Genomic DNA, 56,957 nt, shown 5'->3' with positions numbered 1-56,957 from the left:
CGACGGCTGGATCACGGTCCTGCAGAAGTACGGCCACTGGTCGATGTACCGGTATCTCACCGAGGTCGCCAAGCTCGACACCCGGACCACCGACCTCGTCGGCACCATCCAGAACCTGACCTCACGGCTGCACCTCTCCTTCGTGCACAGCTTCCTGTCCAGCGTGCTGATCGCCCCGAGCACCAAGTTCTGGGAGATCAAGGGCGGCACGGCGCTGCTCGCCGACGCGCTGTACGCGCCCGTGAAGGGAAAGGTCAGGCTCGACCGGCGTGCCGTACGCATCGAACGCGAGGGCGGTCACGGGGGCAACGGCGGCAAGGTGCGGGTGCACACCGTGTCGGAGGACAGCCAGACCGGCAAGGGCGGCGCCACCGAGGTCTTCGAGGGCGACGAGGCGATCATCACCGTCCCCTTCTCCGGACTGCGCCACGTGGCCTTCGACCCGCCGCTCTCCTACGGCAAGCGCCGGGCCGTCACCGAGCTGCACTACGACGCCGCGACCAAGGTGCTGCTGGAGTTCTCGCAGCGCTGGTGGGAGTTCACCGAGGAGCAGTGGCGGGAGACGCTGAACTCCATCGAGCCCAAGCTCTACGACAAGTACAGGGCGGGCAAGGTCAGGGACGCCAGGCATCTCGGCGCGCACGGGTCGGTGAAGAAGCTGGGGGTGACGATCCCCGACGGACTCAAGGAGTGCTTCTCCGTCTTCCGGCCCGCCATGAGCGGTGGCGAACCGGAGGCCGCCCATGTCCGTGGCGGCGGCTCGGTGAGCGACAACGCCAACCGCTTCATGTACTTCGAACACGCGACGCCCATGGAGGGCAGTGACGGCGGCATCGTGCTCGCCTCCTACAGCTGGGCGGACGACGCCCTCAAGTGGGACGCGTTCGCCGACGAGGAGCGGTATCTGCGCGCGCTGGCCGGACTTCAGGCCGTCTTCGGCCGCCGGTGCGAGGTCTTCTTCACCGGCAAGTGCCGGACACAGTCCTGGATGCGCGACCACTACGCCTACGGCGAGGCGTCCGTCCTCTTCCCCGGCCAGCACGCGGAACTGTTCCCCGACGTCCCCACCTCCGAAGGGCCGCTGCACTTCGCGGGCTGCCACACCTCCATCAAGCCCGCCTGGATCGAGGGCGCACTCGAGTCCGCGGTCCGCACGGCACTGAAGGTCCACACGGGCTGACGGGCACGGACTGACAGGGGCTACCGCTACCCGGTACGCCGGACTGGGCTCTGCCGTACTCGGTCGAGCTCAGTCCGGCGGTACGACGGTGACGACCACGTTCCCGACCTTCTGACCGGTCTCGACGTACCGGTAGGCGTCGGCGATCTCCTCCAGCGGGTACCGCCGGTCGACGACAGGCCTGAACTCCCCGGCCGCCATCAGCTCCCGGAGGTGCCGCACCATCTCCTGGTCCTGCGTGGGAAAGGGGAACCTCACCCGCCGCCCCCGGAACAGCGGCGTGACGAGCGGCAGGAGCATGTTCTGCCCGCCGGGGCCCAACTCCGAGGACAGATACACCCCGCGCGGCTTCAACAGCCGCCTGCACCGCCCGAACGTGCTCTTGCCGACGGCGTCGAACACCGCGTCGTAGCGCTGCTCGTCCCGGGTGAAGTCCTCGGCGGTGCGGTCGACGACCCGGTCCGCACCGAGCCCCTTCACCAGCTCCAGGTGCGCCGTGTCGCACACCGCGGTCACGGTGGCGCCGCGCTGTTTCAGCAACTGCACCGCCGCCGAGCCGATACCGCCGGTCGCCCCGTACACGAGGACGTCGTCCCCGGCCCCGACGCCCGCCTTCGTGAGGAACGCCAGCGCGTAGTGCGCGCCCTCGGTACCGGGAGCGGCCTCCTCGAAGGTCACACCGGCCGGCATGGTCGCGACGGGCCCGTCGTGCGGAACGGACACGTACTCGGCATGGGCTCCGAACGCGCCCTCGTTGTACCCGAACACCCGGTCGCCGACCGAGAAGGACGCGATGGCGATACCGCCGACGGCTTCCACGATCCCGGCGTACTCGGTGCCGAGCACGGTACGCCGGGGCCGGGCGAGTCCGGTGAGCAGGCGCATGAACAGGGGCCTGGCCGCCCGGTAGGCGCAGTCGGTCCGGTTGACGGTCGTCGCGTGCACCCTCACCAGAACGTCCCGGTCCCCGACGGAGGGCCGGTCCACCTCGGTGACCCGGACGACGTCCGGCGGTCCGTACCGGTTGTGCACGGCTGCCTTCATGGCCGAACCATAGCCGTGACGTGCCCGACCCTGCCTGACGTGCCCTTGTACGTCCCGCCGCAGGGTCCAGATCAGCAGTTACGGATCGACCAGACCGGAGACCAGTTGTACGAGTTGCTGCTGCCGCCCGGCCCGACCGACGTCAGGGCGTTGCCGCTCTGGCCGTAGAAGGTCGCGGTGGCGCCGCCGGCCTGGGAGTTGCGGTAGGAGCCCGTGCCCACGAAGTCGGTCAGCGCGTAAGTGGCGCAGTAGTAGAGGTAGTAGACGACGTAGTCGCCCCGCGTGGCGTCGTACGTGGCGACGCACAGGTTTCCGCTGGCGCAGGTGATCGCGGCGGCCGTCGCCACGTGCTCGATCCTGTCGGGCTTCGGCCAGACCGTCGGAGGCTCGGCGGCCGACGCGGCCTGCGCCGGTGCGGTGGTGGCGAACATGGCCGACAGCAGGAAGGCAAGGGTGCCGATGATGCCGAGGACGGAGCGTCGGTCGCGTCGCTAGCGCATGTGGTGAAACCCCCTGTGAGCATGGCGACATACGGGGCCCACGCGTCGCGCGCGACCCCGGTTCCGTACTCCCAGGCTGGAGTCGGCCGCCGTACACGCGCCACACGTTGAAGCTGTGACTTAAAGGTCGTGGAGGTCGTGGACCTTGTGCAGTTCGCAGCGGGGGTCGTCGGCGTCGAATGGCACGCTCGGCGGGCTCGACGGTCGTCCGCCGAGAAGGGCGGCCCCCGCCGGGGTGATGGTGTGCAGGACGTACCTGCTGCGGCGCACGCTCAGCACCAGGCCGGCCCGGCGCAGGACGGCGGTGTGCTGGCTCGCGGCGGCGCCGGAGACACCGTTCCGCCGCGCGAGCTCTCCGGTCGTACGGCCCGTCAGGACGTCCGCCAGGATCGCGGCCCTGGTACGCCCGAGCAGCACGCCCAGTTCCGTGCCCCGGTCGGTGGCGCTCCGCCCCCGCGCCCAGCCGGGGGTGTGCTGGACCGGATAGACGAGCACCGGGGTCCGTTCGGGGGAGGGAGAGGCGACCATGACGGGTCTTCGGGAGCAGAAGAACCCCGGCTGGAGCACCAACCCCCGTCCGTCGAGCCGCAGTTCACGGTCGACCGGGTACGGGGCCTCCAGCACGGGCGACTCCCAGCGCAGCACCGGCCGGAAGCTGGCCAGGAGCCCGTCGGTCCCGCCTTCCAGCGCGGCCCGGGCCCGTGTGGCCAGGTCGGCGTCCAGATGCGCCTGGATGTGCGTGGCGAAGGGCACGAGCGCCCGCCGGTGATACGTGTGCAGGCCGGCGCCCAGCCGGCGCAGCGCCGCGGGTTCGCCCTCGGCGAGGGCACGGACACCGGCCGGCAGGGGCCGCCGGGGCCGGCACGGGGAGGCGGCGAGGCGTGTGAGGTCGCGGCGCAGGGTGGTCCTGGGGGTGGTGAGTACGGCGTCGACCGCGCGCTCCAGGTCGGGAGTGCGGTCGGAGGTGTCGGGGGCGTCGCGTGCGTCGGGCGGGTCCGGCGTGAGGAAGTCCGGCGTGTAGCCACGGGGCGGGAGGAGCGCGGCGAGCATCCTGTCCGCCGGTCCCAACAGCGGCCGCACCAGGCGCCGCCAGTCGCCGAAGGCCAGGGGGTCGTCCTTGCCGGCCAGCGCCTGGAAGCTGTTGGTGATCTCCCAGAGGGGGTCGGGAGTGACGGCGACGCGGACACGTGCGATGTCCTCGGAAGTGAAGTGCACCCGCAGCATGGGGGGTCTCCGATGGTGGTCGGTCATCGGGTGGAGGGCGGTGCCCCACGAGACTGACCGAGCCCCACCAGCGAGGGCAAGGGGGCATTCGGCCACTGCTGCCGCATTCGCCCGGCCTCCGACGGAGACCGGGCGAGAGCTGTGACGCGTTGGGCCGGTGAAGTCGGGTGCGCGACCATCCCCACCGGCCCGCAGATTCAGTACCGCTCTTCCGGCGGAGCCCCTAGCAGGGCTTGACGTACCAGACGGGGGTCCAGTTGTAGCTGCCGTCCCAGCTGGATGCGCCGGGGGTGGTGAAGATGACGCCGCCGCTTTGGTTCTTGAACTGTGCCCGGGTGCCGGGGGTCTGGTTGTTCCACCAGGAACCGAGGCCCTCCCAGTTGCTCAGGGCGTAGTTCTGGCAGTTGTACAGGGCGAGTCGGTTGCCGGTGCCGTTCTGGCCTCGGTACATACAGAAGTACTCGTAGCTGCACTCCCACGCCGCCGCGGCGCGCGTACCGACCGGGCTGGTCAGGTCACGGGCGTACTTCTCGCCGGGGACGGAGACCAGCAGCGTCGCGCCGTCACCCAGGCTGATCTCGTTCGCGGAGACCTGGCGCCCGTCCTGGCGGGCGAGAAGGCCCTCCACCTTGGCCTGAAGGGCGTCAGCCTGCTCCTGACTGAGCCCGGCGGCCCGGGCCTGCCCGCCGAAGGCCGCATCGGCCTGCGCGGTTCCGGCGGACGCCGGCCCGGTCATTCCCAGGGCAAGAAGCGTGACGGCCGCCGCCGCGACGGACGCGAACCTTTTCACTACGGACATGTCATCCCTTTCTGTTGGAGAAGAGAGAGCGCAACAAGTGGGCACGTTCAGGAACTTGTTGTCCGGTGAGCTCGTGGAGATGGAGACGGGAACGGAGATGCCGGTGACAACTGATCCAGGGGGGCGACCGGAGTCCCCCGTCCCCCGTCCCCCGTCCCCCTCCTGGCCACCGTTCCGGGCCTCATGCTGTCGTCGGCCGGGGCGGCGCGACCAGATGCTTAAGTTGGGGCTTAGCTGTCCGGGGGGCGTGCTCGGCGCCGGCCTGCGCACCCCGCACGGACTGCTGTCACGCGAGCCCGAACACCGGCTACCGTGCAGCCGTGATCGGTTCGACCCTGCCCCTTCTCTTCCTTGACGTCGATGGGCCACTCATCCCCTTCGGGGCGACGCAGCAACAGCTTCCGAACGGGTACCCGACCTACCGGCCCCACCGCCAGGTGCACGGAGCTGCTGCTGCGAATCCCCTGATCACCAGGATCGATCCAGCGCACGGCCCCCGACTGATGGCGCTGCCGTGCGAGTTGGTGTGGGCCACCACGTGGATGTCCGACGCCAACGAATGCATCGCGCCATGGCTCGGCCTGCCGGAGCTGCCCGTGGTGATCTGGCCCGAGTCGTCCGAGGGGCCCGAGGAAGACGAGAAGGACGGCCTCCACTGGAAGACCCGTGACCTCCTCGCCTGGGCAGCCGGACGCCCCTTCGCCTGGGTCGACGACGAGATCACGGACGCCGACCGGACCTGGACGGAGGCACACCACCCGGGCCAGGCCCTTCTGCACTGCGTCGATCCTCGACAAGGCCTCACGAACGGGGACTTCGCCGCTCTCGACCACTGGTTGCGAACCACCCAGGCACAGTCAGGTCAGGCACAGGTCAGGGGTTCCAGAAGACGCTGGTGAACGCGCGGTCGAAGCGCCGCGCGGCCAGGTCCTCGCGCTGGATCACCCAGTGGACGGTGGCGCTCTCCCAGCCTCGTACGTCCATGCCGGCCTGCCAGTCGGCCAGGAGCACCCAGTCCGAGACGTCACCCGAAACCGGTCCGTCCCACCCGCCCGCTTCCGCCGCTTCCACGGCCCTGGACACGGCAGTGGCGACCGGGTCCGTGCAGATGGCCTCCTCATCGGCGTACCCCCCGATCTGCAACGGCCCCTCGGGAGCGATGTCGCCACGGATGCTCTCCCAGACCGCGACGAGTTCCTCGGAGCGGGGGTGCCCGGGAAGCGGCCCGCTCCACGGCTCGCCGAGGAGTTCGACCGCATGGTGGCAGGGCAGCGACACATGGGGCGTCGCCCGCAACGGACCCTGCGGGAACGCCTCGAACATCGCCTCCTCATCCGCGAAGTCGAAGGAGTTCCAAGCGTGCCTGTCCCGTTCCACCACGGCCGAACCGACGGGGACGTACGCCACACTGCCCATCGTCTCGGCATCGTCGGCGGTCTCGGGGAAGGCGAACAGCAGCAGGTGGCCGTCGGGAGGCAGGCCCAGGTCCGTCGCGTCGGCGGGCAGCGCCGCGAGGTCGATGGACGCGACGAAGGGATGGGCGGGGTCCGGCGTATCCGCCGGAAGCAGCAGCGGACCGCCGAACCGGCCCACGACCGGCCCGTCCCCGTCCACCTCCCCGTCCCGCGTCAGCGTCGCGCAGGGGCGGGCGGTGGCCAACCACCGCTCTACGTCGTCGGCCGGTATGCCCCGCGCAACCGCCTTGTCACGGAAGGGACTTAACCGGTCCCGCATCTCAGGAGTCATGGGCAAAACCGTAGGGGGAGGAACTGACACAGCGGCTGCGGCGCCCGCGCACTGCCTCTTCTTGGACTCTCCTCGGCGACGAGGCGGGAAGGCCTCCGAACCCAAGCACGAGTAGAGCGCACGCAGGTCCGACGCACCTGACGGCCTCGGGGGAATTAGCTCATCCTGCAGTGACGGCTGGCCGGTAGCACTCGGTCAGCTGGGTAGGCGGGGCGAGGAGGACGCGTGGGTGGGAGCGATCCGCACATCCATGTCGAGTCGAAGGTGGGCCACGACGATGCCGCCGTCCGTAACGTGCTGGCATCCACGTTCGGTCTGGTGGGTGACCTGCCGAGCCTCGTCACTACCGGATGCGGAGTGCGGGTGCCTTACGCGATGGCCTCGCCGCGCCCGGACAAAGTCACGTGCCTCGCTTGCCGGGAACATGCCCGGCGCGAGCACCTGCGCCTCGCGGAGTGGGTCGAGCGCTTGGGCAGCATGCCGGGATCGACCGTCAGCCCTGTTCAGGCGAGGCAAGCCGCAGACCGGCATCGCGAGCTCGCGGATAAGTTCGCTGACGCAGAAGACTGAGCCCGCTTACGCTTTCGGGTGGCTCAGTGATCGTCCTGGTCGGCCGTGGCATGAGGTGGGCCGCAGGGGTCGGGGGAGTTGTGAAGCTGACTGGGCTCGTGGGCGCCTGTCCCATCCTGCCCTGTCCGGTGTCTCTCGTGCGCTTTCGCCGTGCCTGACCGGCCGGGCCTGCGACTGGAACCCTGGAGGATCTAGTAGGTGGCGTCGCTGAGGAGGCCGAAGGCCTTGTTGTGGAGGGCGAGTTCGGCCGGGTGGGAGATGTCCACGCCGGTGGAGACGAGTTCGTAGTGGGCGTGGCTGTCGTCGTACATGTTGAAGCCGTGTGCGGGGACCATGTCGACGTCGGCGGTGGCGGGGAGGATGCCGAGGGTGAGGGACAGGAGGTCGATCTCGCTGAGCAGGCGTTCCAGTTGCTCGCGTATCACCTCGGGCCCGCCGACGTACGTGTACAGGGCCTGTTCGCCGAGGATCACGTCGTAGCGGTGCTCGCCGTCGTACAGGACCTGCTGGCGTTCCATCCGCTTGGCCACGCCCGCCGGTACAGTTTGCCAAACTACGGCCTGTGCGCTGGTGCTGTTCTGTGTGGAAAAGTCACCGTCTCGCAGCATGTAGACTCATAACCACCCGAAATAGACAATTCGGGATTTTTTGGTGCATGGGTGGTCGCGCACGATGCGGTGTTGCGGCTGTGAGAGTTAGGCGCGTGAATGGGTCCCTCGGGGTCGTGGCGGAAGTCCTCCTACAGCGACATGCAAGGCGATCAGTGTGTAGAGGTGTATATCGATCGCTTTGTTCGGGTGCGTGACACGAAGGACACGTCCAGGGGGCGCCTGGCCTTCACGGCCCGGTCGTGGAGTCGCTTCCTGTCGGCCGCACCTGATGGGCAGGGGCGCGGCACGGCTGTCAGTTGAGGGAAACGCAAAGTCGCTGCGGGCGCCGGTGGTTATACCCGGTTCCCGCAGCGTCCGTGTCTGCTGCGGATGCAGTCAGTTGGATGGGCTCCCCAGCCGGCCGGCGAGGGCCAGTCCCGCGGTGGCGACGGCTGCTGCCGTTGCCGGGCCGGACTCGACAGGTGCCAGGACGAGGATGATGACGGCCGCGGTCAGCGATGCCACTGCGACAATGGCGGCAGCGATGATGTGGGCGCGCGGTAGGTCGGATATGCGGTGGGTGTCTTCTGAGGAATTCTCCGGAAGGTACTCGTGGTCGGACAAGGCTGTACTCCAGATGGCCCGGGACTTTATGGAACCAGTTGCACCGCTTGCAGGCGGTGAACTGCCTGCAAGGCCAATTCCCTGACCCTCGCTTGATCATTCATATGCCTGTGGCTGCCACCGGCGCGGAACGGGGAAGTCCGGCATGGCGGAGAAGGAATTCCTGAAGCATTCGGATGCGCTGCTGATAGCGATCTCGCGAGATGCTACCTATCAGAATGATGGTTTACGCCTCGATCGGACCGAGCACACCATGTACATACGGTTCGCCGGTCGGCCTGTGGGGCGTTGCCCACCAGCAACGATTGCCAACGCGCCGGGGATGCGCGACCGTGGTACACACGCTGGTGTCCGGTGGCCCGGGCGATCAGCATGGGGGCGCATCCCGTTGCAGCGGGTCTGCCCCCGCTGTGGCTTCGCTGAAGCGGAGCCACAGTCATGTCCGGCCATGATGGCTGATGAGCCCCCTTCTGCTTCCATGCGCCCCTGGCTGCTGGGCGCCGGGGCCGTGTGCCCCCGCCCACCTGCACGTGGATCCCCTGCGGAGCCGATCGGCGTGGGGTCGTTCCTCGGGTGAGGAGGGGGACAGAGATGTCAGACGTCCGGGGACGGCGGCGTGGGCCGAGGGAGAACCAGGTCGTGCGGTTCTGTTTCGATGTGTTCGGCCATCTGAAGCAGAATCGGGGGCACGCTGTCGCCCTTGATGGAACGTTCCTCCAGTTCCCAGAACACTTCCAGATGCTTGACGAAGTCCTCCGTGGCCGTACTGACGTCGGCGGGACCGCGCAGGTTCTCCAGGTAGACGAACGGCTGCATGCCCTCCTCGAACTCGAAGAGGGTGAAGGGTCCTTGCGACGCGGGAGTGCCGCTGCCGAACGGGAAGATCATGATCTGGCGGCGAGGGTGCGCTGCCAGCTCCGCGAGCCGGCGCAGCTGCATGCGCATCACCCTCGGCCCACCGACCTGCCGGCGAAGTACCGCCTCGTCCAGGATGAAGTAGGTCTCGCCGTCGTCCCGCTCCAGCGTTTCCTGGCGCAGCATGCGCCCTTCGATCATGCGCTGAAGCTGGGGTGCGGAGAACCTGTCCGCGGTGTACGCCCGGATCATCTCCGCGGCGTACTCTTCCGTCTGCAGCAGGCCGGGTACGGTGAGCGGCTGAAACGCCCGCGTCACGAAGGCCGACGACTCCATGGCCAAGAAGTTCAGGAACTGCGGTCCGTAGATGTCCCGGTACTCGGTGAACGGCATCTTCCGACTGCCACGCGCCAAGCCGAGCAGCCGCTCGACGGTCCCGTCGTCGCCGATCCGGTACAGGCTCAGCAGCGGGCGAAGATCATGGACGGATATCCCTACTTCGCCTGCTTCGATACGCAACAGCTTGCTCGGTGACCACTCCATGGTCTCGGCCACCTGACGTTGCGTGAGCCCGACTTCCTTGCGGGCTCTTCGCAACTCGGTACGCAACTGCAGGCGCTGAATTGCGGGCCTTCCCGGACGCGGTGTTGCCATGTGTCGTCCCCCTGTCTGCTACACCGCTGATTGTGGCATCACCAACTGGGGAATGTCCGATCGCCAGAGAGCGTAAAGCTGGCCGTCTTTATGCGGGACGGTCTCGGACTCGCTGCTCGATTTCCGTCGCACAGCCCCCGTGGCCACCCTCTGCCCAAGGCGGTCGTGCAGCATGAGGTGCGAGCACGCTTTGAGTGTCCTTTCCCCGAGACAGAGAGGTCTCTCGGGCACCTGCGGGGGCCGTCTCGATTACGCACTACGCACCAACTGCCGACCGTGCTAAGGGCTGTCCGGTAACCGCTGGTCACGGCGGGTCCGAAACGTCGGCGCAGCCTCCATCGGATCGGCTACGTCGTCCACCGCGCCCTCACTCATCAGCGATCGGAGCCGCAGCACATGCCAAGACCAGTGCGCGCCAAGCGGGCCGACACCTACGGAGAGCCCGTCCCCCGACGTCACCGTCCTGCCCGCGGCCTACGAGTACGGGATCTCCCAACTGCCGCTGTGGCCGGGGTGCTCACGCTGGTCGTCGGCGGCTGTCTGCGGAGTAGCTCCTCTGGCGGAGTTGTCTCGGCGGCGGATCAAGCGTCGGGACAAGCTGTTGAGCGTTGGAGGTAGTGATCGGGCAGGGTGGACGGATGCCGGAGTCGTTTCTGCCTGGAGGTTTTGTCAATGCGGTCGTTCGTGTCGGGGAGACGGTGCGCCGTCCGGCGTCAGCCCGCACGAAGTTCGTGGGTGATCTGCTGAGGTTGCTCGAAGCCAGTGGCTGGAGTGGTGCTCCGCGGTCTCTCGGTGTGGACGACGAGGGCCGTGAGGTCCTCAGTTACCTCGATGGCCATGTGGCATGGGAGCCGCAACAACCTGCCGCTGTGTCATCGGACGAAAGTCTGGTGACGGTCGCCCGGCTCGTGCGTCAGTTCCACGACCTGACGGCCGGCACCACGCTGGCCGCAGACCAAGAGGTCGTGTGTCACAACGACCTGTCGCCCAAGAACACCATCTATCGCCTGTCCAGTGGCGAGCTTCGCCCAACGGCATTCATCGACTGGGACCTTGCTGCGCCTGGCGCGCGGATCAACGACATCGCTCATGTCTGCTGGCAGTACCTCGATCTGGGCCCTTCGGTCACCGACGTCGAGGAGACAGCCCGGCGCATGAGGCTGATCGTCGACAGCTACGTACTGTTGGACCGGCAACCTCTCGTGTCCACGATCTTGTGGTGGCAGGACCGGTGCTGGCGGGGCATCAAGACCCAGGCCGATGCGGGTGACGTCGCCATGGCCCGGCTTCGTGACACCGGGGCGGTGACGCGAGTTCAGACGGCCTATCAGTGGGTTTCCGATCATCGGGCTGCATTGGAAAACTCAGTGCGGTGAGCGCGTGGGCAACGGCCGCAGCCGCCGACAAGGGCTACGACTATGACGACTTGGGCCGGTGGCTCCGCAAGCGGGGCATCCGCCACCGCATAGCCCGCAAAGGGATCGAGTCCTCGCAGCGGCTCGGTCGCCACCGATGGGTTGTTGAGAGGACCGTGTCCTGGCTCGCCGGCTTGCCGTCGGCTCCACCGCGACTACGAACGCAAGGCAGAACACTTCCTCGCCTTCGCCGGCGTAGCCGCAGTCCTCATCTGCCACCGCCGACTCGTCCGTGCGGACAGGCAGGACCAGTCAGCGTGAAGCTCCGACATTGCTGACCCAGACACCGAAGGGCATGATCTCCGGCTCGGTCTCGGTCTTCTCTGAGAGGCTCTGCATGTCGTCCAGGTCCGACCAGGTGATGAAGCCTGGCTCGCTGTCGGTCAGAAATCCCTCGACGACCGGACCGAGGTCGTCGGAAGCCACATAGGTACCGCTGAACGGCAAACCATGCGGGGGCACAGAACCGGTCGAGCACCGAAGCTGTCCTGCCTGCTTGTCGTGCCACACATAGAACGTCGCCACCCCGGAGAAGCGCAGATCGTGAATGCGTTCCCGGATGGCAGCAGCAGTCCGCTCGAAGGCCGCCACCACCTCGGCGACGGACAACGAATTCCTGTCCTCGTCAGCCGCACCCAGCGACCAGGTGTTGGTCTCCCACTCCACCCGCCGGTCAGCCGGCTCCATCACCAGAGGCTCGTCCGCCACCTCAGCAATCCACGTCAACAGCACCACAGCAGTATGCCTGCACAGCTCGACCCGAGAACCGCCAAAAAACGACCTCTAAATCGAGTACGGAGGGCATGCCCGACCTTGCTAGCGTCGGAGCACTATCCCTTCCGCGCGAGGAGCAGACAGCCCCCATGCATGATGCCCGCGTTCTGATCGACCTGGGTGACGAAGCCGTACGTCGCCTTGCCCGCCGCGGCTACACCCTGGACCTCTCCTCTCTGGAGAGCCTCCAGTCCCGTCGGAACCAGAGCATCCAGTCGGGCGACGAGCTGCGTTCCGAGGCCAAGCGCGTGGCACAGGAGGTCCAGCGGACGGCCAGGGCGGGCGGCGACATCTCCACGCTCAAGGACACCGCGCGGGCGCTCAAGGACCAGATCCGCGAGACCGAGGCCGAACTGGAGACGGTCCAGGAGGAGCTGACCGAGCTGCTCCTGGGCATCCCCAACCTGCCGTCGGACGACGCCCCCGAGGGCGACTCGGAGGAGTTCGCCGTCGAGCAGCGCCGGGTCGGCAACCCGCCGGAGTTCTCCTTCGAGCCCAAGGACCATGTGGACCTCGGCGAGAGCATGGGCATCCTGGACTTCGGCCGCGCCACCAAACTGTCGGGCCCGCGCTTCAGCGTCCTGCGCGGCGCCGGAGCGGCCCTGGAACGCGCCCTGGCGACCCTGTTCCTCGACCTGCACACCCGCCGCCACGGCTACACCGAGCACTCGGTGCCCTTCCTGGTCACCCGCAAGACGATGACGGGCACGGGCCAGCTGCCGAAGTTCGAGGAAGACCTGTTCAAGACGGGCGTCACGGACCGCGACCTGTTCCTCATCCCGACCGCCGAGGTCCCGCTCACCAACCTCTACGCCGACGAGATCATCCCGCCCGCCGAACTGCCCGTCGCCCTGACCGCGCACACCCCGTGCTTCCGCTCGGAGGCCGGTTCGTACGGACGGGACACCCGCGGCCTGATCCGCCAGCACCAGTTCTCCAAGGTGGAGTTGGTCCGTATCACGACCGCGGACCAGGCGCGGGCGGAGATGGAGAGCATGGTCGGCCATGTCGAGGCCTGCCTGAAGGAACTGGACCTGGCCTACCGGGTCGTCACACTCGCCGCCGGCGACACCGGCTTCTCCGCGCAGCTCACATACGACCTGGAGGTCTGGCTGCCCAGCCAGAACACCTACCGCGAGATCTCCTCCGTCTCCGACTTCGGCACCTTCCAGGGCCGCCGCGCCGGCATCCGCACCCGCGACGAGAACGGCAGGCCCACCCCGGCCGCCACGGTCAACGGCTCGGGCCTGCCCATCGGCCGCACGCTGGCCGCCGTACTGGAACAGCACCAGCAGGCTGACGGTTCTGTGCTGCTGCCCGAGGCTCTCGTCCCGTACCTGGGCTACCGCCGGATCGGGGCGGACGGGACGCCGTCGGAGGCGTAGCAACCGCCTGTTCCTGTGCGACGTCACGGCGCACAGGCTGCACCGGGGCATGGCACTGCTGGCATCCGGCGCCAGAGCGGCGGCTTGAGGCGCCTGAAGAGAACCGCGCGGCCCGTCCTCTCCGGCAAGGAGAGGACGGGCCGCGGTGGATACGTGGGACGGCTGGTCCGTCAGAGCCTGTCGGCCCACAGCTTGAATCCGGCCCTGGTCCCGTCGCCGGCGAGGCCGTCGATCGCGCCGCTGTAGTCGCCGTTGGCCCGCAGCAGGCGCTGCAGCGCCTTGATCGTGTTGGGGCCGACGATGCCGTCGATCTTGTCCGTGTAGCCCCAGTGCTTGGTCAGGAGTCGCTGGAACGCCTTCCAGCTGTTCTCGCCCAGGTACCCGTCGATCTCGTCGTTGTAGTCCCAGTGCAGCGCGAGGAAGCGCTGGACGTTCTTGGCCTGCGCCAGGCTCAGACCCAGGTTGTTCACCGCGAGCGCGCCGACCTCACCGGTCACCGCCTGCTGCTGGACCGACGCGGGAGCCGCCATGGCCGTGCCCGCGGTGGCCAGACCGCCGGCGGCGATCCCGACCGCGGTGGTGACACTGACGAGTGCCTTCGTGAGAGTTCGCATGCTGTTCTCCTCCGTTGACGTGCGATGAGCGGAACCGACCGCACCGGCCGGCTCCGGAACGAGACTGCGGGTTCGGCGTGACGGCCGGCCACAGTTGAGGCGGAAGTGGCGTCATCCCGAGGCGTCCCATGCCCTGACCTGCGGGGATGTCGCCCGCATAGTCGGTGTGGCGGGACGACCGCGAGCGGGGACGGCGGATTCCGTATGGGCGTGGTGGCCGCTCCGTGAGTTCCGTGACGGCTGATGCAGAATGAGACCGGGACAAGGGGATACGGGGGCCGGACCAGCGGTCCCTGACAGGAGCCGGGGGAAGCATGTCGCGTTGGAAAGAGCTGCCTGCTGAACTGCACCCACACGTCCGCCAGTTGATCGTGCCGTTGCGCAAGCTGAAGGACCGCGGCGAACTGAGCACGCGTCAACTGGCCGCGAAGACCGGGTACAGCGCGAGGTCGTGGCAGCGGTATCTGAACGGCAGGTCACTGCCGCCCCGGGAGGCCGTCGAGGCGATGGCCCGCATCGGCGGTGACGATCCGACCCGGCTGCTGGTGCTGCACGAGATCGCCGCCGAACGCTGGGCGGAGGGACGCGTGGTCACCACCGATGCCCCGGAGGGCGACCCGGTGAGGGACCCGGAGAGCGACCCGGAGGTCACCGCTGTGACGCCGCACCACGCTCCCACGGAGCGGCAGCCGTACGGGCGTTACCTGCGCGCCGCGGTCACGGTGGGAGCGGTGGCCCTGGTGCTGTCCGTCTCCGCGGCGCTCGTGCTGGCGGTGCGGCTCGCCGACGCCCGCACCCAACTCGCGCAAGGCCGCGCCGATATGGTCGCGGCGACCCCGGCCGTCGTGTCGGAGTCCATGGTGCCGGTCATCTACACCTGCCGACTGGAGCAGCGTGACGGCCGCTGGTACGCGGGCCTCAGCCGCACCACGAACACCATCCTGGCGAACACTCACATCGGGCCGGAAGTGGCCGAGGCGCAGTGCCTGCTGGGCCGGGCAGGCTTCTCCGCGGGAGAGATCGACGGCGTCTTCGGCCCGAAGACACGGCTCGCGGTCAAGGGCCTCCAGACACGGGACGGGCTCGTCGTGGACGGCGTCATCGGCCTGGGCACCTGGAAGGCCCTGCGGGAGGCGGCACCGAAGTGACCGCGGAACACACCCGGTTGACCGCCGCACTGCGGGAGCTGCGGGCCCGTACGGGTCTCAGCCTGGCGGCGCTGTCGGAACGCACGTCGTACAGCAAGTCCTCCTGGGAGCGCTACCTCAACGGCAAGGCCCTGCCCCCTCGTCAGGCCGTACAGGACCTGTGCCGGCTCGCGAACGAGCCGGGCGGGCGGCTGTTGGCCCTGTGGGAGATCGCCGAGTCGGACTGGAGCGGACGCGCGGCGGTCCCCGCCCCCGCGGCCCCCGCCGCCGACGAGCCGCGGCCGCAGCCGCAGGAGCCGCCCCGGCCCGCCGAAACCGGGCGGCCGCGCGGCCGGAGGGGCAGACTCATGGTGGTGCTGGCGTCGGCGTACACCGTGATCGTCGGTGGTGTGGCACTGGTGCTCGTCCTGCCGCCGGACCGGGAGGCCCCGCAGGACGAACCGCTGTCGGCCTCCGTCCCGTACTCCCTCGCCCCCCAGTGCCACGGAACCGCCTGCGAGGGCCGGGACCCGCTGCGCCTGATCTGCGGCATCAGCCCCGACTCCCTCACCAAGTACCGCACCGCCACCGGCGCCCATGTGGAGCTGCGCTACAGCGAGAAGTGCGGCGCCAGCTGGGCCCGGACCTGGGCGACCCGGATCGGCGACCGGCTGGAGGTCACCGCGGGCGGCCCGACCCACGAGGCGCGCGTCAAGGACAGGGCCGACACGGAAACCTACGTCTTCACCGAGATGACCGAGGCCCACCCTGGCAGCACGGTCCGGGCCTGCTTCCGGCCCGCGTCGGCCGACGGCGAACGGGAGTGCGTCGAGGCCCTCGTGGGCGCGGCCGCCACCACGACCCGGCCGCCCTCACCTCGGTAGCGTCAGGCCCTCGGGCGCGTCGATGCCGAGGTGATTCCGTCGATTCCGAAGTCCTCCGCCGGCACGCGGCGGGCCGACTCCCGGATCGGAACCCACAACGCGCCTGGAGCGCACCTCGCGTCGGCCCTTGGCACCGGCGGCCCGTACCGCGCCTTGCCCGGGGCCGACCGCGGCACGCGGGCATCGGCGTCCGGCGCGCGCTGGGCTTGTCGCCGGCCGCCGTTCCTGAGAGGTCCCTGACGACCCCGAGCCCGGCTACTGTGCGCGAATGTCAAAAACGCGCACGTACGGCGGCTACCGGACGGGAGGCCTGTGGGCCACGGTCGGGCTCTCCTTCGGTGCTGTGATGGTCGGCTCGGCGCTGGCCGCGTTCGGCATGACGGAATTCGACGAGCAGTGCATGCACGGGCTGGTGACGGGGCCGGGCGAACTGCGGAACGTACGGGATCAGCCCTTTCCTCCGGCCACCGTCTGCGAGTTCGAGAACGGGGACGTCACCTCCATCGGCGGCGGGTGGGTGCTCGGTACGTTCCTCTGGCTCAGCATGATCGCCCTGGTCGTATGCCTGTTCGCGGCCCTGATCGCGGAGTGGTTCGAGCCACCGCTCGGCAGCGGTCTGGTCGTACCGAGGACCAGGGCCGCGAAGCTGCGCCGCACGGGGGCGGCCTTCTTCGTGACCGGCTCCGCCTTCCTGATGATCTACGCGCTGGCCGGCTGGAAGCTGCTCGCGGGCCCGTCGTCGGCCTGCTCGGCGGGCGCGGACTGGGGAACCCAGCCGCCGAGGACGCTGGAGTACAGCTTTCTCCCACCGCAGGCGACCTGCCAGTACACCAGCGGTCTGACGCGCCAGATGAACCCGGGCTGGTTGGCGTCCCTGGCAACGGAGTTGGCCGTCCCGGCGCTGATGGCGGGGGTGGGGTTCGCGCTCGCGTGGCGGCGGTGGAGTTCGGAGAGGCGGGAGGCGGCGGCGATGCGTCGGGACGATGCCTCGGCGATCTCCGGCGCCGCTGATTGAAGGGGTACCTCACTCACGGGATCTCGAGCTCGAAGATGACCGGACAGTGGTCGGAAGCCTTGGGCTTGTCCGGTCCCACGCCTATGAGACGTGGTCCCGTGTATTTGATCGCCCGTAGTGGCAGTCCCTGGCGGAAGATCTCGGGGACCGCGACGGTCGAGGCGGCGAGCGAGGCCGACGGCAGCAGGTAGTCCAGCTGCCGGTATTCCTTTTCCTTGGCCCAGAAGTGGGTCCAGCGCTCATCCGCGGGCAGTCGGTTCACGACGTTCTCCACCTGGTCCCAGTCGACCAGACCGCCTATGCCTGGGCTTCCGTCCGCGTTCGTCTCCATGTAGTCGTTGAGATCTCCCAGAACCACGAACGGATGGTCGCCCGGGGAGGAACCGAAGCGCTCGGTGACGATCTCCACAACTTTTGCGGTCTGCCGTTCCCGCCTCGCGCGGGTCTGACTCCGGCCCCCCATCATCGACTTGAAGTGGTTGACGTAGATCGTCACCGTCTTCTTCGCAGCCCCCGCCCCGACCTCTATGTCGACTTCGAGACAGTCCCGCGAGAACAGCGTCGCCGTAGGGCTGGCAGGGTCCAGGAGGTGCTGGTGAGAGCGAATGTGGGTGATCGGGAACTTGGAGAGTACGGCTACGTCGATCAGCCGCGGGTCGTTTCCGTCCACCCCGGCGACGTACGGATACTTCGAGCGCCCGCCGAGCGAGCGGGCACGGAAGCGCTTGAGCGTATCGACGTTCTCCACTTCCTGGAGTGCGAGTACGTCCGCGCCGATCTTGCGCAACGTGGCTCCGGTGATGGCCTTGTCGTCCTGGCCCAGTTCGACGAATTTGGTCTGATCGACTATCCAGCCCCGCGTATTGGCATCCGCGGGATTCAGGTCTTTCTCGAAGCGCCAGCGCGCGAAGAGGTTCTCCACATTGAACGTGGCCAATCGCAGCGTGGTCATATGGGACCTCCGGGAATTTCCCCCACTTCCTCATACGTACGTCCCCGTACTTCCAGCTTCCTCCAACGGTCCCGACCCGCAACCCCAGGGCCTTGCCGCACACCGGAGGAGTACGGCTCCCAGGAGCGATACGGCCCTCTTCCTGCGTGTGGTTGCCGGCCGACGGATGACCGGAACCGGGGTGCGGTGGCCTCGTGCTGTGACCGCATACGTTCACCGGGTTGGGGATCCGCGACGCCAGGAGCTGAGCTGTTGTCAGAGACGGCTTGTACTCTGCACTCATTCGACGATCGGACGATCACGGACACGGGCAAGCGGGCGCGGGGGAACGGGCGTCCAGGGGCGGGAGCACGGGGATTTCGATGAGTGACGCACATCCGATACGAAGCCGCAGACCGGGCCTCTCGGCCGGTGCGCTGATTATCGCCGGGGTCGTCCTCGCCGCGACCGGGGCCGTCGGCGCCTGGCTGCAGCGCGACGCTCCCGGCCGGACTGCGGAGCCGCGTACGGAGTTCACCGCGAGCAACCCGCCCGCCGGTCTGCCCACCGCGTTCACCACCGGCCAGCACCTCCGCTGGTCCCGCTGCACCTCGCCACCCACCGCGCGCACGGGCTACGACTGCGCCACCATGAAGACCCCCCTCGACTACCGGAAACCAGACGGCAGGACGATCGACGTCGCCCTGATCCGCCGTAAGGCCACCGGCCCGAACGCCCGGCGCATCGGCTCGCTCGTCCTCAACTTCGGCGGCCCCGGCGTATCCGGCGTGAGCGGATTGCCTGAATTCCTCAACGAGTACAAGCCGCTCCTCGACCGCTACGACCTGGTCTCCTTCGACCCGCGCGGCGTTGGCGCGACCATCCCCGTGCGCTGCGGCGAGACCGCGGACGACACCGGCTACTACGGGACCGACGCCTGCGCCAAGTACTCCGGGGCGCTCCTCCCGTACATCGGCACCTCGCACACCGCGCGCGACCTCGATCTGATGCGCTACCTCCTCGGAGACGAGCGGCTGCACTACTTCGGCGTCTCGTACGGAACGGAGCTCGGCGCGGTCTACGCCCACCTGTACCCGTCGCACGTCGGACGGCTCGTCCTCGAAGCGCCCGTCGATCCGACCGAGGACCTCAACGAGAAGCGGGTGTCGCAGGTCAAAGCGGTCCAGGCGGCGTTCGACCGGTTCGCTGCGCACTGCGCGGCCCGTATCCGCCGCTGCCCGACCGGCGATGGGCCCGAGGAGACCGCGCGACGCATGGCGCGCCTGGCCGATCGCCTGGAGAAGAAGCCAGCCCCGGCCGGCGGCGGAAGGAACCTCGACGCCGACGACCTCGCGCACGCCGTCAGCGACCATCTCCGCCTCGGCACGGACGGCTGGTCGCCGCTCGCCAAGGCCCTCACCGCGCTGATCGACCACAACGACGCCGGTCCGCTGAGCAAGGGCGCGGACGACTTCGGCTCCGCCGACCACGCGCCGACCCCGCGCGACAACAGCCACGTCGCCCTGGTCGCGATCACCTGCGCGGACTCCAGCCTGCGCCCTGGCTTCGAACGCCTCGACAGGGACGAGGCCCGCATCAAAGCCGCCTCACCCGTCTTCGGCGCGGCCCGGTCCACCGGCGTCTACCTCTGTTACGACTGGCCGTTCGACGGCGAACGCGCCACGCCCCAGGTGAACGCCGACGGCGCGGCCCCCGTCCTGGTGGTCGGCGGCACCGGCGACCCGATTACCCCATATCCCGGCGCCCGCCACATGGCCCGCGCCCTGGGCGACGGTGTCGGCGTGCTCCTGACGGCCGAGGAGGAGGGCCACGGCACATACCCGCATAACCGCTGCGTCGTGGAGGCGGTCGACACATACCTCCGCACGGGCCGCACCCCGGCCGTGGGGACGGTGTGCCGGGGCAGCATGTCCTGAGCCCGTACGGATCCGCGGGGCGGCCGTCAGCACACCGGTTCGTTCGCAGGGGCCCTGGGCGTGCACCACCACACCGCCCGGTCCGAGACCGCCTTTGGATGGGTGCCGGTGCGGTGGTCGGGGCAGAGCGGCCGGACGATGCGCAGGCGGGCTGCGAGGTCCGCTCACCGGGTGCGGAACACCGGAGTGTCGGCAGCCGGGTTGGGGTTTCACTACACCCAGTGATCCATCCCCGGGGAGACCGCTCGCACCTCTGGACGCGCGTACGGACCTGGGTACGAGGGATTCGAGGCGGCGGCCGGGGCCGCAGAGGGGGCGGTCGTGGAAGGCACCCGAGCCGCAGGCGCCGACGTAGGGCGGGTTACGCGGTTTCCCGTTCCGTCAAGCGTGATCGCTTGACCCGTGTGCCTCGACATCGGGAGCATCGAGTCAACGCGGAGAATCGGCAGCGGCATGCAGAGGGGAACCCGGATGTTGAAGGTCACCAAGCTGGTCAGCACGTGCGACCTCAAGGACTGCCCGACGATCTACGCCACGGATCGCGGCACCCTGTTGGTGCAGGGAGAGACGCCGACCGACCACGGGCTTCAGATTCCCGCTCACGAAACCCTCGTCGAGATCCCGGTGGAACTGATTCAGAAGGCCATCCGTGACAACCTCATCTAGGACTCTCGGGGACCTCTTCGACACGTTCGGCCGGGAGGCATTCCGTCTGGAAACCCTCGACGACTACAGCAAGTCCGGGAACGTGGAGGCCTATCACGCGTTCCTGGCCGGAGAGCCACAGCCGGACGACTACAACGCGGGCTGGGTCGAGGAACTCCGCTCCCACACCGAAAAGGGGAAGCGGATCTATCGGGTACACGTTCTGTCGCGCCCGTTGACGGACTACCTCAGGTTCGAACTCGGGTGGGGATACCAGAAGAACATGTCTGGGGGCGAGGAGTTCTTCATCCTCGACACGACCGAAAGGCCCAACCCCCTAGAGAACGTGCCGGACTTCTGGTCCTTCGATTCCGAGTCCGTAGCTCTGATGAACTACGACGGAGCCGGAAAGTTCGTGGGCTCGGAAGTCCTGTCGCCGGAAAGAACAGCCGAGTTCATCCGCCACCGTGACACGGCACTCGCACACGCCGAGCCGTTCACGGATTGGTGGGCCAAGTACGGGACGTGAACAGAGCACAGCTTGGATCCGCGCTGCGGGCCCTGCGAGTGGCGTCCGGTAGGGAAGCCAAAGCAGTGGCCCGCAGCGCCCTCATGTCTCCGTCCAAGTTGTCGAAGATCGAAAATGCAAGGCTCGCAGCCAGCGCGACGGACGTTGAGCGCATCCTGACCGCCCTCGGTGTCTCTGCCGAGGTCAAAGCGGAGTACACAGAGGCCGCGCGAGCGTCAGCAACGGAAGCAACCGCCTGGCGCCTCCTGAAGCGGATCGGCGTCCATAAAGGCCAGCAGGCGGCCAAGGCCCTTGAGGCTCAGATGGCGATGCTGAGGTTGTTCCAACCGGCACTGGTACCCGGTCTGCTCCAGACGCCGGAGTACATTCGGGCCGTTCTCCGTCGCCATGACCTGAGCGAAGACGCTCTCACGCGGACGATCAACGGAAGGCTTGAACGTCAAGCGGTCCTCTACGACAACTCCAAGTCGCTGCGGTTCGTCATCACGGAACCCGTCCTGCGGTGGCGAATCGTCCCACCCCAGATGATGGCCGCACAACTCGATCGCATCGTTTCCATGTCACGGCTCCCTCATGTGGACATACGCGTGGTCCCTCTACGGATTCAGCAGCACGACATCGCGAATCACGCGTTCGTCATCCGAGACGACAGCATGGTCACGATAGAAACGGTCCATGCTGAAGTAGTCGTAACGGACCCCAAGGATGTAGGAATCTACGTCGAAAAATTCGACGGATTCGTACAGGTGGCGCTGTCCGGTGATGACATGCGGAGTCTGGTCGACGGTATCCGTGACGACTTCTTGCGGGAACAGGAAACAGGCTAGAGACGCTTCTTCAGCCCGTCGAAGATGGTGCAATGGAGAGCGAAGAGAGAACTTCGGATCCTGAAGCCAAGTCCAGGACAGGGAGGCAGCTTTCCGAGCTGCCGCGCGAACCGTCACCCAGGCCCGGCTGCTCCGACCTGTCGCTGACGGTGGCCCGCGGGAACGCGCGATCCAGAGGCGACTTCAGCGCCGTATCCGACACGAACGTGAAGCTGCGTCGCCATCACACAGAGGCGCACGAGTCATGAGCGAGCGAACAGACGCGGAGCTCTCCGCCGACCGGTCCGTGATGACGATGCGGGTCTCGCGTGACTCCGGACAGTCCGGGGAGCCTCGACGGAGACAGCGGCGTGGATCGGGGAACGGCCGGCGGAGTACGCGCCCCGGTTCGCCTCGGAGACAGAGCGCGACACAACCCACCTGTCACTACTGGTCAACGCTGTTGCTGAGCGGCTGGCTGAAGGAGAAACCATGACCGTCCACCCCACTGCCGATCAGCTCCGCCCTGCCCGCCCGTGGGGTGTTGGCCGCTTGGCCCTGTATCCGACAACGTTGAAGCTGCCGTTCACCACCGTCACCATCGATCCCACCACACAGACCGGTGTGTTCCGCGACTGCTTCGGACAGGTCGTGGAGATGGGCAAGCACGGCACCAGTTCCGCCACGGCCACGTCCACCGCCACCAACCTCGACTCGCAGCCCGACCAGGGCCACGACCAGGACAGTCAGCAGGACTGACGACCATGGCAGAGGAAGAGCCCGTACTGGTGGTCACCGAGGCGGCCGATGTCACCGCCGACATGGTGATCACTCACCTCAACCGCCAGGGTGTGCCCGTGGTTCGTTTCAACGCGGCAGACATCGGCACGGACCTGACGATCTCGGCACGGTTCGGCGTCGGCTCGACCTCGATGACCGGGCAACTCCGCACCTCGTCGAGGACCGCAGACCTTGAGCGCGTACGAGCCGTGTACTGGCGGCGGCCCGTCTGGCCCGGGTTCGGGCATCTTCCGGATGCCGACGCGGGGTGGGCAGCCGCCCAGGTTCGCTACGGACTCGGCGGCACCCTCTACGCCTTACGAAACTGCCTGTGGGTCAACCACCCGCTCAGGAACGCCGCCGCCGACTACAAACCCGCGCAACTCGCACTCGCCCACCGGACGGGCCTCACGGTGCCGCCGACACTCGTGACGAACGACCCGGACGAAGCGCGCCGTTTCATCCGGGACCACCACCAGGTGATCTGCAAGACGCTGCGATGGACCCCGTACCAACGAGACAGCGTCGGCCTCACCTCATGGGCGGAGCCGGTCCAGGCCGACGAGTTGGACGACACCCTCAGAGTCACCCCGCACCTGTTCCAGGCACGCGTGGACAAGACAGCGGACCTGCGGGTGCTGATCGTCGGACGGCGCGTGTTCGCCGTCCGGATCGACTCCGACCTCCTGGACTGGCGCCGGGACTACAGTGCGCTCACCTACAGCGTGGTGGACCTGCCGGACCGCCTGGAGAAAAGCCTGTTCGCCTACCTCGATCACTTCGGACTCGCCTCAGGCTCCTTCGATCTCGCCGTCGACCACGCCGGCGAACTCCACTGGCTGGAGCTGAACCCCAACGGCCAGTGGGGATGGCTGGAGGAGAGAACAGGGCTGGAAATGGCAGCCGCGTTCGCCGATCTGCTCGTTCAAGGAGACGTCGATGTCCTTGCCCCATAACGCGCCGCAACGACGGACGCTCGCCGATCGCCTGGAGACGGCCGGGGCTCTCAAGAGCCCGGAATGGCGAGCCGCGGTCGAAGCCGTCCCACGTGAACTGTTCCTCAACCCGGGGGTGTTCCTGCCGTCCGAGGCCGGGCACTGGCGCCCGGTGACCGCACTCGGCGCGGACCCGAAGGAGTGGCTGGAGATCGCCTACGACGATCAGTCGCTCGCCACCCAACTCGACGGCCACCTGACCGCCGACCAAGCAGCCGGGCCCGTCACCGGGGTCCCCACGTCCTCCTCCACCACCCCCGTGACCGTGGTCGGCATGCTTGAGGACCTGAACGTGCACGACGGCCACCTGGTCCTGGAAATCGGCACCGGCACCGGCTACTCCACTGCCCTGATGTGCCACCGCCTCGGCGAGGACAACGTCACCACGGTCGAGGTCGACCCGCAGGTCGCCGCCCGCGCGGACGCGGCCCTCGAAGAGGCCGGCTACTCCACCTGGACGGTGACCGGCGACGGCCTTCTCGGCCACCCGGCCCGTGCTCCGTACGACCGGATCATCGCGACCTGCGCCGTACGCCGCATCCCCTACACCTGGGTCCGCCAGACCAAGCCCGGCGGAATCATCCTCGCCACGGTCGGATCGTGGCCCTACGGCACCGGCCTGGCCAAGGTCACCGTGAACGAGGACGGCTCGGCGACGGGACGCATCATCGGCCGCTCATCCTTCATGCAGGCCCGCTCACAGGCCACCACACCGCTGGCGGGGGACCTGTCGGCCCGTACGGCATACCCGGACACCGAACGCCCTACGAAGGTTCCGCCGCGCCTGCTGGACGAGTGGATGCCGGCCTTTCTTGCCCAACTCGCGGCGCCGGGAGCGCAGTTCGTCCGGGCCACGAGCAGTGGTGGCGCTCAACTGCTGTACCTCTTCGATCCCGAGCGGGAATCCTTCGCGGCGTTCACGGAGGAGGCCTCGGGGTGGACGGTTCGACAGGGAGGTCCGGTTGCGATCTGGGACGACATCGAGGAGGCGCTCAGGGACTGGCAGGACGCGGGCCGACCCGACATCAGCACGGTGCGGGTCCACATCACCGAGCGCGCTCACACTTACTGGATCGGCGGCGAGAAAGTCACCGCTGAAGGCCACTCGGCTTGGACCGGGGAGAAGCCTCTGTTGCGGTGGGAGCACTGCCTGACCTGAGGTCGGGGCGCTGGATCGACGGAATCCGGGGCGCCCCGGCCTGGCGCGTGTTGTGCACTGCCCTGACGACATCGGTCTTCACGGACTTCGGCATCGGGTCGGAGGACTCACGTGGGAGACGTGTACCGGCGCGGTTGCTGAGCAGCCCGCTGATGCATCGCACGTCCGGCTTGCGGCCGAGCATCCTGAGATGGGTGTGGCTCTTCTGAACGGAAGAGCCGAGCGGGGAGAACGCTGGTCGGGAGGGCGCGGAGAGATCAGGGCCTGTCCATTGTCCTCGACCCGAGCCACTCGACCGTCTCGTTGGGGTTGATGTGGACGAGGGTGACCCGGACCCAGGATGCCCCTCCTGGAAAATCCGTGCTCATCGTGAAGTTGAACCCTCTTGTGCTGTAGTCACAAGTGGTGCGCGTCTCGAAGGCATCACCCGGGTAAGTCTGGAACACGGTCTGGATACAGCCGCTGATATGCGACTGGACCTCGCCTGTAACGCCAACAGAGCGGTTGTTGAACTGGACGCTGCCGTAGGTGCTGCCCTGTCCGCCTGGCATGCTCCAGCTCACCGGAGCAGCCGTCGCGGTTCCCGTCGCAGTCATGAGAAGTGCTGCCGCTCCAGCTGCAACACCAGTGCTGCTGAGTATCTTGCGCATGATTCTCCCCCTTATTTTTTGATCAGAGCATATCAAGTTTGGTCATATGGGCTACGGCGGCGGAGGAAAGTTTCTGGGCTCGGAAGTCCGACCGCCCAGCAGAGCAGCCGAGTTCACCCGTTACCGCGACACGGCACTCGCACACGCGGAGCCGTTCACCGACTGGTGGTCCAAGCACGGGGCGTGAGCGCGGAGCCCAGTTCATACCTGGAACGCACCCCACATCTGTCCTCGGCGCTGGTCGTCCGTTTCCCGGTGCTGTCGGCTGCCACGCTCAGCCCATGAGCTCTGTCTGCGCTGCCACCGTGGAGACGAGGTTGTGGCGGATGTACCACTCGGTGGAGAGCAGCCCTTCCCGTTCGGAGGCGGACAGGCCGGCGATCAGCCCCGGTGCGGCTCCCCGCTCCACTTCGGTGTGGTGGGCCAGTACGGCGGCGACTTTCTGTTCCAGCCAGGGGCTGACATCGACGGTCGCGGTGACCAGCTTGTCCGGGACGCTGCGCATCGTCTTGCCCATGGAGGCCAGGTGTCCTCCCCATACCGGGATGGCCGAGTGGGGGTGCGTGGCCAGGTACAGGGCGCTCGGCTGCCAGGGCTCACCGGCGTCCGGGTAGAGCCGTTCAAGCCCGGCCGCCTGTGTTGCGAGCAGGGTCACCCGGTGCGTGTGGACGTGGTCTTCGTGGCCGGTCAGCCCGCCGTACGCATCATGGGTTACCACGATCTCCGGGCGCAACTCCCGGATGTGTGCGACCAGTTGACCTACCGCTTCGTCGAAGGGCGCGTCGAGGAACCGCCGCCTGCCCGGGGCCGATTGCGGCACACGGGCGTCTGCGTAGCCGAGCATCCGCGGCGCGCCGGCGCCGAGGATGCGGAGGGCTTCGGTGAGTTCGCTGGCGCGCTGGGTGTCTGGGGCCCAGGTTGCCGTGACAACTGCGGTGCGGGCGCCGGAGGTTGCGTGTCGGGCGAGGGTGCCGCCTGCTGACAGGGACTCGTCGTCTGGGTGGGCGAAGACGGCGAGCAGGGTTGGCGCGGGCACAGCGGGCCGCCTTCCGGTGTGGGACATACGAATCACGCGGGCGTGGTTGCTGCGCAGCGCCGTTGACGTACGAGCCTCCGTGGTCAGCTCGCCAAATTGCCTTGGAGCAGCGCGCGTACGAAGGTCTCCCAGCCCTGACTTCGAACGGCGATCACAGGCCCTCCGCCACTCTTGGAGTCGCGCACAAGGGCGCCGTCGCCAGTGCGTGCACACTCGACGCACTCGCCCCCCGCGCCGTTGCTGTACGACGACGTGAACCACGTCGGGAGGTCGTCGACCCCGGATCCCGCAATGCTCATCTTGCGTATTCCTTCAGAACGGACTTGATCAGCTGACCGGAACGTTGAGGGCTCAAGGCAGCAGCCCTGAGCCCGTCGAAGGCCCGGGTGTACTCACGGACATGATGCTCGCCCTCAAGGTAGACGGCATCGGTGATGCCGTCCCGGTACACGATGTCCGGGTCCGCCTGATCAGGGAAGCCGAGCATCGTGAACGAGCCGGTTACAGGGTAGGTGCCTGAGTCGAAGGCGAGCACCTGCAAGGTCACGCTCGGCAACTCCATGACGTCCAGGATGCGTTCGAGCTGCTCGCGCATCAACGCTCGATCGCCGATGACATTGCGCAGAGCGCCCTCGTTCACGATGAACCACGCGTCCGGGGCGCCGGGCTGCGTCAGCATGGCTTGGCGCTCCATGCGTACACGCACCGCACGATCGATGTCCTCGGCGGACATGTGTGCGCCGGTCTTGTGGAGTTCGGCCGTGTAGGGAGTGATCTGCATCAAGCCCGGCAGCAGTTCGCACTGGTACTGGCGGAGCGTCGAGGCGTCCTGTTCCAGACCGATGTAGATGTTGAACCACTCCGGGACGCCGGCGCCGTGCACTTGCCACCAACCGCGCGTCTTGGCCTGTCGGGCCAGCGCCTTGAGGAATTCGCGCAGCTCGTCGCTGGTGCCGTAGAACCGGCACAGGGCATCGATGTCGGACGGCTGGACCCTGCCGCTGCCCGTCTCCATCCGGTTGACCTTGGAGCCGCTCCAGTCCAGCGCCTCGCCGACCTGGGCGCAGGTGAACGCGCTCCTCTCGCGGAGCTTCTTCAGCTCGATCGAGAGACGACGACGGCGTGCCGTCGGTGAACCGGCCACTTCAACCCTCTTTCGGATAGCGGGCGTTCAGTCTTGCGCCAAGAGGGCCGCCTGCCAATCACTCGGAAGTGGGAATCCCGCCGTGCACATTGCATGAAGGGATGCGCTCAGGCCTTCCTTCCAGTGGCGCGACTCACTGTGAGTGCGTGTAGCGCTCCGCTGATCAAGCTGGGTCGGGGGAGACGGCATGCGACGAGAGAGGTCTTCGTGATCCAGGAAGCGTGTATGTCACGAAAGCCGTGGGACCTTCACTTTCTGGCGGAGCCCGAGGAAGTGGCAGGTCTACGGCGGGTAGTACGGGTCCACTTGGGGCTCTGGGGCCTGGACGAGGTCGTCGACGCGGCCCAACTCTGCGTCAGCGAGCTAGTCTCCAACGTGATCACCCATGTTGGTCCCGGTACGCCCACCACCCTTGCTGTCTCGATGAAGGGCACGCGTCTTCGGATCGAGGTCCATGACCCCGACACCCGCGCTCTGCCCACGCTCCTCAGCGAGGACGCCAACTCCGAAACAGGGCGGGGCATGGAGCTGATCACGTCCATGGCTGACCGCTGGGGTGTTCAACTCCTGGCTGACCAGAAGGTGACGTGGTGCGAGCTGGCCACAGCCCTGGCCACGCCAAACGGCCATGTCGCAGCACCCGGTGTGTCGCGGGCTGAAGCCCTGTTGGGTCTCTACACAGGGGTGAAGCAGGCGGGCGACTCCAAGCCGAGTCGGCTGAGCACGGCCTTGGCTGAGGCAGCGGTGATCGATGTAATCACGGACTTCCTTCACTGGCTTCGGGCGCACGGCTGCGACGAGGAAGAGATCCTGGACAGGGCTCAGCAGCGCTTTGACAGCCAGTCAGCTATGAGCGTGGTGAGCTGAGTGAGGGCGTCGTTGCACCGGACAGAAGCTGTCCTCAGCTCTGAAGCGCGGAGGCTGGCATCGAAGCTGTCAGCTGTCGATATAGTCCCCGAACCTGCTGAGACACGGGTGGTGTAAGGCGCCGATCTGTCCTGGCGTCCCGCGGCCTGCCGGGTATCACTCCTCCAGTACGTTCGCGAAGAAGCCCACGTGCGGCTCTTCAGGAGTGCCGACGAGCAACGCGCGGTCCAACAGGATGTTGTTGTGCTCGCAGCTCGTCTCCGGGAGCATCACGCAGGCGTGACAGGCCGCGAGGTTGGTACCGCCGGTGCCCGACGCCTCGGACTCGACGCAGAGCGGGTCTGAGGAGCACCACTCTGCGCGGTGGACGGCCGAACGGATCGCCCGGTCGAGGAGGTCTGGTTCACCCTGGGCTACGAGCCCGCCGAGGCTGCCCGCCGAGTCGCTCGTCGCGGTGTAGATGAGCACCCCTGCCATGTCGTCGGTGGCGTACAGACGCTCGCGCAGGGAGGCGGCCGGGTAGCCCGCGTTCAGGCTCCACTCGTTGATGAGGACGTGGGCGAGGGTGTGCAGCAGCACCATGCGAGGGGTGGCCGGAGAGGGGACGACTCGGTTCGGGTCGCCGGCTCGCTGTTCCAGCACCCGTTGGTGAGCGCTGCGCATTCGCTCGATCCGGGCGGCCACTGCCGTGGCTTTCTCCCAGGTACCGAGGCAGTCCTCGTCCAAGCGGAGGAAGACACCTTCGCCGCGTACCTCCATGGCCGGAAGCCAGGGCAAAGGAGAGTTGGAGAGCGGCATTTCTTTCGACTCGGTCGTCGAATCGGGGTCGGCAAGCCGGGTGAACGCTTTCAGTGCGCGTACCTCGCGGAGCTTCTTGACCAGCATCGGGCCAGTGACACCGAGCGGACCGAGGACGCTCGGGTCCCCCAACGGGGTCTCGCAGACGAACTGCTCCTTGTGGGAGTGTTCGCTCTCGTCGTTGCCCGAGCGGAGACGCTCGTACTCCTTGTTGCGCAGGGCGTGGTAACGGTGGTCGAAGGTGGGACCCCCTTCGCCGTCGGGGTCCTCCTCGCGCTCCGCAGCGAGCAGCGCCATCACCTCGTCAAGGGGAACAGGACACCTCCCAGCGAAAGCGCCATCGAGATAGTCCTCTACGCGTTTGCGGTCGTCCTCACGCTTGCGAAGCGCGTCCCAGTGTTCGGCGAGCGGATCCGCGCGGCCGTCGCTCCACGGCGGGATGGAGAGCGCCGACTTCAGCACCGGCTGCCACACCGCCGAAGAACCGCGCTGGAGCGTGCGCACGGGGAGCCCGCACTCCTGAGCGGGGACGGACGTGCCGAGCCACGGGCGGGGGCCGCGGCACGTCAGGCCCAGATCCTTGAGCGCGTTCCTGCGGAAGGAGCCCTCCATCGAGACTTCGGGAGCCTGTCCACAGGTGCAGGAGACGAGGATCGAACGGAGCGAGGACGTACGCCCGGACGTGCGCAGTTTGAGTTTCCCTCCGCATTGCCCGGTCGTAGAGGCACCGCGGTCGGTAGAACGGTGCACCCACTGCCAGTACGGGAATTCGCCGAGGTGCCCGGCCTCGCAGGCGATGACGAAGCGGGAGGGGACGAGATCGACTTCGCACGTGCTGCAGACGCTGCGACCGGCCGGCGGGTTGAAGTCGCGGTGTCGCTGCAGTTCGGTGCACTCGGGGCAGGAGTGCATCAGGGGGAAACGTCGGACCCTGAGGCCGTCCCGGCTGTTGTCGTCGGACGCGGGCGGCAGCCGGAAGTAGTTGACGTCCAGCAGACGGGCCAGGCGCCGTTCGTGGATCCGAGGGGACTCGTGGACGCTCCAACTCTGCTCTGCCTCGTCCAGGCCGGAGACGACGAAGGACTCTTGGTCGACGGCGATGAGGGAGCCGATGCCGTACGTGGTGATCGCCTGCGCGCGGCGGACGGTACCGCGCCGCGGGAGGTTGTGAGCGGGCGTGGAACCCTTCGCGCCGGTCCGGCGACGACGGGCGGGGGGCGGGGTCATCGGGTTCCCTCCATGAACAGGGCGGACTCGGCGTCGACGTCGCGCAGGCTCCACAGCGTGGCCCACGCCTCGGCGTCCTCGGACTGGTCGTCGTACGCCTTCAGGAGTGAAGGGGCGCGACTGCCCCGTTCTGGTGCGAAGAGCAGGCCGGTGTCGTTACTGGCCTCCTTGCACCACCACTCGACGAACTCGTCGAAGGCATGGGACGCGGCGTCGAACTCCTCCGGTGTGACTGCTTCGACGCGCTCCAGGAGCACGGACTTGATACGGCCCCGGAGAATGTGCTCGTAGGAGTCGACCTTGTCGGCGCCCTTGTTGGAGTAGGCGGCCGGGATCAGGATGCGGGCGAGAGCGACGATCACCGCGTGCAGACCTCGTTCACGGGCCCGGGCGGAGAACGGGGTCACGGAGGTGGATTCGACTTCACGGTAGAGGGCCGAGTGGAAGTGCTGGAAGCTCTCATAGTGGGAGCGGTCTCGAGACCGGGTCGAGTTGAGCATCACCGCGACCAAGCCGGGGTGCGCACGGCCGACACGGCTCGTCGCCTGGATGTACTCGGCGGTCGTCTGCGGCTGGCCCATCACGGCCATGAGACCGAGGCGGTCCACGTCCACCCCCACCGCGATCATGTTGGTGGCCAGGAGGACATCCACCGTGTCCTCGTCGGGGAGCCTCTTCTCGATGCCCTTGAGCCGGGTAGGGATCTCGCTGGCGTCGACACGACTCGTCAACTCCGAGTAGTTGGCGACCGAGCGGGCGGTCACCCCCTCGCGCTCGGCGAGCAGCTCCAGATAGGCCACCACGTCGTCGTGGACCTGGAGTTCGGCCGCGGAGAGCAGCCGGAGGCTGTTGAAGTAGCCGACGAGACTCCAGTACGCGTCGCGCACCTCGTCGGTGGTCTCCGCGTGCTTGGCCCGGTGCAGCAGGGTGGCGTATGTGCGGATCAGCAGGGTGGACTGGCTGGTGCCGGGTGCCAACAGGCCGACGTAGCGTCGGCTCGCCTTCTCCTCGCGCGGGGTTTCCACGGCGAACCACGAGTCGCGGGCGTCCAGGCCTGCGGGCGGAAACTGGCGAACGCCGCGTGCGAAGAGATGATGGCTCTGGTCGGCGGCGCGACGGATGGTCGCTGTGGAGGCGATCACCTTGGGGTGCCCAGCCAATGCGTCCACGGCGGTCTCGTAGAGGCCCGTCAGGGTGCCCAACGGGCCTGAGATCAAGTGGAGTTCGTCCTGAATGATCAGTTCCGGGGGAGGAGTGTTGCCCTCCCGGTCGTCGCGGTTGAAGAGCGCCGAGGTCTCCGGACGCCACGGCATCGACGCGAACTTGTCGACGGTGGCGATCACCAGGGTGGGCCGGGCGTCGTACACCGCCTCGTCGATCAGGTGGACGGGCAGGCCGTGCGCGAACTCGCAGTCCGTGCTGGGACAGCGGACGTGCATCCGCTGGGCATCGACGTCGGCTTCGTAGTCTCGTGCGTCTAGGCGGGTTCCGCACCAGGGACAGGCCTGCAACTGGACGGGGTTCTCGGTGGCGAGGCGCTTGTCGAGGCTCTTGCGTAGCTCGTCCAACTTCTGGCTCGCTACGGCCAGTGTGTTGGGGGTGGCCGAGCGCCCCACCCACATGCCGATGGAGAACTCCTCATGTCCCAACTCGGGTGTGAGGCGCCGCAAGTGCTCCATGGCGCAGAGCAGAATCGCCGCGCGCTCGAACTGTTGGAGAGTGAGCAGCCGCAGCGTGTAGCGCATGAGGACGGTCACTCCACCGCCGTCCCTACCCTTGCGGATACGACGCAGGAACGATGTGAGGGCGATGAGTCCGAGATAGGCCTCTGTCTTGCCACCACCTGTGGGGAACCACAGCAGATCGGAGATCTCCCGGTCGCGGTGGTCGGGATCGTCGATGCCGGCCAGGCAGAGGAGCACGAACGCGATCTGGAAGGGGCGCCAGCGGCCGGCGGCCGGGTCGGGGACGCCGACGCGTCCGCCCTTGACCCAGGCACTGCGGGCGCGCTGGTCAGCCATGGCGTGGTTGGCGAGCCGAAACGCCCTCATCAGGTCGGGCTTCGTGCGTAGCAGCTCGATGCCCTCGCGAATCCGGTCCAGCGCCTCGCGGCAGGCCTCCACCTGGTTCCGCGCGGGCTCCTCGTGGGTGTCGCCCGTCAAGGCTTCTGCCTCGGCCGCCTTGCGGTCGATCCAGCGCTCGTAGCCCGTGACGAGATCTTCCAGAGCAGCCAGGACCCCGGTATCGGACTTCTCCGCCAGCCCCAGCATGGACAGCGCCGGGCTGTCGATCTCCGGATTGGAGTCGGTGAGCAGTACTTCCACGGAAGGCACGAACTCGCTCCGCACCTCGGCGACCGCGGCCCGTACGGTGTCGGTCATGCCGACCGGCGGGGGAGTCCAGTTCCATTCGGCGGCGCAGCCGTGGCCGACGGCGAAGGTCGGGGCGTGGCGGTGCAGCAGCCTACTGGTGGCGACCTCTGGGTCATGGGAGGAGGCAGGGGCGGCGCGCTCGACGAAGGCGGTGGAGCCGCCGACCGCGCGGATGGTGAGACCGCACTGGAACAGAGAGAAAGCGTCCTGGAGTTCGCGCTCGCCGACCTCGTGGGTGTTGACGAGTGTGACCGTGATCGTGACGGTACCGGTGGTCGGGTGGGGGCGGCGAATGTTGACGCGCAGGGCGGCCCCCGCTCCGAGGTCGACCCGCTTGTCGGGAGCGGGCGTGGTCACGTCGACACGGGTGTCCGGAAGCGCGAGTTCCTTGCGTCGCCAGCGCTCCCGCTGGTCGGAGGTGGTGCGAGCCTCGGCACGACGGGCCGGGATCGGCTTGCCTTCCGGATCGGTTGGCTCGTAGACGGCCGCACGCGCCGAGACCACGATCGAGTCGCTTATGGCCGGGTCGACCGCGAAGGTGAGGCCCATCGACGAGGGACGGCGAGAGCCCGCAGCGCCGACTTCCTGCGCGGTACCGGACTCCTCGACAGTGTCACCCACGCGCAGCGGTGCGACATCCACGCCTTCGTACTCGGCATCGTCCTCACGGATCCGCTGCTCCGCGGTCGGGTTGGCCGCCCGGGGGTAGAGGACGCCGGTCAGGTAGCGGTCGATCGGCGCGTCCTGGGTGAGGACTTCGTCCCGATCCTTCGGCGCGGCCCCTGGAGGGGGACCGAGAACCTCGCGGCGGAGTCCTACCAACAGCTCCTCGTCCCGGACCCGATAGTGCTCCGAGTGCCGACCTGCAACCTGCGTCATGCGCGCTGCTCCTCGTCGTTGTCGGCCCGCCGATACCTTCCGATGCCGGTGATCCGGGGGGCGATCCACACCCCACGGTCTCCGAGCCCTGCGTTGGCGCCGGCGGCGGCGCTGCCTGTCACCGTCTCCAGGGTGTCGACCCATGTCCCGTGGATCTCGTCGGGCCACCAGGGGTCCCACGTCCTGTTCACTTTCTGCACCTGGAACAGCTCCTCCCGGAACCGCTCCGACGCCTCACCGATCTCCCGGCCTTCGTGCACCAGAGCGTACGGCGGGCTCTGGTGCTCACCCATCGGTAGATCGTGGCGCTTGCGCAGCACGACGTCCTGCCCGGGTTCGACCTGCGCCAAAAGGTACGCCTGGGTCGCCACGGCGTCGGTCTCGTGGCCGGGCGGGTTGTCCCGGCAGATATCCCCCGCTTCGGCCACGACGCCGTATCGGTCGTACGACCGCCATCCGCCGACGTAGCGGCGGCCGTTCTTTCGGCCGCCCGCTCTCTTGAGTATCGGCAACTCGGGGTACTGCGCGTGGTACAGGTCCTCGCGGGCGCGAGTCATCGCCACGTACAAGGCTCGGGCCTCGGCAGGGAAGTCCAACTCGTCCTTGTACTGGTTGCGCAGTTCGGCGACAGTCGGTGGGGTCAGAACGATCACCCGGTCGAACTCAAGGCCCTTGGCCCGGTGCACGGTGGAGACGACGATGCGTGCGGTTTCCGGGTCGGCGGCCTCGTCTGGGAACCTGCCGTCGGCGACCGAGCGACGCAGCCGCTCCAGATCGAGCACACCGCGGCCGGCCGTGCGCGCCGCACGCCGCAGCACGGTCCACAAGCCGGTCACGTTCGGTTCGTACGGCAGAGGGATCTCCGCCAGCAGCGAGCGGAACCGGTCCTCGGTAAGGCCGGTCGCCTCTGTGCGGCGCAACAGCTCGGCTACCCAGTACGGCACCGGCCGCTCTTCGAGAGGGCGCCGCAGCCGATGCTCGACGCCCTGCTCGTGAAGCAGGCCGGATACCACCAGGGCCTGCCGGTTGTCGCGGGCGAGGATCGCACAGGTGTCGGGAAAGGTCCGCAACCCGTCCAAAGTGAATGGATCGGTGAGGTCACCCAAGCTGTTCGCCGGGTCCAGGAGCAGTTCGCGTAGTTCGTCGTAGCGAGTCGCCGCCTCGTCCGAGTCGGTGACCTGCTGGAGCCGGGGGCCGTGCGCCAACGCGATCTGGGCCTCAGGGGTGACCGCCCGGAAGTTCCGCGTGAGGTGCAGCTCCACGAGGTCGTCGGGGTACGAGAAGCGCAGCCAGTCGAAGAACCGCCCGGCTTCGTCGGCGCGTTCGGTCAAGTCCTCGATCTGGAACCCGTAGACGGACTGGGCGGCGTCGCCGACGACGGTGAAGCCACAACTGTCCTGGTACCGGTCTAGCAGCGTCTCCACCAGTTCTCGGCGCCCGCCTACGAGATCCTGTACCTCGTCGATCACGACATGAGCGGGCGGGACGGCATCACCGGCCTCCAGTGCTCCCTCCTCGATCGCCCGGGTCGCGGCGTCGATCCGCTCGTCGAAGCCGACCGCACCCCATTGGCCATCCGGGTGTGCCTGGAGGAGCACCCCGTACGCCCAGGCGTCGAAGGTCTGGGCACGCACCCGGTGGGCTCGCTCCCCATGCCGGGCGATGCGCTCGCGCAACTCGCGGGCGGCGGCCCGGGAGAAGGTGAGTACCAGGATCTCGGCGGCCTCCAGCGCCTCGTCGGGGTCGTCGTGACCGATCAGGGCGTCGAGTCGGCGCACCAACGTGTGCGTCTTTCCCGCCCCGGCGCCCGCGGTGACCAGGACACGCGCGTCCCAGGGCTGCTCGACCACTGCCCGCTGCTCATCGGTGAGCGGCGGGCTGTCGAGGTAGGCGTCGGTCACTTTCTGCTCCAGAGATGTTCGAACTGGGTGAAGGCGAGTCGGGTGTCGAAGTTCGCGATGTTGTCGCTGACGTTGAGGATCAGGCAGGTGGGCTCGCCGCCGTTGAGCGGACCGCGCAGACCACGACCGATCATCTGCTGGTAGACGTTGGTGCTGTAGACGGGCCGTGCCACGACCACGGCACGGGTGGCCGGAGCGTCGAATCCCTGGGCGAGCACGCCGTAGTTGGTGAGCACCCGGATACGTCCGTCGCGGAACTTCTCGATGCGCGTACGACGGTCCTGCGCGCTGGTCGTCGCGTCCACGGCGGCTGACCGGATCCCCCGGTCGTTGAGCATGGCCGCCAGGTATTTGGCATGGTCGACGGAGGTGGCGAAGAGCAGCGTCGGCCAGTCGTCGGGCAGCTCGGCCACCGAGTCGACGATGCGCCTGCTGCGCGCGTGGTCGTCGGCGAGCCGCTGTTCGGCGGCACGGGAAAGCATCGACATCCGCTCGGCCTGAACTTTCTCGTCACGGGTCAGTTCGATCCGCCCCCCTTCCAGGGTGCGGTGCTCCACCTGCGCGAGCATCCCCCATTCCTGGAGATCCCGGTACGGATCACCGGACGGGAAGACACCCTCGTCGAGCCGCCGGTTCCCGAAGCGCCCCACCAGACGGCGGGTCTCCTCCTCGTTGGTGTTGCGGAAGGGCGTGGCAGTCAGACCTAGCAGGTGCCGACCGGTCTCGTACTGGGTGAGTCCCAACCGGCTCAGGATCTCGGTGTACCGCTTGGAGATGGCGGTATGGGCCTCGTCCACGATCACCAGCGCGGCCTGACGCAGCCACACGTACTGCTCTGTGTCCAGGCAGCGCTCCAACTTGGCGTCGGTGGCGACCACCAGGTGGGGGTGGTCGACGACGTTCCCGACCTCGTTGCCGCTCCAGAGCCGACTGATGGTCAGTGGACGCTCCGCACCGACCTTGCTCCAGACGAACTTCCAGCTCTGCACGGCCTGTTCGCACAGTTCCTCGGTCTGCGCGATCCACAGCAGCGGCCCGTTCAGGTCGCCGACGCGCTTGACCCAGCGGATCACAGCTTCGGCGGTGACCCGGGTCTTGCCCGCGCCGGTCGGCAGCGACAACATGCCGCGCTGGGGAGCGAGGCGGTCGAGCATCGTGGTGATGTTGCGGACCAGATCCTCCTGGTATCCGTGGAGGCTCGGGAAGTCCCGAGGGCCCTCGACGGTCTCGAACGGCGGCGGGGTCGGGGTCCGCGAGCCTGCGAAGGACACCGGGAGTTTCAGGTCCGACACGAAGGCGACGGCTGACGATGACCCGCTGTAGGACACCGGAGCCTCAGGGAATCGCGCCTGGATGTCACGAGCGTGCTGATGGAGAACACCGTCGCCATGGGCGTTGAAAGCCATCTGTGCGATCCGCCGCCCCGATGGCTGGACGTCGTCGGCCGCCAGCAGTTCTGCCTCCATCAACCCTTCGGGGAGGCCGATCCGGAGCGCTTCCGCCCCGACCAACAGCTCGATCTTGGTGACCACGTCCTCCGTCTCGCGTACGGCCTTCCGGGCCGCCTGCATCGCACTGTCCCGGGCCATCCGGTCCTGGTGTTCGAGCACGGCCCGGCAGCCGGACGCGCCTAGACCCAACCCGAGTTCGCGGTCGATCAGACGGAGCATCGGTTCGGGATCGAGAGGCACGCGAACCTTGACGGTGCCGTCCTGGCGGACGGCGTCAAGCTGAGAGGCCCGTGTGCCGCTGGGCGTGCGGGTGACCTCCTCCAGCTCGGTGCACATCTGCACCAGGCTGTTCCGGTTGGAGCTGTTGAGGTGTCGGCGCAGGCCGGGATACAGCTCCACCAGCGGCATCGGATCGCCTTCGACCACCTCACGGGTCTCCCGGCTGATCACGTCTGCGAAGCGGAGCATGCCCCACTTCTCGACCATCAGCTCGGCGTCCCCGACGGTCGACACGAGCAGCGCCGGGAGCTGCTCGGCGCGGAGCACCCGATACTCGGCGGTCCCGACGGCGAGCGTGATCTCGTCGTCGGGACGGGTTCCCCAGGTGTCGCCGATCCGGCAGCGGGTGAGGGAGTCCTCGGGGAAGTCCGCGCCGAACCGGGTCAGCATCACGTAGGTCGCGCCGACGAAGGAGTCGTCCTCGCTGCGGGACACCTCGTCGAGGAGCGCCTCCCAGCGGTCTGCGGGAACTTCGTCGACCGTGGTCGGAAGCCGCAGCTTGCGGGCCTTCTCGGCCGACAGGTCGGCGACCGGCAGTACGTCGCGATAGGCAGCGAGCTGGGGTCCGACGGCTTCCTTCAGCGGTTTGATTCCCTGAGAGGTGGCGACCGTGCCGTACTTACGCAACATCCAGCGGATCGGTGAGATCACAGCCTGTCGGGTACTGCTCTGCGCGCCGATCTGACGCGTCCAGTTGTCGACCACGGCATCGTCGGGAAGTGCTTTGAGGAAGGCGGCACGGGACTCGTCGGAGAGTGCGCGGAACAGGTGGAGCGGGCCCCCGATGGCGGCTCCCTCGACCTTCATCCGGCTCAGCGAAGGGCGAGGCGCGTGGCTGTCCAGGCCGCGCAAGTAGGCGGAGTGGACAGCTTCCCGGTACTCCTCGAACCAGGCCTCGTCCTCCGTCGGCCGTACTCCCGAGGTGGGCCGTTCCCGCAGTCCTACCTGGGCGAAGAAGGAGACATCGTCGGAGTGGAACGCCATGTCGACGGCAACGGTCGGGTCACGTCGCGCGTCGACCACCGTGCCCGGAAGCATGCAGTTCTCCATTGGGCGGAACCTTCCGTCGGCGGTCCGCACGCGCAGCGTCGAGCCGGGCGTGGCGATCCGCTCCAGGACCTTGAGCGCCAACTGCCGGATTCCGGCCCGACGGAACAGCTCCCAGAATCGCTGCCACTCAGCTTCCCCGTAGCCGTCGAAGCCCTGGTCGAGGACGCTGACGAAGCGCCCTTCGACGTCGGCCTCGCGGATTCCGAGAACGTCGAGGGCATGGGCCAACGACGGGTCCTGAGCGAGTGCGTCGACCACATACACCGTGGACTCGCGCAGCCCACCTTCTTCCGCACGGCGAAACACCTGACCGCGTACCGGCGGAACCAGCCCGTGTTCCTCGGTGAGCACGATGTGCGCCCTGCGGGCCTCCTCCGCGTACGGTGAACCAACCTCGATCATGTTGGCGAGGATCCGGATCGCCACGGCCGAGGCCTCGGCGCTGCCGCTCTCGACCAAAGCTTCCAGCCATGCACGAACATCCGCTCGCTCGTGCCTGGCAGCGTCGAGGATGTGCTCGACCTTTCCGGAACGCAGGGAGTCGGTTTCGACGCTCGGGTGCAGCCAGTTCGAGGGGCGACCGGGGCACTCGTGCCACATCCGCAGCCAACCGGCCAACCTCTTCAGGTCCTTCTTGTCGAACCGGGGGTGGACGCGCAGTTCGGCAGGGGCGCGCAGCACACCGTCCTGGTCGGGCAGCGACGGACGAGTCGCGGCGCGAGCCCAGATCTCCCGGGTCAAGAACTCGTCCGCCCAGCTGATCGCCTCCTTGACTCGTCCGGGAAGCAGGGGGAGATAGGCGGCAGGGTCCGCGGCGGGAGCAAGCGCGGGAAGTGAGTCGACGACCAACGCCGCCGACACCTTGATCATCTCCTGGTTGAAGGGTGAGGAGTCGAGCAGGTTCTGCCGGTCCTCGTTGGTCTTCCACGCTCCGTTGAGGATGCCGCTCAACGACATTTCGTATTTGGTCGGAAAAAAGGACCAGAACCTGCCACGGCCACGAATCTGCGAGTTGACGTACAGCCCGGTCTCCGGGTCCTTCCGCAGAGCGGGGACACCCCAGGAGAGGTCGAGCGAGAGGCGGTCGTGGAGTTCGCCCGCGTCCGCCTGGGCCGCCGGACCGGGTGTGTGGGTGCTGGTGAACACCCGCCAGCGGATGGTGTTGGCCTTCCCGGTCCTTTCCTCCGTCACGGTGTGCAGGTCGCCGGTCTGCCTCGTGGTCAGGATCCGGCGAGCCGGAGGGAGGTGACGACGATCTTCGAGGACGACCTTCGCGACGTGCGGTGAGAAGAGCTGGAAGCCCACGGGGAACTCGTCGCGGGACTCGCCGTGCTCCTTGGCCCGCCCGCCGTGCATGTCCAGGCCGAGCCGGCGGTCCGCCTTCTTCAGCAGGGGCAGGCGTACGACAGTGGTTGCCCAGGTCAGCAGCTCGTGCAGGACGGGGTCGGCGGCGCGCTCGGCCTGCACGTCCAGAGGACGGGCCATCCGCAGCACGGGGGCGTCGAATTCCGGACCGTATCGAGCGGTCACGCCGGGCACGTTCTTGATTTGCTCGTACGACCAGGCGCGGTCGAATCCGAAACTTCCGGTGCTGCTGAAGAATTCTGGCGCGTCGGTCACCACGAGGACAGATTTCACGCCCACGCCGAACCTTCCGATCTGCCCCCCACGCTTTTTCGACATACTCATTCGAAGAATGGTCTCCGCACCCTCAGGAGTGACAGGACTTCCCTCGTTCGCGCAGTACAGATGGGTTTCTGAGAGGACGACGTGGACCCTTCCGCCGGGTTCGGCGGCGATTTCGTCGGCCGCGTTCTGGACGAGTTCGAAGAGTTGGCGATCACCGTATCCGCCCTGGGTGATGCGACGCTCTCCATTGGCGTGCTCGGCGACGAGGCCGGGGTCTACGGCATAGGTTTTAAGGACACGGGAAGATTGCTCAATGACTGTTTCAATTACCGGAGAGAACGAAGACGACATTGGTCCTGCACTCCTAGGGTTTAAAGGATTCGGGCGAAGGTGTGCGTGATGGGCCGGCTGTCGACTTCGTACAGCCGGCCCACTAGAGGTTCGAGCGGTGCTTGGGTACGTTTGTGCTGGTGAAGAGGGTATTATGGAGTTGCTTCCGATGAGGTATCTGGCCCATACGGAGTAGTGATGTGGGGTTCTCAGGTTGAGGGAGAAGTGTCGTCGTCGGGCGGTTCCGCAAAGTCCTTCAACTCGGGATGCAGGACAAAGAATTCATCTCCGCACGGGCGACCCTTCACCAGGTCCAGCACTTCCTTGGGCTTGATATGCCCCTTGAGATAGTCCAGGCTGAGCGTACTCAGTTCACGGTGAGAATCCAGGCCATAGCTGTAGTAATCGTCCATATCGGTCCCCTGTCGCATTCGTGTCCAGGGGTACATAAAGGCATAAGTGACCCCTCGTTGGAAAAGTGGGCGTAAAAATCTCGAACAAACGTTTCGCTAAAACGATCCTACAGGGCCCAGGGTCACCTGACTAGTGGTCAGATTTGTGGCGAATAGACGCTTGTGTGGGCTTGGTCCGCATCTGCGGACTTTGCCCCTCGATGCTGATTTTGGACACAATTCTGACAGGCTGCCCGATTCCTCGACTTGCGTTCGAGTTCACGAGCAGGGCGAAAGTCTCGCCACCGCTAATATTATCGGATGTCGATTACGGGGTCAACCCAACTCCCCCTGGCTCGTGGGAGGTTATTCGCAAGCCCCACAAAGTCGGGCAATCTAACCCATCGACCCAAGTGATCCTGATACCCCGAGCCCGATCAACTGTTGGTTGACAGTGGCCAGCGCGTCAAATTAGCCTCCTGGTCAGTCGTCTGCGAGCCGCACGCGACTCCGAGGGGAAGAACAGGTGGCACGTTGGACACAGGTGAGGAGTTCGGGCCCTGGTTGGCTCGTCAACTCAAGCTCGCGGGGAAGACGCAGGCCGAACTGGCCCAAGAGCTCAAGCTGACGCGGGCCGCCATCTCCGCGTGGATCACCGGCAGGTCGACCCCCCGTCCGACCGTCATGGCGGAGATCGCCAAGGCGCTCGGCACGGACGTCGGCACGGTGCACACCCGCACCACTGATACCCAGGCCGGTCTGCCGACCACCTGGTACCACCGTCCCGGCTATCCCGACGGGGGCCGTGACCTGGGCAACGCCGCGGCCTTCGCGTTCGACGCCGACGTCCAGGTGCTCGCCCGAGAGACCTGCCAGAACAGCCTCGACGAACGCCGCGTCGAAAGCGGCCGACCTGTCAGGGTCCGCTACACCCTGCACGAGCTGACCGGAGAAGCGCTCGACGCCTTCCGTGAGGCCATCCTCTGGAACGACCTCTTCCCCCACTACTCCGCCGTCTCGGAGAGCGCGGGAAATCAGAAGGTCGGCCGGGTCGTGGACGCCGGAGTGCGCGACATGTACGAGAAGGGCCGCCTGGTCCTGCTGCGGGTCGACGACTACAACGCGTCAGGGCTGACCGGCGACGACTATGCGGACGGTAAGTTCGCCGCGGTGGTGAGGCGGCAACTGGAGAGCCTCAAGTCGGGTCACGGCGCGGGCGGTTCGTACGGCCTGGGCAAGGCGACCCTGTGGGCCACGAGCGCCCTGGGGCTCGTACTCATCAACTCCACTCTGTCCGTGCCCCACGAGGGGCGTACGGAGCGACGGGTCATCGGACGTCTCGAACTGCCCTGGCGCGAGGTCGACGGCGAGCCGTACGCGGGCCCCGCCTGGTTCGGGCGCCCCGATCCCGACTCTCCCGGCGCGCGGGTCGCCCGTTCCTGGTGGGCGGACGAGGAGACTGTCGCGCGTCTGCATCTCGCCCGGGAGAGCGACGAACCCGGTACCTCCTTCCTCATCGTCGGAGCGCACGACGTGGCCAGCCTGGAGGAGAGCAGGGCCGACATCGACGACGAGAACCTGGACGAGGAGGGCACCAAGGACACCCGCGACATCAGCAGGATGCACCAGCGTCTGGTCGAGGCACTGGGGCGTGACTTCTGGGCCGCGATGACCGGCGGGGGTACCAGGCTTCCCCTCCTGGAGGTATCGGTCCAAGCTCTTCGCAACGGCAAAGTGGTTGTACCGGAGAAGCAGGTCGACCCGTCCGTCGAACAGCCCGCCCGGACCCGTGCCCTGAGGGCGCACTACGAGGGCACCACCGTGGATCGGCTTCTTGAGGCCGGCCAGGTGGCGGCGCGAAGCGTTCCGCTGAAGCTGCCGCTGTCCGGAGGAGCCCGGGGGACCCTCGGGACACACCAAGCGGTCCTGTTGGTCACCGACCTGACCACCGACGCCGAAGGTGAGGGTGGAGCGAAGAACCAGGTGCATTCGCTACGAGGCAACCGCATGACCGTCAAGACGGCCGGAGTCCCGAACCTGCCGCTCGGCACGAATCCGTTCCAGGCGGTTCTCCTGGTGGGCGAGGCCGCCGGCGAATCGGCCCCCTTCGCGAAGGACGCCGAGGAATTCCTGCGTGCGGCGGAACCACCCGAGCACGACCGCTGGGGGCAGACCGAGGAGCTGAGCCTGCGGTGGTCGCCTTCCGCGTACCGGCGGATCAACATGCTGACCACAGAGGTCAACAGTGCCGTGAGAGAACTCGTCGCGCGGCCGAAGCGCGGCAGCCGTGAAGGCGGTGAGGCTCTGCGTAAGGCGTTGACCGTGAAGACGAGGCCCAAGGCCAAGGCGCCCTCCGGGCCGGTGGTTCCGGTCCTGGACCTGCTCGACGCGACGGTCGGCGATGACGGGGAGTGGCGGATCACCGGGGAGGTGAGCATCCCGCGCGGTGACGAGATCGTCCCGATGGTGCCGATCGCCCAGCTCGACGTGCGCTCGGGTGGCCGCCCGAAGTTGGACTGGGCGGAGCTGGTGGCCGTCGAGGGCTGCGAGGTGGAGGACGGGATCCTGCGATTCCCGCCCGGCACCCGTCGCGCGAAGTTCCGAGGATCCACCGACGTCACGAGCCACCCGGTCAGGACCACGCTCACCCGCCTCGTGCTCGAACTCCGCGCCGGCAAGGGGGAGTGACGCGTGAAGATCTACCCGTACAAACGACTCAACCGGCCGGTCACTCTCAGAGCGACCTCCGTTTCCCTAAGACTCTCGGACGGTACGCGCGACCAACTGGAGACCACGGCGTACTCGACCCAACAGCAGGCGGTCGCACTCGGCATCGCGGGTCGCAGCGACTGGGTGAGCGCCACGATCGGCCTCTCGGCGACGCTGCCGCCCGGGGCGAACGCGCCGGACGCGGCCTGGTCCGACCTGCGAGTCCTCGCCGTTCTGACAGACGGCGAGACCAATGTCCGCACCTCTGTGGACCTCACACGTGACGCGGAGGACGGCCATGACTGGTCGGGCTCCGTGGAGGTGCTCCGCGACGATCACCTGGGTCGGGCCTCCCTCGCGGTCTACGCCGTCGGGACCGTGGACGGAATACATGGACGGTCGATCGCGGAGACCGATCGCAGCTGGATCGTCGACACGGTCTCCGACGAGCCGGTCCGTGGGCTCCAACTGGACGTCCAGAAAGCCTCGTTCAAGAAGAGTTCCCGGGCGTGGCTGCAGGCCTACGCGGACGTGCCCTGGGTCGTGGACGCCACGGCGAGAGTCCCCACCGTGTTCGTGAACACGGATGTCGAGGGGGTCATCGGTTTGTTGGACAGCAGCGGCTCCGGCGTGGACAGCAAGGTGCGTGACCTCCTTGTCGCCCAGATGGCCACCGACGTCTGGACCGCGGTGTTCCACGGCGCGATCGGTGATCTGGAGGTGGGACCCGGCGGCAGCCCGGTCTTCCCGACCGACTGGCAGGGCGAGGTGTTGCGGGAGATGCTCCCGGACGTGCTTCCCGGCGTACAGGTCGAGGAGGCCCTACGACAGGTCCATCGCCGCCGTACCGGAGATTCGGGCTGGGTGGAACTCCAGACCCGCGTCCACTACGCGGCGGTCCGCCGTGCGGACGCAACCAAGGCGCTCGCCTACGCCATTCGCAGTCTGGAACAGATGAACCGAGAGAGTGAGACGTGATCCCACCGAACCACGTGCCGGAGCGCCTGGCGCTGCTCGCCACCTCGGCCGTCGACCCGTTCCTCACCGAGGAACTTCTCAAGGGCGAACATGTGCATGGCGGCATAGACCTCGCCAAGGTGGTCGACTCACTGCCCGAGGACGACGCCAGGTGGTCGGTCGAGCCGATCCGGAGCCTGGTGGAGGACGCCATGTTCGAGTTCCGGGCAGACCGGACCCGAGCCGACGCGTGGCTCGCGCCGCGGCTCCACGCCACGCTGCGCCTGACGCGGCGAGAAGCGGCGGACAAGCGTCTGTGGAACCACATCGCTCTGGCAGTGGCTCCCGATTACGTGGTCTGGCGCCACCTTTCGGAGCCGACGGCGAGCAAGCCGGGAAGACGCGTCGCCGCGGAACGCTTCCGGGGTCCTGCGGACCGGCAGTGTTTCTCGCGCCTGTGGTGGGCAGCTGAGCTGTTCAGAAACGGGGCGGACTACGAGCCGGTTGTGACGGCCTGCGGAAACCAGGACCTTGTCCACAGCGTTCTGAGGAAGGAACTCATCGACCACCGCCCCACCGCTCAGGCTTTGGTCCGCCTGCTGAAGAGGGGATTGGTCACCACCGGGCGAGAGATCGACGGTCTCAGCGTTGCGATCAATGCTGCTGGCGCGACCCTTGTCTACGACGTTCTCGCGCCCGACGTGCCTCGGAACCCGGCCGGTCTGCGCGGGTGGATCGAGGAGGCGGCATCGGCGGCCCCGGTGAGTCGGCGCGAACTCCCGGAGGGACCCGACGAGGAGCCGGTTCCTGAGGAATCCGTGGCCGCGCTCACCGAGTACTTTGCGGAAATGTTCGATACCGCGCCGGTCAGGGGACGGAAGAACACAGATTGATCAGACGGGGAGCGCGTCCGTGAAGGATCTTCGCGGACGCGCTCCCCGGACTACTCTGATGTCTCTGAGCTGTTTTTGTTGCTCTTGCGCGGGCGCTCGGTGGAGGGTGGCGGTGCCTGGTCCTCGGGTCGTGGGCACGTGTCCGTGCAGGCATCAGCGGCCCCACAACCTTGACTTCGCAGCTTCGCCTGCTGTTCCTCCGTGGCCGGCTGCCACGGCTCCCTCAACGCACTCGGATCCAGCTGGGGGAGCCCGAGTGCGGCGGTCAACAGGCGTGCCCCGAACAGAGGCGGCACGGCGTTGCCCACTTGCTGGGACTGTGCCTTACCGGACCACGGATAGTCCGGCGGGAAGCTCTGCAGCATCCCCGCCTCGTTCATGCTGAACCGCGCGCCCTCGTAGACGATGTTCGCGTCGAGGTGTTGGAAGACCACGAAGCGGGAGATGCGACCGGTGACGGTGAACGCTGGCTGTCGATCGCTCCGCACCCCGCGCCTCCCTGGGATTCCGGAGCTGCCGTAGTTCGAGCGGACCAGGAAAGGAGTGGCGCGCCCCGGATGTGTACCCACAGGTTCGGCGAGCACGTCACCCATCGACCTCCAGGGTTGCAGGCCCTGGTCATCGATTTCCCCGCGTTCTTCGGTTCCTGGTGCCGTGCCCTCGTCGAGGGTCGGCTGATGAGCTTGGCCTGTTGAGGCCTGCTCGTCCTCGCTCCTACGGTTCCATTCCTTCGCCTCGTAGGAACGGTGGGTCGGCACGGGAAGCGAAGGCGCGGCGAGCCCTTCACGACGAGCGATCAATACCGCGCGGGAGCGCTTCTGAGGCACGCCATAGGTCTCGGTGTCGAGGCGGCCGACAACGACCTTGTACTTGGTGCCGTCCGGAAGGCCCGCCCCCTGTAGCACCTTGGCGTAGTGGAGCCAGAGCTCTTCGACCGCGGGGACCTGCTCCAGGACGATGACGTCGTACGGGCGCTTCTCCCGGTTTGGGCTCCTGGTTGCCTGAATGGCGTATCGGAGGGGCTCAAGGACCAGCGCGGTGCGCGGGTCGCTGAGAGTCTTCAGATCCTCGTCGATCGACTCGTCGGATTCGCCCGCCGTCAGTCGCTCGATGTACTCCTTGACCTTGTTCAAGTTCTTACGCCCAGCGCCGTGCCCAGCCACCGAGTAGGTCTGGCAAGGAGGCCCGCCGGCCAGCACGTTGATCTCCGGTGGCAGTGACTCGAAGGCATCTCTACGCACCGCGCTCACATCGGCGTGAAGGGTGTCCAGCCCGGCCGCGTATCGCGTCAGACAGGCGCTCTTGTCCCACTCGATGCCGAGACTCGGGATGTCGAGCGCGTGTCCGGCGACGTCCAGCCCTCCGGGTCCCGCGAAGAGATCCAGGACAAAGGGATTGTCGAGGATGGACTGGTGTGGTGCCGCGCTGGTCATGTGGCGGAAGTCTAGCCGGCCGCGGAGGCTGCTGGATCCCCATTCAGGGCCTTGGCGATGGCCCGGCCCAGAGCCCTTCCGACGGGCGGTGGCGTCGCGTGTCCGATCTGGCGGTACCTGGCAGTTTTGAGCCCTGCGATCTCCCATGTTTCGGGGAAACCCTGCAGTAGCGCCGCCTGCGCCGACGTGATCTTCACCATGTTGTCCCTGCCAAGCTCGGGATTCCATACGAAATCCGCGTTGGGGATCTCGTCACCCACGGTGTGGCCGTTGACGCCCATGGTTGCCCATTTCTGCTTGGCTCCCGTCGGCCCCAGGTCAGCCCCGCCCCGATTCTTCGAGCCGCCGACCAGCGTCGGAGCCGGTTGATCGGCTTGGGCGGCCCAACGGGCGGCGTCCTGCCAACCGCGTGAGGCCATGGACGTTCCCAAGGCAGTACCGACCGTCGTCGGCTGCTGCACGGTCGGTGCCGGCGGCTGGAGTGCCTTGGCCTGCTGCCGTTCGACGGCTACCAGGACGCCCTGCTTACGGTTCTGCGGTACGCCGAAGTCAGCGGCGTTCAAGACGAACCAGCTGAACTCGTAGCCCAAGTGGGCCAGTTCGGCTCGGGCAAAATCACGGAACTGCTGATACTCGTCCGATGAAGCGAGCCCAGGAACGTTCTCGATGAGTACCGCCCGAGGCCTGATCGCATGGATGAGATAGACCGTGGCCTCCAACAGTCGCTCCTCCGTACGTGAATCCGCGCGACTGACGGTCGCATTCGACTTCACCCTTGGCAGGCCGGCCGAAAGGAGATCTACGTCGTGGCTCACGGGATGCTCGGCAGGGTCGAAGTCCAGCAGATCGGTGTGAAGCACGTTCCACTGCGGCCGGTTGGTTCGCAGGGTGGTGACTGCGAGCTCGTCGTCGTCCAGCAGCAGCCGCGGCTCGAATCCTGCCTGCTCCAGCCCGAGGGCGAGCCCGCCCGCCCCGGAGCACACATCTACAAAGGTCAGCGCACTCAATCTCTTCTCCCCCTGGTTCGCTCTGTCCGACGCCGTTCCACGGCTGCCCCCACCCGTACGGCCACTTCCTCGGGAGCCTCGTGCTCCCAGAAGCGCAACACTGTCCAGCCTTCCGCGACCAGCTGTTCAGTCGTCTCCCGGTCGCGGGCCATGTTCCGGTCCAGTTTCTCGCGCCACCACTCAGCGTTGGCCTTCGGCTGCGTCGCATGTTCCGGACACCCGTGCCAGAAGCACCCGTCGATCAGAACGGCCACCTTGACCGACGTGAAGGCCACATCGATTCGGCGTCGGGCCATGCCCGGCACCGGATACTCCACGCGGTAGCGCAGCCCGGCCGCGTGCAGCAAGCGGCGGACCGCCAGTTCGGCGGCCGTGTCCTTGCTGACTTGCCGGCTCATGCGTGCCGAGACGGCGGGGGAGGACGGGATGGCATGTGGCACGCGAGCATTCTGCCAGCGCGGGTGGGCGGTGTGGGGCAGTTGTGGCCGGAATTGGACCGCAGGGGTGCGGGAACGGAGGCCCGGCAAGGGAGGCCCGGCAACGGCCCCGGAACATGACCCAGGACTACGTCGACTCTGAGACCTCGCCCCCAATCCCCGTCTCGTTGCCGTCGGCGTCGTGGAACACCCACTTGCACACGTTCCCGTGCTGCTCCACACCCACCGGCCGCAGACCTCGCTCGGCGATCCCCGCGACCGCGGAACCAGGATCGTCCATCCAGATCATGCTGACCGCGCCGCCGGCGCGGTCAGCGTTTTCGATGATGTACACGTACCGGTCCTCGGCCAACTGCCACACTGCTTCGGTGTCGTTGGGGTAGAAGGTCGGTTCCGCACCGAGGAGCTGTTTGTACCACCCCAAGGCGCTCTCGTAGTTGCTCACTGCGATCCCCGCGAAAATCCCTACAGGCACGACCGGCTCCCTCTCTCTCAAGATCAGCCTCGGGCGGACGGCTGCTTCCATCGCTTCCGTCTGAGGGCAGACTCCGTCAGGGGACAAGACTCATCGGGGCGACAGCCGTGGTCTCCCTTTTACCGCGGGCAGCTACCTTGTCCGCCATGACGCGCACCCCCCAAAGCGACCAGTCCCCCCACGACCCTCAGCACCCCCACCCCCTCGCCGGCAAAGTCGTCGTAATAACCGGCGCCGCCCGAGGCCAAGGCGCCGCCGAGGCCGATGCCCTCGCCCGCGCCGGAGCCCAGGTGATCGCAACCGACGTACGCCCGGAGGCCAACGGAGAGGGCAACGGAGAGAGCACCCCGGGCTGCCGAAAGCTGGACGTATCCAGCGAGGCCGACTGGGCCGCCCTGGCCGCCGAACTCCGCGAGACGTACGGGCAAGTCCACGGCCTCGTCAACAACGCCGGCGTCATCCAGCGCGACCGCCTGGGAGAGGTGAGCCCCGAGGACTTCGCGCACGTGCAGTCGGTGAACACCATCGGCCCGCTGCTCGGCATCCAGCACCTCGCCCCCCTGATGCCGCCGGGCTCGTCGATAGTCAACGTCGGGTCGTCCGCGGCGCTCACCGCCTACTACCCGGTGGCGTACACGGCCAGTAAGTGGGCCTTGCGAGGCGTGTCGAAGATCGCGGCAACGGAGTTGGGCCCGCGAGGTATCCGCGTCAACACCGTGCACCCCGGCTACATCGAGACCGAGATGACCGCGGCCGCCACCCCGGCCTTCCGGGAGGCGATGTTCCGTGAGACGCCGCTCGGCCGGAGCGGCACCGTCGACGACATCGCGCCCCTCGTCGTGTTCCTCCTCTCCGACGCGTCCTCCTTCATCACCGGAGCGGAGATCCCCGTGGACGGCGGCCTCACCGTGCACGGCGGAGTCAAGTCCATCTCGGATGCCGTACGGCCGGAGCAGCCGACCGTCGGGTGAGCCATCGAGGTCCACTCGTTCGGAGCCGCGAGGGCGGCGGTCCCCCCGAATGGCTCGCCCGAATGGCTCGCCGATGCGACAGGCGTCGGGGGAGGGCCTTCACTGGAAAACATGTCTCGCCTTGACCATGCGCGCGCCCGGCGCCTGCGCTCCGCTGCGGCCCTGGGCCTGATCGCGGCCCTGGCCGGCGGCGGCTGCACGGGTACCGACACCTCCGCCGCCGTCCAGAGGGCGGCCGCCCGGGCGACGTCGCCGCTGCCCACCGTCCCGCCGGCCCAGCCGCCGCCGCGGCTCACCCGGGCCAAGGTCGACGCGGCGGTGGACGAGCTCGACGGAGTCGTACGGGACGCCATGCGCAGGACCGGTGTGCCGGGGGTCGCCGTCGGCGTGGTCCACGGCGACAAGGTGCTGTATCTGAAGGGCTTCGGCGAGCGGAAGGCCGGTGCGGAGGGCCGGGTCGGACCCGACACCGTCTTCCAGCTCGCCTCGGTCTCCAAGCCGGTCGCGTCGACCGTGGTCGCCGCGGCCGTGGGGGAGAAGACCGTCGGCTGGGACGACCCGGTCGTCGAGCACAGTCCCGGCTTCGCCCTCAAGGACCCCTGGGTCACCCGCCACGTCACGCTCGCCGACCTGTTCTCGCACCGCAGCGGGCTGCCCGACCACTCCGGGGACCTCCTGGAGGACCTTGGCTACGACCGCTCGTACGTCCTGGAACGTCTGCGGTACGAACCGCTGGAGCCGTTCCGTGCCAGCTACGCGTACACCAACTTCGGGCTGACCGAAGCCGCGGCCGCCGTCGCGCGGGCGGCGGGCACCAGCTGGGAGAAGCTGTCCGCGGACAAGCTGTACCGGCCGCTGGGCATGGACTCCACCAGCTCCTCCTTCGCCGACTACGAGAAGGCCAAGAACAAGGCCGTCACCCATGTGAAGCAGGGCGGCACCTGGCAGGCCGAGTTCGTACGGGACGCCGACGCCCAGAGCCCGGCGGGCGGAGCCAGCTCCACCGTCCGGGACATGGCGAAGTGGCTGCGCCTGCAGCTCGGCAACGGCAAGTTCGAGGGGCGGCAGGTCGTCGACGGCGACGCGCTGGACGAGACCCACCTGCCGCACATCGTCTCCGAGCCGCCGCACGCGCCGGCCGGCAGGACCGGGTTCTACGGGCTCGGCTGGAACGTCGGTTACGACGACCAGGGCAGGCTGAAGCTCGGCCACTCCGGCGCCTTCGCGATGGGCGCGGCCACCCATGTCTCGCTGCTGCCCTCGGAGAACCTCGGCATCGTCGTCCTCACCAACGGCGAGCCCATCGGCGTACCCGAGGCGATCGCCACCACCTTCCTCGACACCGCGCAGACGGGCGGGCCCACGGTCGACTGGCTGACGTTCATCGGCCCGCTCATCCAGCAGGCGGCGGCGGGTGACCGCTCCGAGACCGACTACACCAAGCCTCCGCCACGGCCCGCACCGGCCAGGGCGGACGGCGCCTACACGGGAACCTACGCCAACGACTTCTACGGCCCGATGACCGTGAGCGCCCAGGGCGACGACCTCAGCATGCAACTGGGGCCGAAGAAGCAGCGGTTCACCCTGCGGCACTACAACGGCGACACCTTCAGCTACCGCACCACGGGCGAGAACGCCGTCGGGCTGTCCGGCGTGACCTTCAGCGTCGGGTCCGGCGGACGCGCCGACAAGGTCCGCGTCGAGAACCTCGACGCGAACGGCCTCGGCACCTTCACCAGGGAGTGAGCGAGCGTCAGCGACCTCACGGCCCATCTCCACTGAGACAGGACAACCGGCGGAGCCCCGGATGTCTCACATGTAGTCGAAGTACCGGTCGTACCAGTTCGTCTTCCCCAGCTCCTCGTCATCCTCCTCGTCCTCGTCCATCACGCCCGCTGCCACCAGCACCGCCACCAGTTCCACGTCCTCCGCCGGCGCCAAGCGCGTCGGCCCGTCGTACGGCTCACGGAGCAGCTCGGGGGGTACGAAGGTGCAGCCCAGTTCCGTGCAGACGCCGTCGAACCACGTCGCGAGCTCCTCGGGCAGGCCCTCCTCGCCGCCCGGGACATCCTCACCCGCTCCCACCCGCGCGGTGACGAAATAGTCGCCGAAGTTGCTCATCATGATGTACAGGGGGCGGCCGAGGCCCGTCGTGTCCGCCGGGACGTCGATGACGCCGTAGAAACTGGTGTCCTGGCCCAGGCCGCTGGAGAAGGACGGGCCGAAACGTTCCTTGACGGAGCTCACCAGCCCGGCGAAGCAGTTCCGCGAGGTCACCAGGTCGAAGTCCGCGGGGCGTTCGAGGTGGCGGGGATCGTCGTGCTCCAGCAGGAGCGCCCGGATCCGGTCCAGCGGGAGCATGTCGTGCCCTTCCATCCGTTTGTCGGTTGTCGTACGGGGAGGGTGGTGGACCCGGAGCCCGGGCCCACCACCCTCATCCATCAGGTCAGGGGTTTCTCGGGCAGCTGGGATCGGAGGCCGGGAACACGGTGCGGATCTTGTGCCTCCCCTTCTTGGGCGGACTGGTGACGATGCACAGGTACTTCTCGCCGTTCTCGCCGATTGCCTCGTCGTAGTCGACCCGGGTGACCCTGTTGCTGCCGTTCGTGGGCACCTGCGTCCCGCCCCTTGCCCAGGCGTCGTCGATCATGGCCAGGAGCTCGTCCTGGTCCTTCACCTTGAAGACGCCGTGCAGGGGCTTGCCGGGGTTGGGCCTGGTGTGGGCCATGACGTGCTCGATGTAGTGCTCCGCGTCGGTCCTCCTCATGTAGACCAGGCCTGCCGGTGACTGGAGTACGTCGTTGCCGAAGTTCGCGAAGCCGGTCGGGCAGGGGAATGGATCCGCTGCCAGGGCTGTCCGCGTCAGGCTCCTGACGCACACCGGGAAGTCCGGGCTCTTGCCGAACAGCTTCTTGAAGAAACCGTCCGCCTTGCCGCCCCACTTGCCGAACTTGATTCCCGCGGCGCCCCAGCCCGCGAACGGCACCATGCCGGCGCAGGACAGACCCGCGTCGACATACTCACCCTCGCCGGCGTACCAGGCGCAGTTGGCGCCGTCGGCGGCCTCGCCGAAGCCGGGGATCAGGCCGAGGATGTCGAGGCTGAAGTGGCCGCCCTCGGAGAGGACCTTGCCCCAGTCGATCTCCTCAAGCTGGTTCAGGTACGCCTCGAGCTCCTCGTCCTCCGTATTCTGCCGCCGCTCCTCGGCCTGGGCGGCCAGGTCCGCGAAGTGCTGCCTGATCTCCTCCTGCAGCTTCCGGAAGGCGATGTCCCCGGCCTCGTCGGCGGCCTTGCTGGCGGCGTCGGCGTCCTTGCCGGCGGCGATGGACGAGGCGTACGCGGCGTCGGCCGCCGCCCAGGCATCGCTCGCCGAGCGCTGCGCCTGCGCGGCGGAGGACTCCGCGCGGGACGCCGACAGGTCGGCGTCCTGTGCGGCGCTCTGCGCGCTGGCCTCGGCGGCACGTGCCGACCTGGCCGAGGCAGCCGCCTCGGCCGCGGACTTCTCGGCGGCGTCGGCGTGGGCGTCGGCCTGCTTGGCGTACTCGCCCGCCTGGGTCGCGGACGCCGCGGCCTGCTGGCGGTACTGCTCCGCCTCGGCCGCCGCCTTACGGGCCTCGGCCGCCACCTTGGCGGCCAGCGCGGCGTCCTGCTGCGCCTTCGAGGCGATCGACGCCGCTCCGGAGACCAGGCCCAGGATCCGCGAGACGTGCGTGGCGGTGAGCCGGTCCTTGCGTACGGCCCGGAACCGCTCGACCTCGATGAACTGGTGCAGCACCTGAGGCGGTCCGGCAAGGGCGACGTCGGCCGCCGCCTTGAGCTCGGGGCCGCCGGTGCTCCTCAACTGGACGGCGCTGACCCGCTCGTCGCTCGTACGGGCCGTGAAGTAGCCGGAGTGGATGAACGCCCGCATCTGGTCCGGCGAGCCGGAGGTGAGTGCCGCCTGGCCGGCCTTCTGCACCGCGGAACCGGCACCCTCCATGAGCTGGGTGGTCTCGACGCGGTAGTCGTTCTTCGCCGCGTTGTGCTGCCCGGTCGTGACGAAGGCGCTGATCTGCGCGGTGTTTCCGGTGAGCGCGGACTCCGCGGCCGTACGGACGGCCGCGTACTCCGATTCCCAGGCCAGGTTGACGACGCGGGCGTACTCGTCCCGCTCGCCCGCCTCCTGCCAGCCGGCCCGGATGTACTCGACGACCAGCGCGTCCGAGCCCGCGAGAGCGGCCTCGGCCGTGGTGACGCTCCAGGGACCGCGGTTCTTCGCGACGTGCAGCGCGACCTTGCGGGCCTGCACGGCGGCGACGGCGAGGTCGGCGCCCGGGCGGGTCACCTCCGCCGCGAGACGCACTGCCTCCGCGTCGGCGGCCTTGGCTGCCTCACTGTCCTTCTGTTTCTGCGCCTCGCGCTCGCTGTCCGCGATCTTGTAGGCCTTGGCCTGCTCGATCTCGGTGTACCTGCGGTCGGCCAGTTCCTCGGCCTCGACCTCACGGGCCAGGTCGAAGGTGGTCCTGGCCTGGACGACCGCGGCGGTCGCGGTGTCGGCCGCCGTCTTGGCCGCCGCCGCGTGCTTGGTCGACTCGGCCGCGGCCTTGGCCGCGTCACCGGCGTGCTCGGCGGCCTCGTCGGCGGCGGCAGCGGCGTTCTCGGCGTGCACGGCGGCCGAGTTGGCGGCGTCGCGGGCCTCGCGCGCCGCCTTGGCGGCCCTGGCGGCCAGCGCCACCGCCTTGTTCGCGGCTCGCGTGGCCTCGGCCGCGTGCCTGCGGGCGTCCGCGGCAGCTGCCCTGGCCCGCGCGGCCTGGGCGCTGGACACGTTGGCGTGACCGCTGGCCTCCTGCGCGGCGGCCGCGGCCAGGTCCGCGTTGGTGCCCGCGCCGGCGGCGGCCAGGGCGGCCTTGCCCGCCTCGTCGGCCGCGTCACCGGCGAAATCGGCGGCCTGGGCCGCCTTCTTGGCGCCCGCGGCGGCGGCACGCGCACCCTCCGCGGCCTTGCGCGCCGCGGAGGCCTTGCTCGCGTCGGTCGCCGCGTCGGCGGCCGCGCTGCGGGCGCGGGACGCGGCCTGGGCGGCGCCCGCGGCTGCTGACGCGGCCTGCGAGGCGGCGTTCGCGGCGATCCGGGCCGAGGTGTTGGCGGCGTGGGACGCGCTGATCGCCTCCTGCGCGGCCTTGGCCGCACCCTCGGCGGCGTCGGCCGCGCGTCCGGCGGCGTTGGACGCCCTGGTCGCGTCGTCCTTGGCGGCCTCGGTCTCGGCGGCCGCCTTCTGCGCGGCCTCCTTGGCGAGCTTGGTCGCGGCGATCGCGCGGGCCGACGCCTCCTTGGCGGCCTCGGTCTCCACCTGCGCCTGGCGACCGGCCTCCTGCACGAGGGCGACGAGCTCCTCGATGGTGGCGTGTTCCTGGTCGCGGGCCCGCGCGATGTGCTGGCCCACCTCCAGGAACTCCGTCACGTCCTCGGGCGTGCCGTCGAGGGCGACCTGGGCGGCCTCCTTGGTCGCCGGGCCGCCCAAGGTCAGGATCTGGACAACCTGGACCCGTTCGTCGTTCTCCCGGGCCGCGTACTGGCTGTCGACGATGAAGTTCTGGACGTCGTCGGCGGTGCCGTCCAGCGCCGCCCGGCCGACCTCCTTCACCTCGGGGCCGCCGGCGCTGACGATCTGGGCGGCACGGACCCGCTGGTCCTGCTCCAGCGGCGCCTGCCAGCCGGTCTTCAGGAACGTGTCGAGCTGTGCCGGCGTACCGGCGAGGGCCTGCTGCGCGGCCTCGCGCACGCCACGGCCGCCGGCCGAGAAGACCTGCACCGTGGCCACTCGGTCGTCACTGAGCTCGGCCACCGCCTGCTCGCGGTCGAGGAACTCGCGTACGTCCGCGTCCGTCCCCAACAAGGCCGCCTCGGCGGCCGCCTTGACGCCCGGGCCACCGGCCTTCCACGCCGTCAGGACCTTGCCCCGGTCCGTGGCCGGGATGTGCGAGTTGCTCAGATCCTCGTTGTTCACCGGGTCTTCGAGGGCAACAGCCGGTGCGGAGCCGAGGATTCCGGCTAGGAGCGATATCAGGAGAGCAAGGCAGACTGCCTGTATTGCCCGTATCGACCGCTTCATTCTGCTTGCGGGCCCTCGTCGGCCGGCCGCATCAGCGCGGGCCCTTAATCTTTGTCTCAAAGTAACCAGTATCCATTTCTCGGTCTGGCGCCAACCGGCTTGCCAGATAACGGATTTCGGCCCGGCGATCATACGCGGAAATCCGTCGGAACACCGGTGCACCTGCAACGAACGCTTGCTATCTTGACGTGCGCGATTTTCGACGGGGCGGCAGATCCGGTGGGGGTCGATATGTTGAATCTTCCCTTCCGGATTCGTTCCGTTCACCTCCTGGAAGGAACTCTCTGTTGAGATACCACGCCCGTAAATTGCTGCTTTCCGGAATGACCGCGGCAGCGATCGTCGGAGCCTCCGCGTTCGCCGTCGCCAATACCGGCACCGGCTCGGACGCCGACACCGAGAACGCGGCCGCCGACGTGCCGCCGTACGCCGTCGAGGACTTCGCCTACCCGGGCGCCGACAAGATCCTCGCCGAGCAGGGCATCACCCTGAAGCGCGGCGACGGCCGTATCACCCTCGCCGCCTGCGACGAGGCCGCCGACCAGCTCAAGGTCCTCACCCGTGTCGGCGCCGGCGAGTTCTGCTTCAAGGTCACCTCCACCACCGGCTACCTCACCCTCGAACTCGCCGATGTCTTCGCGATCCAGACCGAGTCCCACCCGGTCCGCGCCGAACTGACCGCCGAGGGCGTGAGCAAGACCGTCAACGTGCCCAAGAACGACTTCAAGGGTGTCGGAGAAGGCGTCAACGAGCCCCCCACCGTGCTCCTCGAACTCCGCGTCACCGGCTGACCGGCAGACCGTTCCCCCACCACCACCCAGGTCGCACCGCAGAACCTGACGAACAGAACGAGGAACGAGGAACGTCAACGTGCCCAACAGACGTATACGCGTGGCTCTCACGAGCGGCGCACTCATCACCGCCGTCGCGGCGAGCACACTTGCCGCCGCCCCGGCGCAGGCCTTAGCCGGCCCCGTGGCCTCCGCCGGCACCTATTCCTTCACCGCGCGGCTGACCCTGGGAGACGACCGGCGCGGGTGCTCCGGCGTGCTGGTGGCGCCGGGCTGGATCGCCACCGCGGCCAGTTGCTTCGCCGACCCGGCCACGGAAACGGTGCCGGCGGGCAAGCCCGCGCTGAAGACCGTCGCCACCATCGGCAGAAACGATCTGACCACCACCGCCGGGCAGGTCCGCGAGGTC

At 67.9% G+C, this 56,957-nt stretch carries 50 protein-coding genes and 1 pseudogene (2 of these 51 cut by a window edge); 25 read left to right on the top strand and 26 right to left on the bottom strand.

Annotation, left to right across the window (positions count from 1 at the left end; all coding sequences use genetic code 11):
• A protein-coding gene (locus ACH4TV_RS07175) for a flavin monoamine oxidase family protein (RefSeq protein ID WP_398395021.1) crosses the window boundary here: on the top strand, positions 1 to 1,180 show its 3' portion. The gene continues 824 nt to the left of window position 1, outside the view; the window shows 1,180 of its 2,004 coding nt (coding positions 825-2,004); the start codon falls outside the window, past its left edge; the stop codon is at positions 1,178 to 1,180.
• A 69-nt stretch (positions 1,181 to 1,249) separates the two neighbouring features.
• Here the strand turns inward: ACH4TV_RS07175 and ACH4TV_RS07170 are convergent, their stop codons facing one another.
• From ACH4TV_RS07170 to ACH4TV_RS07155, 4 genes are all read right to left on the bottom strand, one after another.
• A complete protein-coding gene (locus tag ACH4TV_RS07170; RefSeq protein WP_398395019.1) occupies positions 1,250 to 2,224 on the bottom strand; it encodes an NAD(P)-dependent alcohol dehydrogenase in 975 nt (324 codons plus the stop codon).
• A 71-nt stretch (positions 2,225 to 2,295) separates the two neighbouring features.
• Positions 2,296 to 2,655: a hypothetical protein gene (locus tag ACH4TV_RS07165; RefSeq protein WP_398395018.1), complete on the bottom strand. Its 360-nt coding sequence runs from the start codon at positions 2,653 to 2,655 to the stop codon at positions 2,296 to 2,298.
• A 189-nt stretch (positions 2,656 to 2,844) separates the two neighbouring features.
• Entirely contained in the window at positions 2,845 to 3,948 is a 1,104-nt protein-coding gene (locus ACH4TV_RS07160; protein WP_398395016.1) for an ArsR/SmtB family transcription factor, read from the bottom strand.
• Positions 3,949 to 4,171: 223 nt separating this feature from the next.
• Entirely contained in the window at positions 4,172 to 4,747 is a 576-nt protein-coding gene (locus ACH4TV_RS07155; RefSeq protein WP_398395014.1) for a peptidase inhibitor family I36 protein, read from the bottom strand.
• Between the two features lie 320 nt (positions 4,748 to 5,067).
• On the opposite strand from ACH4TV_RS07155, the gene ACH4TV_RS07150 reads away from it, so the two are divergent.
• Positions 5,068 to 5,646, top strand: a complete 579-nt coding sequence (locus tag ACH4TV_RS07150; protein WP_398395012.1) for an HAD domain-containing protein — start codon at positions 5,068 to 5,070, stop codon at positions 5,644 to 5,646.
• Here the strand turns inward: ACH4TV_RS07150 and ACH4TV_RS07145 are convergent.
• A complete protein-coding gene (locus tag ACH4TV_RS07145; RefSeq protein WP_398395010.1) occupies positions 5,621 to 6,493 on the bottom strand; it encodes a DUF1963 domain-containing protein in 873 nt (290 codons plus the stop codon). The two genes, ACH4TV_RS07150 and ACH4TV_RS07145, sit on opposite strands and share 26 nt — an antisense overlap.
• Before the next feature lie 225 nt (positions 6,494 to 6,718).
• On the opposite strand from ACH4TV_RS07145, the gene ACH4TV_RS07140 reads away from it, so the two are divergent.
• Positions 6,719 to 7,063, top strand: a complete 345-nt coding sequence (locus tag ACH4TV_RS07140) for a hypothetical protein (RefSeq protein WP_398395008.1) — start codon at positions 6,719 to 6,721, stop codon at positions 7,061 to 7,063.
• 191 nt (positions 7,064 to 7,254) lie between these two features.
• Here ACH4TV_RS07140 and ACH4TV_RS07135 read toward each other — a convergent pair whose 3' ends face one another.
• The gene (locus ACH4TV_RS07135; RefSeq protein ID WP_398395006.1) at positions 7,255 to 7,671 is read right to left on the bottom strand and encodes a Scr1 family TA system antitoxin-like transcriptional regulator; all 417 of its coding nucleotides are present in this window, start codon (positions 7,669 to 7,671) and stop codon (positions 7,255 to 7,257) included.
• 99 nt (positions 7,672 to 7,770) lie between these two features.
• On the opposite strand from ACH4TV_RS07135, the gene ACH4TV_RS07130 reads away from it, so the two are divergent.
• The gene (locus tag ACH4TV_RS07130; RefSeq protein WP_398395004.1) at positions 7,771 to 7,974 is read left to right on the top strand and encodes a DUF397 domain-containing protein; all 204 of its coding nucleotides are present in this window, start codon (positions 7,771 to 7,773) and stop codon (positions 7,972 to 7,974) included.
• 75 nt (positions 7,975 to 8,049) lie between these two features.
• Here the strand turns inward: ACH4TV_RS07130 and ACH4TV_RS07125 are convergent, their stop codons facing one another.
• Positions 8,050 to 8,178: a hypothetical protein gene (locus tag ACH4TV_RS07125; RefSeq protein ID WP_398395003.1), complete on the bottom strand. Its 129-nt coding sequence runs from the start codon at positions 8,176 to 8,178 to the stop codon at positions 8,050 to 8,052.
• 693 nt (positions 8,179 to 8,871) lie between these two features.
• Entirely contained in the window at positions 8,872 to 9,786 is a 915-nt protein-coding gene (locus ACH4TV_RS07120) for a helix-turn-helix domain-containing protein (RefSeq protein WP_398395001.1), read from the bottom strand.
• A gap of 638 nt (positions 9,787 to 10,424) precedes the next feature.
• Between ACH4TV_RS07120 and ACH4TV_RS07115 the strand changes: the two genes are divergently transcribed.
• Positions 10,425 to 11,162 carry a phosphotransferase gene (locus ACH4TV_RS07115; protein WP_398394999.1) on the top strand — a complete coding sequence of 246 codons (738 nt, stop codon included), beginning with the start codon at positions 10,425 to 10,427 and terminating at the stop codon, positions 11,160 to 11,162.
• 26 nt (positions 11,163 to 11,188) lie between these two features.
• Positions 11,189 to 11,462: pseudogene (locus ACH4TV_RS07110) on the top strand (transposase); the annotation flags it as partial.
• Here the strand turns inward: ACH4TV_RS07110 and ACH4TV_RS07105 are convergent.
• Positions 11,454 to 11,933 (bottom strand): hypothetical protein, encoded by a 480-nt coding sequence (locus ACH4TV_RS07105; RefSeq protein WP_398394997.1) that lies wholly within the window; start codon positions 11,931 to 11,933, stop codon positions 11,454 to 11,456. The pseudogene ACH4TV_RS07110 and the gene ACH4TV_RS07105 overlap by 9 nt on opposite strands.
• Before the next feature lie 131 nt (positions 11,934 to 12,064).
• Between ACH4TV_RS07105 and serS the strand changes: the two genes are divergently transcribed.
• Positions 12,065 to 13,360, top strand: coding sequence for a serine--tRNA ligase (gene serS / locus ACH4TV_RS07100; RefSeq protein ID WP_398394995.1), 1,296 nt, complete (start codon positions 12,065 to 12,067; stop codon positions 13,358 to 13,360).
• Positions 13,361 to 13,530: 170 nt separating this feature from the next.
• Here serS and ACH4TV_RS07095 read toward each other — a convergent pair whose 3' ends face one another.
• Complete coding sequence (locus tag ACH4TV_RS07095) at positions 13,531 to 13,974, bottom strand: peptidoglycan-binding protein (RefSeq protein ID WP_398394993.1); 444 nt, start codon at positions 13,972 to 13,974, stop codon at positions 13,531 to 13,533.
• A gap of 314 nt (positions 13,975 to 14,288) precedes the next feature.
• Between ACH4TV_RS07095 and ACH4TV_RS07090 the strand changes: the two genes are divergently transcribed.
• From ACH4TV_RS07090 to ACH4TV_RS07080, 3 genes are all read left to right on the top strand, one after another.
• The gene (locus ACH4TV_RS07090; protein ID WP_398394991.1) at positions 14,289 to 15,122 is read left to right on the top strand and encodes a peptidoglycan-binding protein; all 834 of its coding nucleotides are present in this window, start codon (positions 14,289 to 14,291) and stop codon (positions 15,120 to 15,122) included.
• Positions 15,119 to 15,985: a DUF2690 domain-containing protein gene (locus ACH4TV_RS07085; RefSeq protein WP_398394990.1), complete on the top strand. Its 867-nt coding sequence runs from the start codon at positions 15,119 to 15,121 to the stop codon at positions 15,983 to 15,985. Before ACH4TV_RS07090 ends, ACH4TV_RS07085 begins: the two co-directional genes overlap by 4 nt.
• 268 nt (positions 15,986 to 16,253) lie before the next feature.
• Positions 16,254 to 17,000: a hypothetical protein gene (locus tag ACH4TV_RS07080; RefSeq protein WP_398394988.1), complete on the top strand. Its 747-nt coding sequence runs from the start codon at positions 16,254 to 16,256 to the stop codon at positions 16,998 to 17,000.
• Positions 17,001 to 17,013: 13 nt separating this feature from the next.
• On the opposite strand, the gene ACH4TV_RS07075 is transcribed toward ACH4TV_RS07080, so the two are convergent.
• The gene (locus tag ACH4TV_RS07075; protein WP_398394986.1) at positions 17,014 to 17,952 is read right to left on the bottom strand and encodes an endonuclease/exonuclease/phosphatase family protein; all 939 of its coding nucleotides are present in this window, start codon (positions 17,950 to 17,952) and stop codon (positions 17,014 to 17,016) included.
• A 362-nt stretch (positions 17,953 to 18,314) separates the two neighbouring features.
• On the opposite strand from ACH4TV_RS07075, the gene ACH4TV_RS07070 reads away from it, so the two are divergent.
• From ACH4TV_RS07070 to tgmC, 7 genes are all read left to right on the top strand, one after another.
• Entirely contained in the window at positions 18,315 to 19,868 is a 1,554-nt protein-coding gene (locus tag ACH4TV_RS07070) for an alpha/beta hydrolase (RefSeq protein WP_398394984.1), read from the top strand.
• Positions 19,869 to 20,342: 474 nt separating this feature from the next.
• A complete protein-coding gene (locus ACH4TV_RS07065; protein ID WP_318322292.1) occupies positions 20,343 to 20,534 on the top strand; it encodes a hypothetical protein in 192 nt (63 codons plus the stop codon).
• A complete protein-coding gene (locus ACH4TV_RS07060) occupies positions 20,518 to 21,042 on the top strand; it encodes a DUF6879 family protein (RefSeq protein ID WP_398394982.1) in 525 nt (174 codons plus the stop codon). Before ACH4TV_RS07065 ends, ACH4TV_RS07060 begins: the two co-directional genes overlap by 17 nt.
• Positions 21,039 to 21,869: a helix-turn-helix domain-containing protein gene (locus ACH4TV_RS07055; RefSeq protein WP_398394980.1), complete on the top strand. Its 831-nt coding sequence runs from the start codon at positions 21,039 to 21,041 to the stop codon at positions 21,867 to 21,869. Before ACH4TV_RS07060 ends, ACH4TV_RS07055 begins: the two co-directional genes overlap by 4 nt.
• Before the next feature lie 471 nt (positions 21,870 to 22,340).
• On the top strand, positions 22,341 to 22,607 hold the full coding sequence (gene tgmA, locus ACH4TV_RS07050) for a putative ATP-grasp-modified RiPP (protein WP_398394978.1): 267 nt from the start codon (positions 22,341 to 22,343) through the stop codon (positions 22,605 to 22,607).
• A gap of 5 nt (positions 22,608 to 22,612) precedes the next feature.
• Complete coding sequence (tgmB, locus tag ACH4TV_RS07045) at positions 22,613 to 23,584, top strand: ATP-grasp ribosomal peptide maturase (RefSeq protein WP_398394977.1); 972 nt, start codon at positions 22,613 to 22,615, stop codon at positions 23,582 to 23,584.
• A complete protein-coding gene (tgmC, locus tag ACH4TV_RS07040; protein WP_398394975.1) occupies positions 23,568 to 24,782 on the top strand; it encodes an ATP-grasp peptide maturase system methyltransferase in 1,215 nt (404 codons plus the stop codon). The genes tgmB and tgmC overlap by 17 nt, the downstream gene beginning before the upstream one ends.
• A gap of 257 nt (positions 24,783 to 25,039) precedes the next feature.
• Here the strand turns inward: tgmC and ACH4TV_RS07035 are convergent, their stop codons facing one another.
• The 4 genes from ACH4TV_RS07035 to ACH4TV_RS07020 all read right to left on the bottom strand — a co-directional run bounded on the left by ACH4TV_RS07035 (position 25,040) and on the right by ACH4TV_RS07020 (position 27,612).
• Positions 25,040 to 25,432, bottom strand: coding sequence for a hypothetical protein (locus ACH4TV_RS07035; RefSeq protein WP_398394973.1), 393 nt, complete (start codon positions 25,430 to 25,432; stop codon positions 25,040 to 25,042).
• Between the two features lie 274 nt (positions 25,433 to 25,706).
• Positions 25,707 to 26,468, bottom strand: a complete 762-nt coding sequence (locus ACH4TV_RS07030) for a PIG-L deacetylase family protein (protein ID WP_398394971.1) — start codon at positions 26,466 to 26,468, stop codon at positions 25,707 to 25,709.
• 83 nt (positions 26,469 to 26,551) lie between these two features.
• Entirely contained in the window at positions 26,552 to 26,767 is a 216-nt protein-coding gene (locus ACH4TV_RS07025) for a DUF397 domain-containing protein (RefSeq protein ID WP_398394969.1), read from the bottom strand.
• Positions 26,764 to 27,612, bottom strand: a complete 849-nt coding sequence (locus ACH4TV_RS07020) for a helix-turn-helix domain-containing protein (RefSeq protein ID WP_398394967.1) — start codon at positions 27,610 to 27,612, stop codon at positions 26,764 to 26,766. Before ACH4TV_RS07020 ends, ACH4TV_RS07025 begins: the two co-directional genes overlap by 4 nt.
• Positions 27,613 to 27,837: 225 nt before the next feature.
• Here ACH4TV_RS07020 and ACH4TV_RS07015 point away from each other — a divergent pair, with 225 nt between their 5' ends.
• Positions 27,838 to 28,479 (top strand): ATP-binding protein, encoded by a 642-nt coding sequence (locus tag ACH4TV_RS07015; RefSeq protein ID WP_398394965.1) that lies wholly within the window; start codon positions 27,838 to 27,840, stop codon positions 28,477 to 28,479.
• A 156-nt stretch (positions 28,480 to 28,635) separates the two neighbouring features.
• Here the strand turns inward: ACH4TV_RS07015 and drmB are convergent, their stop codons facing one another.
• The 5 genes from drmB to ACH4TV_RS06990 form a co-directional block, all read right to left on the bottom strand.
• Positions 28,636 to 30,504: a DrmB family protein gene (drmB, locus tag ACH4TV_RS07010; RefSeq protein WP_398394963.1), complete on the bottom strand. Its 1,869-nt coding sequence runs from the start codon at positions 30,502 to 30,504 to the stop codon at positions 28,636 to 28,638.
• Complete coding sequence (locus ACH4TV_RS07005) at positions 30,501 to 33,755, bottom strand: helicase-related protein (protein ID WP_398394961.1); 3,255 nt, start codon at positions 33,753 to 33,755, stop codon at positions 30,501 to 30,503. Before ACH4TV_RS07005 ends, drmB begins: the two co-directional genes overlap by 4 nt.
• Positions 33,752 to 35,656: a UvrD-helicase domain-containing protein gene (locus ACH4TV_RS07000; RefSeq protein WP_398394959.1), complete on the bottom strand. Its 1,905-nt coding sequence runs from the start codon at positions 35,654 to 35,656 to the stop codon at positions 33,752 to 33,754. Before ACH4TV_RS07000 ends, ACH4TV_RS07005 begins: the two co-directional genes overlap by 4 nt.
• Entirely contained in the window at positions 35,653 to 40,416 is a 4,764-nt protein-coding gene (locus ACH4TV_RS06995) for a DEAD/DEAH box helicase (RefSeq protein ID WP_398394957.1), read from the bottom strand. Before ACH4TV_RS06995 ends, ACH4TV_RS07000 begins: the two co-directional genes overlap by 4 nt.
• A gap of 188 nt (positions 40,417 to 40,604) precedes the next feature.
• On the bottom strand, positions 40,605 to 40,808 hold the full coding sequence (locus tag ACH4TV_RS06990) for a hypothetical protein (RefSeq protein WP_398394955.1): 204 nt from the start codon (positions 40,806 to 40,808) through the stop codon (positions 40,605 to 40,607).
• 513 nt (positions 40,809 to 41,321) lie between these two features.
• Here ACH4TV_RS06990 and ACH4TV_RS06985 point away from each other — a divergent pair.
• The 3 genes from ACH4TV_RS06985 to ACH4TV_RS06975 are packed head-to-tail and all read left to right on the top strand — an operon-like array spanning position 41,322 to position 45,346.
• A complete protein-coding gene (locus ACH4TV_RS06985; RefSeq protein WP_398394953.1) occupies positions 41,322 to 43,475 on the top strand; it encodes a helix-turn-helix transcriptional regulator in 2,154 nt (717 codons plus the stop codon).
• A 3-nt stretch (positions 43,476 to 43,478) separates the two neighbouring features.
• Positions 43,479 to 44,474: a hypothetical protein gene (locus ACH4TV_RS06980; protein WP_398394952.1), complete on the top strand. Its 996-nt coding sequence runs from the start codon at positions 43,479 to 43,481 to the stop codon at positions 44,472 to 44,474.
• Positions 44,471 to 45,346, top strand: a complete 876-nt coding sequence (locus ACH4TV_RS06975) for a DUF6339 family protein (RefSeq protein WP_398394950.1) — start codon at positions 44,471 to 44,473, stop codon at positions 45,344 to 45,346. The genes ACH4TV_RS06980 and ACH4TV_RS06975 overlap by 4 nt, the downstream gene beginning before the upstream one ends.
• Before the next feature lie 50 nt (positions 45,347 to 45,396).
• Here ACH4TV_RS06975 and ACH4TV_RS06970 read toward each other — a convergent pair whose 3' ends face one another.
• From ACH4TV_RS06970 to ACH4TV_RS06955, 4 genes are all read right to left on the bottom strand, one after another.
• Entirely contained in the window at positions 45,397 to 46,779 is a 1,383-nt protein-coding gene (locus ACH4TV_RS06970) for a DNA cytosine methyltransferase (RefSeq protein WP_398394948.1), read from the bottom strand.
• 11 nt (positions 46,780 to 46,790) lie between these two features.
• Positions 46,791 to 47,786: a DNA cytosine methyltransferase gene (locus ACH4TV_RS06965; RefSeq protein ID WP_398394946.1), complete on the bottom strand. Its 996-nt coding sequence runs from the start codon at positions 47,784 to 47,786 to the stop codon at positions 46,791 to 46,793.
• The gene (locus ACH4TV_RS06960) at positions 47,783 to 48,184 is read right to left on the bottom strand and encodes a very short patch repair endonuclease (protein WP_398395408.1); all 402 of its coding nucleotides are present in this window, start codon (positions 48,182 to 48,184) and stop codon (positions 47,783 to 47,785) included. Before ACH4TV_RS06960 ends, ACH4TV_RS06965 begins: the two co-directional genes overlap by 4 nt.
• 166 nt (positions 48,185 to 48,350) lie before the next feature.
• Entirely contained in the window at positions 48,351 to 48,749 is a 399-nt protein-coding gene (locus tag ACH4TV_RS06955) for a VOC family protein (protein WP_398394944.1), read from the bottom strand.
• Between the two features lie 95 nt (positions 48,750 to 48,844).
• On the opposite strand from ACH4TV_RS06955, the gene ACH4TV_RS06950 reads away from it, so the two are divergent.
• A complete protein-coding gene (locus tag ACH4TV_RS06950) occupies positions 48,845 to 49,669 on the top strand; it encodes an SDR family NAD(P)-dependent oxidoreductase (RefSeq protein ID WP_398394942.1) in 825 nt (274 codons plus the stop codon).
• A 111-nt stretch (positions 49,670 to 49,780) separates the two neighbouring features.
• Positions 49,781 to 51,415: a serine hydrolase gene (locus ACH4TV_RS06945; RefSeq protein WP_398394940.1), complete on the top strand. Its 1,635-nt coding sequence runs from the start codon at positions 49,781 to 49,783 to the stop codon at positions 51,413 to 51,415.
• Positions 51,416 to 51,481: 66 nt separating this feature from the next.
• On the opposite strand, the gene ACH4TV_RS06940 is transcribed toward ACH4TV_RS06945, so the two are convergent.
• A complete protein-coding gene (locus ACH4TV_RS06940) occupies positions 51,482 to 52,045 on the bottom strand; it encodes a hypothetical protein (protein WP_398394938.1) in 564 nt (187 codons plus the stop codon).
• Between the two features lie 70 nt (positions 52,046 to 52,115).
• Entirely contained in the window at positions 52,116 to 55,652 is a 3,537-nt protein-coding gene (locus tag ACH4TV_RS06935; protein ID WP_398394937.1) for an ALF repeat-containing protein, read from the bottom strand.
• Between the two features lie 428 nt (positions 55,653 to 56,080).
• Here ACH4TV_RS06935 and ACH4TV_RS06930 point away from each other — a divergent pair, with 428 nt between their 5' ends.
• Positions 56,081 to 56,548 (top strand): hypothetical protein, encoded by a 468-nt coding sequence (locus ACH4TV_RS06930; RefSeq protein WP_398394935.1) that lies wholly within the window; start codon positions 56,081 to 56,083, stop codon positions 56,546 to 56,548.
• A gap of 79 nt (positions 56,549 to 56,627) precedes the next feature.
• Positions 56,628 to 56,957, top strand: the beginning of a protein-coding gene (locus tag ACH4TV_RS06925; protein WP_398394933.1) for an FG-GAP-like repeat-containing protein. Its footprint extends 1,791 nt past the window's final position; only the first 330 of its 2,121 coding nucleotides appear in the window; the start codon lies at positions 56,628 to 56,630; its stop codon lies off the right edge, out of view.

Origin of the sequence: Streptomyces sp. NPDC020898 (genome assembly GCF_044333925.1) — a bacterium.
Lineage (GTDB): Bacteria > Actinomycetota > Actinomycetes > Streptomycetales > Streptomycetaceae > Streptomyces.
Note: the sequence above shows the minus strand (reverse complement) of the source record. Positions and strands in the feature narration are given on the sequence as shown.

Excerpts from the sequence above, each read along its gene's own strand:
- ACH4TV_RS07005 (WP_398394961.1), bottom strand. The coding sequence starts at position 33,755 with ATGACGCAGGTTGCAGGTCGGCACTCGGAGCACTATCGGGTCCGGGAC.
- ACH4TV_RS06970 (WP_398394948.1), bottom strand. The coding sequence starts at position 46,779 with ATGACCAGCGCGGCACCACACCAGTCCATCCTCGACAATCCCTTTGTC.
- ACH4TV_RS07115 (WP_398394999.1), top strand. The coding sequence starts at position 10,425 with ATGCCGGAGTCGTTTCTGCCTGGAGGTTTTGTCAATGCGGTCGTTCGT.
- ACH4TV_RS07075 (WP_398394986.1), bottom strand. The coding sequence starts at position 17,952 with ATGACCACGCTGCGATTGGCCACGTTCAATGTGGAGAACCTCTTCGCG.
- ACH4TV_RS06940 (WP_398394938.1), bottom strand. The coding sequence starts at position 52,045 with ATGGAAGGGCACGACATGCTCCCGCTGGACCGGATCCGGGCGCTCCTG.
- ACH4TV_RS07025 (WP_398394969.1), bottom strand. The coding sequence starts at position 26,767 with ATGAGCATTGCGGGATCCGGGGTCGACGACCTCCCGACGTGGTTCACG.
- ACH4TV_RS06990 (WP_398394955.1), bottom strand. The coding sequence starts at position 40,808 with ATGGACGATTACTACAGCTATGGCCTGGATTCTCACCGTGAACTGAGT.
- ACH4TV_RS07135 (WP_398395006.1), bottom strand. The coding sequence starts at position 7,671 with ATGCTGCGAGACGGTGACTTTTCCACACAGAACAGCACCAGCGCACAG.
- ACH4TV_RS06930 (WP_398394935.1), top strand. The coding sequence starts at position 56,081 with ATGACCGCGGCAGCGATCGTCGGAGCCTCCGCGTTCGCCGTCGCCAAT.
- ACH4TV_RS06995 (WP_398394957.1), bottom strand. The coding sequence starts at position 40,416 with ATGTCGTCTTCGTTCTCTCCGGTAATTGAAACAGTCATTGAGCAATCT.
- tgmC (WP_398394975.1), top strand. The coding sequence starts at position 23,568 with ATGTCCTTGCCCCATAACGCGCCGCAACGACGGACGCTCGCCGATCGC.
- ACH4TV_RS07170 (WP_398395019.1), bottom strand. The coding sequence starts at position 2,224 with ATGAAGGCAGCCGTGCACAACCGGTACGGACCGCCGGACGTCGTCCGG.
- ACH4TV_RS07070 (WP_398394984.1), top strand. The coding sequence starts at position 18,315 with ATGAGTGACGCACATCCGATACGAAGCCGCAGACCGGGCCTCTCGGCC.
- ACH4TV_RS06960 (WP_398395408.1), bottom strand. The coding sequence starts at position 48,184 with ATGAGCCGGCAAGTCAGCAAGGACACGGCCGCCGAACTGGCGGTCCGC.
- serS (WP_398394995.1), top strand. The coding sequence starts at position 12,065 with ATGCATGATGCCCGCGTTCTGATCGACCTGGGTGACGAAGCCGTACGT.
- ACH4TV_RS07145 (WP_398395010.1), bottom strand. The coding sequence starts at position 6,493 with ATGACTCCTGAGATGCGGGACCGGTTAAGTCCCTTCCGTGACAAGGCG.
- ACH4TV_RS07165 (WP_398395018.1), bottom strand. The coding sequence starts at position 2,655 with ATGTTCGCCACCACCGCACCGGCGCAGGCCGCGTCGGCCGCCGAGCCT.
- tgmB (WP_398394977.1), top strand. The coding sequence starts at position 22,613 with ATGGCAGAGGAAGAGCCCGTACTGGTGGTCACCGAGGCGGCCGATGTC.
- ACH4TV_RS07130 (WP_398395004.1), top strand. The coding sequence starts at position 7,771 with ATGGGTCCCTCGGGGTCGTGGCGGAAGTCCTCCTACAGCGACATGCAA.
- ACH4TV_RS06950 (WP_398394942.1), top strand. The coding sequence starts at position 48,845 with ATGACGCGCACCCCCCAAAGCGACCAGTCCCCCCACGACCCTCAGCAC.
- ACH4TV_RS07095 (WP_398394993.1), bottom strand. The coding sequence starts at position 13,974 with ATGCGAACTCTCACGAAGGCACTCGTCAGTGTCACCACCGCGGTCGGG.
- ACH4TV_RS07080 (WP_398394988.1), top strand. The coding sequence starts at position 16,254 with ATGTCAAAAACGCGCACGTACGGCGGCTACCGGACGGGAGGCCTGTGG.
- ACH4TV_RS07035 (WP_398394973.1), bottom strand. The coding sequence starts at position 25,432 with ATGCGCAAGATACTCAGCAGCACTGGTGTTGCAGCTGGAGCGGCAGCA.
- ACH4TV_RS07090 (WP_398394991.1), top strand. The coding sequence starts at position 14,289 with ATGTCGCGTTGGAAAGAGCTGCCTGCTGAACTGCACCCACACGTCCGC.
- tgmA (WP_398394978.1), top strand. The coding sequence starts at position 22,341 with ATGACCGTCCACCCCACTGCCGATCAGCTCCGCCCTGCCCGCCCGTGG.
- drmB (WP_398394963.1), bottom strand. The coding sequence starts at position 30,504 with ATGACCCCGCCCCCCGCCCGTCGTCGCCGGACCGGCGCGAAGGGTTCC.
- ACH4TV_RS07160 (WP_398395016.1), bottom strand. The coding sequence starts at position 3,948 with ATGCTGCGGGTGCACTTCACTTCCGAGGACATCGCACGTGTCCGCGTC.
- ACH4TV_RS07015 (WP_398394965.1), top strand. The coding sequence starts at position 27,838 with ATGTCACGAAAGCCGTGGGACCTTCACTTTCTGGCGGAGCCCGAGGAA.
- ACH4TV_RS07120 (WP_398395001.1), bottom strand. The coding sequence starts at position 9,786 with ATGGCAACACCGCGTCCGGGAAGGCCCGCAATTCAGCGCCTGCAGTTG.
- ACH4TV_RS06955 (WP_398394944.1), bottom strand. The coding sequence starts at position 48,749 with ATGGAAGCAGCCGTCCGCCCGAGGCTGATCTTGAGAGAGAGGGAGCCG.
- ACH4TV_RS07155 (WP_398395014.1), bottom strand. The coding sequence starts at position 4,747 with ATGTCCGTAGTGAAAAGGTTCGCGTCCGTCGCGGCGGCGGCCGTCACG.
- ACH4TV_RS06945 (WP_398394940.1), top strand. The coding sequence starts at position 49,781 with ATGTCTCGCCTTGACCATGCGCGCGCCCGGCGCCTGCGCTCCGCTGCG.